The organism is Nocardia sp. NPDC051463, assembly GCF_040681975.1.
Taxonomy (GTDB): Bacteria; Actinomycetota; Actinomycetes; order Mycobacteriales; family Mycobacteriaceae; genus Nocardia.
Map to the genome: position 1 here is coordinate 284,490 of NZ_JBFBAB010000002.1, position 57,671 is coordinate 342,160.

General features: G+C 65.3%; 49 protein-coding genes and 1 pseudogene (2 of these 50 cut by a window edge). 37 read left to right on the forward strand and 13 right to left on the reverse strand.

Features of this window, described 5'->3' with window-relative positions; all coding sequences use genetic code 11:
* From leuC to AB0M74_RS06970, 3 genes are all read left to right on the forward strand, one after another.
* Nucleotides 1–544 carry the 3' end of a 3-isopropylmalate dehydratase large subunit gene (leuC, locus tag AB0M74_RS06960; protein ID WP_364902510.1) on the forward strand. Its footprint begins 881 nt before the window's first position, so only the last 544 of its 1,425 coding nucleotides appear in the window; its start codon lies beyond the left edge, outside the window; the stop codon is at nt 542–544.
* 106 nt (nt 545–650) lie between these two features.
* Nucleotides 651–1,259 (forward strand): 3-isopropylmalate dehydratase small subunit, encoded by a 609-nt coding sequence (gene leuD / locus AB0M74_RS06965; RefSeq protein WP_364902512.1) that lies wholly within the window; start codon nt 651–653, stop codon nt 1,257–1,259.
* 156 nt (nt 1,260–1,415) lie between these two features.
* Nucleotides 1,416–2,078 carry an HU family DNA-binding protein gene (locus tag AB0M74_RS06970; protein WP_364902515.1) on the forward strand — a complete coding sequence of 221 codons (663 nt, stop codon included), beginning with the start codon at nt 1,416–1,418 and terminating at the stop codon, nt 2,076–2,078.
* A gap of 93 nt (nt 2,079–2,171) precedes the next feature.
* On the opposite strand, the gene AB0M74_RS06975 is transcribed toward AB0M74_RS06970, so the two are convergent.
* The 3 genes from AB0M74_RS06975 to cofC form a co-directional block, all read right to left on the reverse strand.
* The gene (locus AB0M74_RS06975) at nt 2,172–3,116 is read right to left on the reverse strand and encodes a bifunctional NUDIX hydrolase/histidine phosphatase family protein (protein WP_364902717.1); all 945 of its coding nucleotides are present in this window, start codon (nt 3,114–3,116) and stop codon (nt 2,172–2,174) included.
* Nucleotides 3,117–3,136: 20 nt separating this feature from the next.
* Nucleotides 3,137–5,299, reverse strand: a complete 2,163-nt coding sequence (locus AB0M74_RS06980; protein WP_364902518.1) for an RNA degradosome polyphosphate kinase — start codon at nt 5,297–5,299, stop codon at nt 3,137–3,139.
* 160 nt (nt 5,300–5,459) lie between these two features.
* Entirely contained in the window at nt 5,460–6,158 is a 699-nt protein-coding gene (gene cofC / locus AB0M74_RS06985) for a 2-phospho-L-lactate guanylyltransferase (protein WP_364902520.1), read from the reverse strand.
* A gap of 31 nt (nt 6,159–6,189) precedes the next feature.
* Here cofC and AB0M74_RS06990 point away from each other — a divergent pair, with 31 nt between their 5' ends.
* Nucleotides 6,190–7,200 carry an NAD(P)H-dependent glycerol-3-phosphate dehydrogenase gene (locus AB0M74_RS06990; protein WP_364902523.1) on the forward strand — a complete coding sequence of 337 codons (1,011 nt, stop codon included), beginning with the start codon at nt 6,190–6,192 and terminating at the stop codon, nt 7,198–7,200.
* A gap of 77 nt (nt 7,201–7,277) precedes the next feature.
* On the forward strand, nt 7,278–8,378 hold the full coding sequence (locus AB0M74_RS06995) for a D-alanine--D-alanine ligase family protein (RefSeq protein ID WP_364902526.1): 1,101 nt from the start codon (nt 7,278–7,280) through the stop codon (nt 8,376–8,378).
* A 140-nt stretch (nt 8,379–8,518) separates the two neighbouring features.
* On the opposite strand, the gene AB0M74_RS07000 is transcribed toward AB0M74_RS06995, so the two are convergent.
* Entirely contained in the window at nt 8,519–9,574 is a 1,056-nt protein-coding gene (locus AB0M74_RS07000; RefSeq protein ID WP_364902720.1) for a DUF3515 family protein, read from the reverse strand.
* A 182-nt stretch (nt 9,575–9,756) separates the two neighbouring features.
* Here AB0M74_RS07000 and thiL point away from each other — a divergent pair, with 182 nt between their 5' ends.
* From thiL to AB0M74_RS07020, 4 genes are read left to right on the forward strand one after another with little or no spacing between them, the layout of a single operon-like run.
* Nucleotides 9,757–10,881, forward strand: coding sequence for a thiamine-phosphate kinase (gene thiL / locus AB0M74_RS07005; protein ID WP_364902723.1), 1,125 nt, complete (start codon nt 9,757–9,759; stop codon nt 10,879–10,881).
* An 11-nt stretch (nt 10,882–10,892) separates the two neighbouring features.
* Nucleotides 10,893–11,576 carry a uracil-DNA glycosylase gene (locus AB0M74_RS07010; RefSeq protein ID WP_328404241.1) on the forward strand — a complete coding sequence of 228 codons (684 nt, stop codon included), beginning with the start codon at nt 10,893–10,895 and terminating at the stop codon, nt 11,574–11,576.
* 38 nt (nt 11,577–11,614) lie between these two features.
* Complete coding sequence (locus tag AB0M74_RS07015) at nt 11,615–11,875, forward strand: hypothetical protein (RefSeq protein WP_364902529.1); 261 nt, start codon at nt 11,615–11,617, stop codon at nt 11,873–11,875.
* A 57-nt stretch (nt 11,876–11,932) separates the two neighbouring features.
* Nucleotides 11,933–12,796 (forward strand): alpha/beta fold hydrolase, encoded by an 864-nt coding sequence (locus AB0M74_RS07020; protein ID WP_364902532.1) that lies wholly within the window; start codon nt 11,933–11,935, stop codon nt 12,794–12,796.
* 9 nt (nt 12,797–12,805) lie between these two features.
* Here the strand turns inward: AB0M74_RS07020 and AB0M74_RS07025 are convergent, their stop codons facing one another.
* The 3 genes from AB0M74_RS07025 to rpmB all read right to left on the reverse strand — a co-directional run bounded on the left by AB0M74_RS07025 (nt 12,806) and on the right by rpmB (nt 14,384).
* On the reverse strand, nt 12,806–13,585 hold the full coding sequence (locus AB0M74_RS07025; RefSeq protein ID WP_364902535.1) for an enoyl-CoA hydratase-related protein: 780 nt from the start codon (nt 13,583–13,585) through the stop codon (nt 12,806–12,808).
* Entirely contained in the window at nt 13,582–14,088 is a 507-nt protein-coding gene (locus tag AB0M74_RS07030; RefSeq protein ID WP_364902538.1) for a GNAT family N-acetyltransferase, read from the reverse strand. Before AB0M74_RS07030 ends, AB0M74_RS07025 begins: the two co-directional genes overlap by 4 nt.
* Nucleotides 14,089–14,192: 104 nt before the next feature.
* Entirely contained in the window at nt 14,193–14,384 is a 192-nt protein-coding gene (gene rpmB / locus AB0M74_RS07035; protein ID WP_364902541.1) for a 50S ribosomal protein L28, read from the reverse strand.
* A 351-nt stretch (nt 14,385–14,735) separates the two neighbouring features.
* Here rpmB and AB0M74_RS07040 point away from each other — a divergent pair, with 351 nt between their 5' ends.
* Nucleotides 14,736–16,637, forward strand: a complete 1,902-nt coding sequence (locus AB0M74_RS07040; protein WP_364902726.1) for a DAK2 domain-containing protein — start codon at nt 14,736–14,738, stop codon at nt 16,635–16,637.
* Nucleotides 16,638–16,641: 4 nt separating this feature from the next.
* A complete protein-coding gene (recG, locus tag AB0M74_RS07045) occupies nt 16,642–18,936 on the forward strand; it encodes an ATP-dependent DNA helicase RecG (protein ID WP_364902544.1) in 2,295 nt (764 codons plus the stop codon).
* Between the two features lie 75 nt (nt 18,937–19,011).
* On the opposite strand, the gene AB0M74_RS07050 is transcribed toward recG, so the two are convergent.
* On the reverse strand, nt 19,012–20,433 hold the full coding sequence (locus AB0M74_RS07050) for a short-chain fatty acyl-CoA regulator family protein (RefSeq protein ID WP_364902547.1): 1,422 nt from the start codon (nt 20,431–20,433) through the stop codon (nt 19,012–19,014).
* Between the two features lie 137 nt (nt 20,434–20,570).
* On the opposite strand from AB0M74_RS07050, the gene AB0M74_RS07055 reads away from it, so the two are divergent.
* Complete coding sequence (locus tag AB0M74_RS07055; RefSeq protein WP_364902550.1) at nt 20,571–22,094, forward strand: MmgE/PrpD family protein; 1,524 nt, start codon at nt 20,571–20,573, stop codon at nt 22,092–22,094.
* A gap of 35 nt (nt 22,095–22,129) precedes the next feature.
* Here the strand turns inward: AB0M74_RS07055 and AB0M74_RS07060 are convergent, their stop codons facing one another.
* Nucleotides 22,130–22,306 (reverse strand): DUF1737 domain-containing protein, encoded by a 177-nt coding sequence (locus tag AB0M74_RS07060; protein WP_364902552.1) that lies wholly within the window; start codon nt 22,304–22,306, stop codon nt 22,130–22,132.
* 26 nt (nt 22,307–22,332) lie between these two features.
* Between AB0M74_RS07060 and prpB the strand changes: the two genes are divergently transcribed.
* The 3 genes and pseudogenes from prpB to AB0M74_RS07075 form a co-directional block, all read left to right on the forward strand.
* Nucleotides 22,333–23,241, forward strand: coding sequence for a methylisocitrate lyase (prpB, locus tag AB0M74_RS07065; RefSeq protein ID WP_364902554.1), 909 nt, complete (start codon nt 22,333–22,335; stop codon nt 23,239–23,241).
* Nucleotides 23,242–23,246: 5 nt separating this feature from the next.
* Nucleotides 23,247–24,383, forward strand: coding sequence for a bifunctional 2-methylcitrate synthase/citrate synthase (locus AB0M74_RS07070; protein ID WP_364902729.1), 1,137 nt, complete (start codon nt 23,247–23,249; stop codon nt 24,381–24,383).
* A 118-nt stretch (nt 24,384–24,501) separates the two neighbouring features.
* Nucleotides 24,502–24,722, forward strand: a pseudogene (locus AB0M74_RS07075) (limonene-1,2-epoxide hydrolase family protein); the annotation flags it as partial.
* A gap of 49 nt (nt 24,723–24,771) precedes the next feature.
* Here the strand turns inward: AB0M74_RS07075 and AB0M74_RS07080 are convergent.
* Nucleotides 24,772–25,482, reverse strand: coding sequence for a MerR family transcriptional regulator (locus AB0M74_RS07080; RefSeq protein WP_364902556.1), 711 nt, complete (start codon nt 25,480–25,482; stop codon nt 24,772–24,774).
* A 267-nt stretch (nt 25,483–25,749) separates the two neighbouring features.
* Between AB0M74_RS07080 and AB0M74_RS07085 the strand changes: the two genes are divergently transcribed.
* From AB0M74_RS07085 to AB0M74_RS07120, 8 genes are all read left to right on the forward strand, one after another.
* Nucleotides 25,750–26,202 carry a hypothetical protein gene (locus AB0M74_RS07085; RefSeq protein WP_364902559.1) on the forward strand — a complete coding sequence of 151 codons (453 nt, stop codon included), beginning with the start codon at nt 25,750–25,752 and terminating at the stop codon, nt 26,200–26,202.
* A gap of 52 nt (nt 26,203–26,254) precedes the next feature.
* Nucleotides 26,255–27,148 (forward strand): ROK family protein, encoded by an 894-nt coding sequence (locus AB0M74_RS07090; protein WP_364902562.1) that lies wholly within the window; start codon nt 26,255–26,257, stop codon nt 27,146–27,148.
* A gap of 169 nt (nt 27,149–27,317) precedes the next feature.
* On the forward strand, nt 27,318–28,469 hold the full coding sequence (locus AB0M74_RS07095) for a GAF domain-containing protein (protein ID WP_364902565.1): 1,152 nt from the start codon (nt 27,318–27,320) through the stop codon (nt 28,467–28,469).
* A 67-nt stretch (nt 28,470–28,536) separates the two neighbouring features.
* A complete protein-coding gene (locus AB0M74_RS07100; protein ID WP_364902567.1) occupies nt 28,537–29,547 on the forward strand; it encodes a conjugal transfer protein in 1,011 nt (336 codons plus the stop codon).
* Between the two features lie 18 nt (nt 29,548–29,565).
* Entirely contained in the window at nt 29,566–29,826 is a 261-nt protein-coding gene (locus AB0M74_RS07105; protein WP_364902570.1) for a hypothetical protein, read from the forward strand.
* Entirely contained in the window at nt 29,823–30,314 is a 492-nt protein-coding gene (locus AB0M74_RS07110) for a hypothetical protein (protein ID WP_364902573.1), read from the forward strand. The genes AB0M74_RS07105 and AB0M74_RS07110 overlap by 4 nt, the downstream gene beginning before the upstream one ends.
* Complete coding sequence (locus tag AB0M74_RS07115) at nt 30,314–32,842, forward strand: ATP-binding protein (protein WP_364902575.1); 2,529 nt, start codon at nt 30,314–30,316, stop codon at nt 32,840–32,842. The genes AB0M74_RS07110 and AB0M74_RS07115 overlap by 1 nt, the downstream gene beginning before the upstream one ends.
* Nucleotides 32,839–35,334, forward strand: coding sequence for a hypothetical protein (locus AB0M74_RS07120; RefSeq protein WP_364902578.1), 2,496 nt, complete (start codon nt 32,839–32,841; stop codon nt 35,332–35,334). Before AB0M74_RS07115 ends, AB0M74_RS07120 begins: the two co-directional genes overlap by 4 nt.
* A 121-nt stretch (nt 35,335–35,455) precedes the next feature.
* Here the strand turns inward: AB0M74_RS07120 and AB0M74_RS07125 are convergent, their stop codons facing one another.
* Nucleotides 35,456–35,599, reverse strand: coding sequence for a hypothetical protein (locus AB0M74_RS07125; protein WP_364902580.1), 144 nt, complete (start codon nt 35,597–35,599; stop codon nt 35,456–35,458).
* A 406-nt stretch (nt 35,600–36,005) separates the two neighbouring features.
* Between AB0M74_RS07125 and AB0M74_RS07130 the strand changes: the two genes are divergently transcribed.
* From AB0M74_RS07130 to AB0M74_RS07140, 3 genes are all read left to right on the forward strand, one after another.
* The gene (locus tag AB0M74_RS07130) at nt 36,006–36,221 is read left to right on the forward strand and encodes a hypothetical protein (RefSeq protein WP_364902583.1); all 216 of its coding nucleotides are present in this window, start codon (nt 36,006–36,008) and stop codon (nt 36,219–36,221) included.
* A gap of 341 nt (nt 36,222–36,562) precedes the next feature.
* Nucleotides 36,563–37,759 carry a DUF4226 domain-containing protein gene (locus AB0M74_RS07135; protein ID WP_364902586.1) on the forward strand — a complete coding sequence of 399 codons (1,197 nt, stop codon included), beginning with the start codon at nt 36,563–36,565 and terminating at the stop codon, nt 37,757–37,759.
* Nucleotides 37,760–39,007: a transglycosylase SLT domain-containing protein gene (locus tag AB0M74_RS07140; protein WP_364902589.1), complete on the forward strand. Its 1,248-nt coding sequence runs from the start codon at nt 37,760–37,762 to the stop codon at nt 39,005–39,007. It begins immediately after the preceding gene.
* 9 nt (nt 39,008–39,016) lie between these two features.
* On the opposite strand, the gene AB0M74_RS07145 is transcribed toward AB0M74_RS07140, so the two are convergent.
* Complete coding sequence (locus AB0M74_RS07145) at nt 39,017–40,543, reverse strand: DUF4226 domain-containing protein (protein WP_364902592.1); 1,527 nt, start codon at nt 40,541–40,543, stop codon at nt 39,017–39,019.
* A 393-nt stretch (nt 40,544–40,936) separates the two neighbouring features.
* On the opposite strand from AB0M74_RS07145, the gene AB0M74_RS07150 reads away from it, so the two are divergent.
* The 9 genes from AB0M74_RS07150 (at nt 40,937) to AB0M74_RS07190 (ending at nt 53,883) form a co-directional block, all read left to right on the forward strand.
* On the forward strand, nt 40,937–43,213 hold the full coding sequence (locus AB0M74_RS07150) for a hypothetical protein (protein WP_364902594.1): 2,277 nt from the start codon (nt 40,937–40,939) through the stop codon (nt 43,211–43,213).
* A gap of 18 nt (nt 43,214–43,231) precedes the next feature.
* Nucleotides 43,232–45,811 (forward strand): hypothetical protein, encoded by a 2,580-nt coding sequence (locus AB0M74_RS07155; protein WP_364902597.1) that lies wholly within the window; start codon nt 43,232–43,234, stop codon nt 45,809–45,811.
* A 30-nt stretch (nt 45,812–45,841) separates the two neighbouring features.
* Nucleotides 45,842–47,377 (forward strand): PPE domain-containing protein, encoded by a 1,536-nt coding sequence (locus AB0M74_RS07160; protein WP_364902600.1) that lies wholly within the window; start codon nt 45,842–45,844, stop codon nt 47,375–47,377.
* The gene (locus AB0M74_RS07165; protein WP_364902603.1) at nt 47,374–47,721 is read left to right on the forward strand and encodes a YbaB/EbfC family nucleoid-associated protein; all 348 of its coding nucleotides are present in this window, start codon (nt 47,374–47,376) and stop codon (nt 47,719–47,721) included. Before AB0M74_RS07160 ends, AB0M74_RS07165 begins: the two co-directional genes overlap by 4 nt.
* Nucleotides 47,721–48,473: a hypothetical protein gene (locus AB0M74_RS07170; protein WP_364902606.1), complete on the forward strand. Its 753-nt coding sequence runs from the start codon at nt 47,721–47,723 to the stop codon at nt 48,471–48,473. Before AB0M74_RS07165 ends, AB0M74_RS07170 begins: the two co-directional genes overlap by 1 nt.
* On the forward strand, nt 48,470–48,838 hold the full coding sequence (locus tag AB0M74_RS07175; protein ID WP_364902609.1) for a hypothetical protein: 369 nt from the start codon (nt 48,470–48,472) through the stop codon (nt 48,836–48,838). Before AB0M74_RS07170 ends, AB0M74_RS07175 begins: the two co-directional genes overlap by 4 nt.
* 34 nt (nt 48,839–48,872) lie before the next feature.
* Nucleotides 48,873–49,187 carry a hypothetical protein gene (locus AB0M74_RS07180; RefSeq protein ID WP_364902612.1) on the forward strand — a complete coding sequence of 105 codons (315 nt, stop codon included), beginning with the start codon at nt 48,873–48,875 and terminating at the stop codon, nt 49,185–49,187.
* Between the two features lie 6 nt (nt 49,188–49,193).
* A complete protein-coding gene (locus tag AB0M74_RS07185) occupies nt 49,194–51,746 on the forward strand; it encodes a hypothetical protein (RefSeq protein ID WP_364902615.1) in 2,553 nt (850 codons plus the stop codon).
* A gap of 151 nt (nt 51,747–51,897) precedes the next feature.
* Nucleotides 51,898–53,883 carry a type VII secretion target gene (locus AB0M74_RS07190; RefSeq protein WP_364902618.1) on the forward strand — a complete coding sequence of 662 codons (1,986 nt, stop codon included), beginning with the start codon at nt 51,898–51,900 and terminating at the stop codon, nt 53,881–53,883.
* A gap of 252 nt (nt 53,884–54,135) precedes the next feature.
* Here AB0M74_RS07190 and AB0M74_RS07195 read toward each other — a convergent pair whose 3' ends face one another.
* On the reverse strand, nt 54,136–55,254 hold the full coding sequence (locus tag AB0M74_RS07195) for a hypothetical protein (protein ID WP_364902621.1): 1,119 nt from the start codon (nt 55,252–55,254) through the stop codon (nt 54,136–54,138).
* A gap of 179 nt (nt 55,255–55,433) precedes the next feature.
* Here AB0M74_RS07195 and AB0M74_RS07200 point away from each other — a divergent pair, with 179 nt between their 5' ends.
* Nucleotides 55,434–56,393 carry a C40 family peptidase gene (locus AB0M74_RS07200; RefSeq protein ID WP_364902624.1) on the forward strand — a complete coding sequence of 320 codons (960 nt, stop codon included), beginning with the start codon at nt 55,434–55,436 and terminating at the stop codon, nt 56,391–56,393.
* A gap of 27 nt (nt 56,394–56,420) precedes the next feature.
* Nucleotides 56,421–57,671: the 5' portion of a hypothetical protein gene (locus tag AB0M74_RS07205; protein WP_364902627.1), read on the forward strand. The gene runs 516 nt beyond the window's last position; only the first 1,251 of its 1,767 coding nucleotides appear in the window; the start codon lies at nt 56,421–56,423; the stop codon falls past the right edge of the window.

Below are 57,671 nucleotides of genomic sequence, written 5' to 3' on the forward strand. Positions count from 1 at the left end.
GTTCGTCACCTGGGGCACCAACCCGGGACAGGGTGCGCCGCTGGGCGACACCGTGCCCGACCCGGCGCAGATTGCCGATGAGACCACGCGTGAGTCGGCAGAGAAAGCGCTGCGGTACATGGATTTGGAGCCCGGCACTCGGCTTCGTGATGTGGCGGTGGACACCGTATTCGTCGGATCGTGCACCAACGGACGTATCGAGGATTTGCGTGCGGTGGCGGGGATTTTGAAGGGACGCCACGTTGCCGATGGCGTGCGAATGTTGGTTGTACCGGGCTCGATGCGGGTTCGAGCGCAGGCGGAAAAAGAAGGACTCGGCGAGATTTTCACGGCGGCGGGTGCCGAATGGCGGCAAGCGGGTTGCTCTATGTGCTTGGGAATGAATCCCGATCAGCTGGAGCCGGGGCAGCGCTGCGCATCGACCTCGAACAGGAACTTCGAGGGCAGGCAGGGCAAAGGCGGCCGTACGCACCTTGTTTCCCCGCTCGTAGCGGCCGCGACGGCGGTCAGGGGCACCCTCTCCTCGCCGGCGGATCTGAACTGACCTGCCGCCGGAGAGATCCCGCTGCGGCGAGGATCAATCTCGCCGCAGGCGCTCGGATCAATCTCGTTGCCCGCCCAAATCGCCTACCGACCCAGGAGAATCAGTTATGGAAGCCTTCACTGTGCACAAGGGGATCGGAGTGCCGTTGCGCCGATCCAATGTCGACACCGATCAGATCATTCCCGCGGTGTACCTGAAGCGTGTGACCCGCACCGGATTCGAGGACGGACTGTTCGCCGCATGGCGATCGGATCCGAACTTCATTCTGAACATCGAGCCATACAAGCGGGGCAGTGTGCTGGTGGCGGGTCCGGATTTCGGCACCGGATCCTCACGTGAGCACGCCGTATGGGCGCTGTCGGACTACGGCTTTCGGGTAGTCATCTCATCCCGCTTCGCCGACATCTTCCGTGGTAATGCGGGTAAGGGTGGTGTTCTTGCCGCGCAGATGTCACAGAACGATGTCGAAATGCTCTGGAAGTTGATCGAGGAACAGCCCGGTCTCGAATTGGTTGTAGACCTCCAAGCGCGCACGGTGACGGCCGGAACCGTCGTGTTGCCGTTCGATATTGATGACTACACGCGGTGGCGTCTGCTGGAAGGATTGGACGACATCGGGCTCACGTTGCGGCGTAACGATGCCATCGACGAGTTCGAAAAGACAAGGCCAACTTGGAAACCCGCCACCCTGCCGGCACGTATTTCGCAAGCGTAATCACCCTGCGTAGATAGCTGTGCACCCCTAGGGGCGGTAGCTGGACGTGTGCTAAACCACATGAATTTTGGCGTGGCACATAGACTCTTGCCCATTGTGGGTTTACCGTGGTACCTAGTCGGTCCGACGACGGGCCATTAGTCTGCGGAGGATTCAATGAACAAGGCGGAACTGATCGACGTTCTGACCGAAAAGTTGGGTACGGACAGGCGCACGGCCACCGCGGCAGTCGAGCACGTGGTCGACACCATCGTGCGCGCGGTGCACAAAGGTCAGAGCGTCACAATCACTGGATTCGGTGTGTTCGAACAGCGTAAGCGTGCGGCTCGTGTGGCGCGGAACCCGCGCACCGGCGAAACTGTCAAGGTGAAGCCCACTTCGGTGCCTGCGTTCCGTCCTGGCGCTCAGTTCAAGGCCGTTATTGCGGGTAAGCAGAAGCTGACCGCGAGCGGCCCCGCCGTCAAGCGCGGCGCGAATGCGCCGGTGGCGGCGAAGAAGGCGGCCGCCAAGAAGACCGCGGCGAAGAAGGCGGCGGCCAAGAAGGCTACCGCTACCAAGGCACCCGCCAAGACCACGGCGAAGAAGGCAGCCAAGAAGGCCCCGGCAAAGACCACCGCCCGCAAGACTGCGGTCAAGGCGCCCGCCAAGAAGACGGCGGCCAAGGCCGCGGCTGTCAAGAAGGCTCCGGCGAAGAAGGCTCCGGCCAAGAAGGTGACGGCCGCTAAGAAGACCACCGCGGCCAAGAAGACCACGGCTGCAAAGAAGGCGCCCGCCAAGAAGTCTGCGGCGAAGAAGGCTCCGGCCCGTCGGGCTCGCTGACGCCACGGTTCCATCGAAACGGCCCCGGGTCATCCCGGGGCCGTTTCGGTGTGTCAGGACCGCGCAGTGGGTGTCAGGACCGTGCAGTGGGTGTCAGGACTTCACGATGGCATCCGACAGCGAGCGGTCGAGATGGTCTGCGGCGACGAGCCGTCCGCCCGCGAAGGACAGCACCCACGCGCTGCCCTTGCGATTACGGGCCGACGGCAGGGTAATGCCGTCCCGGTCGGCCCACCAATTCAGTAGATCGGGAATCACCTTGCCCTGACTGCACAACACCCGCACCGCGTGATCGGAGACGAGTTCGCGGGCGCGCTCGCGGGCGGCGTCGGGTGCTGCGGCATAACCGGATTCGGAGAACAGCGGCTCGATGGCGATTTCCGCACCGATTTTCTCCGCTAGTGGCGCCACCGTCTGAACGCAGCGCACCGGTGGGGCCGAATAGACCTCGGATGCGCCGAATGCCAGCAGATTCGGCACCAGCGACTGAGCCTGGCCCTGTCCGGCCCGCTCCAGCGGCCGCTGGTCGTCCAGGCCGTGGAACCGGTCCCTGCTGCCCGCCTTCGCGTGCCGCACCAGCAGCAGCGTGCTGCCGGCCGCCGGTAGCCGGGCGAACGCGCGCAGCACCTGCCGATCCATGGGATAGGACAGTTGTTCCATCACGCGGTCGAGCGAGTACCACGTCAGCAGGTCGACCTCGGAATTGGCGGCGAATGCGCCGCCCGACACTTCGGCCGACCAATAATCGACGCGCTTGAGTTTGCGATGCCCGGGTATGGGATAGGTGACGTGCCCGAGGTAGCGGCCGAGTCGGCAGTCGAGCCCGGTTTCCTCCCGCACCTCGCGCACCGCGGCGAGGACCGGTGTCTCACCCGGGTCGAGTTTGCCCTTCGGCAGGGACCAGTCCTGGTACTTGGGGCGGTGCACGACGGCGATCTCGACGGCGCCGGAACCCCCCGGCGCCCTTCGCCACAGCACCGCGCCCGCGGCGTGAATGTTGGCTGTTACTCGGGGATCCCAGAACGGTCCCCCGTCCATCTCGTATCCCGTGGCATCACTCACGGCTGGTCTGGTCTCCGCAGTCGCATCAGGAACTCTTGGTGGTCTCTCACTTGTTCGCCGTTTTCCCCCGCCCGCCGCGGCCTGGCATGCCAACTGCCATCGGCTTGGAGCACCCAGCACCGCGTCATCGGATGCAGCGCGGAGTCGAACACCACGCCCATCTGCTCGGTGATCCGTGGATCCTTCACCTGGGCCATCACTTCGACGCGACGATCGAGGTTGCGATGCATCATATCGGCGCTGCCGATCCAGTATTGGTCCTGGGCCTGGAAGTGCATGATCCGCGAATGCTCGAGGAAACGGCCGAGAATCGAGCGAACCTCGATATTGTCACTCATCCCGGGAACACCGGGTCGCAGACCACAGATGCCGCGCACCACGATCTGCACCGGCACGCCTGCTTGTGACGCGCGGTAGAGCGCATCGATGACTTGTTCGTCGACGATCGCATTGGCCTTCAACCGAATTCGCGCCGGAATGCCTTCTTGCGCCAGCTCGGTTTCGCGCTGGATCCGCTCGATGATCCCGGCCCGAACTCCCTGCGGTGCAACAAGTAGGTTGCGGTAGTTGGCCTTTCGCGAGTAACCGGTCAGCGAATTGAAGAGATCGGTCAGATCCGCGCCGATTTCCGGTGCGGCAGTGAGCAATCCGACGTCCTCGTACAGGCGTGCGGTCTTCGGATTGTAATTTCCGGTGCCGATATGGCAATAGCGGCGGATGGTCGCACCCTCACGCCGCACCACCAGACACGTCTTGCAGTGCGTCTTGAGACCGATCAGGCCGTACACCACATGCACGCCGGCCTGCTCGAGCGCCCGCGCCCATTTGATGTTGGCCTGCTCGTCGAAGCGAGCCTTGATCTCGACCAGTGCGACGACCTGCTTGCCCGCTTCCGCGGCGTCGATGAGCGCATTCACGATCGGAGAGTCACCGGAGGTGCGGTAGAGGGTCTGCTTGATCGCGAGTACCTGCGGGTCGGCGGCGGCTTGCTCGATAAAGCGCTGCACGCTGGTGGAGAACGAGTCATAGGGGTGGTGTACCAGCACATCGCCCTCGCGCAGCGCCGCGAACACATTGCGCGGGGTCTCGCGCTCACCGAAAGCGGTCGGGGTGGCAGGCACGTACGGCGCGTCTTTGAGGTTGGGCCGGTCGACGCCATAGACCTGCCACAGACACGACAGATCGAGCAGGCCGGGCACCTGGATGACATCGCCTGCGTCGACCTCGAGCTCACGCAGCAGCAGATCGAGCATGTGCTCGGTCATGTCGTCGGAGACCTCGAGTCGCACCGGCGAGCCGAAGCGCCGCCGCGCGAGTTCGCGTTCCAACGCCTGCAGGAGATCCTCGTCGCGGTCCTCGTCGACCTCGAAATCCGCGTTGCGGGTGATGCGGAACGCGTGGTGCTCGACCACCTTCATACCGGGGAACAGCAGATCCAGATGTGCCGCGATGAGCTTCTCCATCGGCAGGAATGCCGCGATGAGGGAGCCGGAATCGCTGCGCCGTACCCGGACGAACCGATCGACGTTGTCGGGCACCTTGACCCTGGCGAAATGTTCCCCGCCAGTGGCGGAATCTCGCACCGTCACCGCGAGGTTCAGGCTCAGCCCGCTGATGTAGGGGAACGGGTGCGCCGGGTCCACCGCGAGGGGGGTGAGCACGGGGAAGACTTGTTCTTGGAAGTGGCTCGAGAGGCGCTGACGCTCATCGTCGTCGAGGTCGGTCCAGTCGATGATGGCGATGCCCTCGGCGGTGAGGGAGGGCAGGACGGAGTTCAGGAAGACGCGGGCGTGCCGGTCGGCGATCTCCTGGGCCCGTGCGGCGATCATCTCCAATTGCTCGGAGGGCGAGCGGCCGTCCGCCGAGCGCACCGATAGCCCGGTCTCGGCGCGGCGCTTGAGGCCCGCGACGCGGACCATATAGAACTCGTCGAGATTCGAGGCGAAGATCGCCAGGAATTTCGCCCGCTCCAGCAAAGGCAGCGACTCGTCTTCGGCAAGGGCGAGCACCCTGGCGTTGAAGTCGAGCCAACTCAGCTCGCGATTCAGGTAGCGATCACGTGGCAACCGCTCGGCCGTCGAGTCCTCCGACGGAGGTGTCGCGGCGGGCGGCGGTGTGGGCAGCAGTTGCTGCTGCTTGACGGTTTCCGTATCACTCATGCCCGCGCCTCGCTGGCGCTCGGCTCTGACATGCGCGATGCGCGCTGATAGATGGTTCGCTCGCTTCGCTCACTCACGCACACGATCATCCCCTACAAAACCAACCGTGTGCAGCCGGACACCGTGATTGATATGAGCATCACCCCGTTGTGGCGATCATCTAGCACACGTGTCGGACCTGCTCGTGAACGTGACCAGGCCAGCCGATGTCGCACAGGACCGCCCGGGTCGTGTCACCGGCTCCGAGATCGACGGCGAGATCGAGATCGTCGGCGGTGTCGACGTCCAGCCGCAGCCCCGGCCACTCGCCGCCGAGAGCGACTGCGCCCGCGGCGATGTGCCTGCGGGCGGAGTCGGGTCCGAAGCGCGGGTCGAGCACGGTGGTGGCGGCGCGGACCAGTAGTGCCGCGGTGCCGGTGCCCGCGTGGTCGACGACGATCGAGCGCACGTCCTGCGGCGCGGTCGCCAGCATGTCCGACAGTTCCTCCGGGCGTAAGGCGGGCAGGTCCGCCTGCAAGGCCAGGAGATCGATCGGTCCGTGCCGATGCCGCAGCGCGCTCGCGGCGTCGGTCAGCGCGGTGTTCAGGCCGTCCGGATCGGCGGGATCGATCGCATCCCGGTGTGGCTCGGGATGCACGGTGGCGCCGAGGGTCCGTGCCAGGTCGGCGACTGTGGGATCAGGGGTGACGACCGTGACCGAGACGACCTGTGCCGTGGCCGCGGCCGCGGTCACGGTGTCGGCGAGCATAGCGAGCACCAACCGCGCCCGATGCTCCGGGCGCAGCCGATCGGACAGGCGGCTCTTGGCCCGGTCGAGGCTTTTCACCGCGATCACGGCGTGCACGGCGTGCGGACGCATGCGTCCAATCCTTCCATGGCATATTGGGCAGATGACGAGGGCGGCGGTGCTGGGCGCGGGATCATGGGGGACCGCGTTCGCGAAGGTGTTGGCGGAGGCGGGAACCGAGGTCACGATCTGGGCCAGGCGACCCGAGGTTGCGGAGGCGTTGGCGACCGATCATCGCAATCCGTTCTATCTGCCCGGCGTGCAACTGCCCGCCGTCGCGGCGACCGACGATCATGTGCGCGCGCTCGAAGGTGCCGAGATCATTGTGCTCGCCGTGCCGTCCCAATCCCTACGCGGAAATCTCGAGAAGTGGAACGACGCGATCGGCACAGCGGTGTCCGATCACGACGCCTCGTTGCTGAGCCTGGCCAAGGGCATCGAAACCGGCACGCTGTTGCGGGTGAGCCAGGTGATCGGTGAGGTGACCGGGGCCGAGGCGAGCCGGATCGCGGTGCTGTCGGGTCCGAATCTGGCCAAGGAGATCGCCGCGGGACAGCCTGCGGCCACCGTGATCGCCTGCACCGACGCCGCACGCGCGGTGGCGTTGCAACAGGCCTGCGCCACCGGATACTTCCGTCCCTATACCAACACCGATGTGATCGGCTGTGAGATCGGCGGCGCATCGAAGAACGTGATCGCGCTCGCCTGCGGCATCGCCTCCGGAATGGGATTGGGCGACAATTCGATCGCCAGCCTGATCACCCGTGGGCTTGCCGAGATCATCAGGCTCGGGGTGGCGCTCGGCGCCGAACCGGTCACCTTCGCCGGGCTTGCCGGTGTCGGCGACTTGGTCGCTACATGCACCTCGCCGTTGTCACGCAACCGGACTTTCGGGCATGTGCTCGGCGCGGGCGGGTCGATGGACGCCGCGCAGGAAGCAACACACGGGCAGGTCGCCGAGGGTGTGAAGTCGTGCACATCCATCCGTGCGCTCGCGGTGGCGCACGACGTCGAGATGCCGTTGACGAACGCAGTGCACCAGGTCTGCCACGAGGGCATTTCGGTCAGTGCGGCGGTGGGTACCCTGCTCGGCAGGCGGATCAAGCCGGAATAATTCCGAACACCGCGCTGACCTCGGTGGCCGCCGGGCAGACGGTGGCCGCGGCCGCGGTAACGGGTACGGTTCGGTGCATGACGAACCGGATCAGGGTTGCTGTGGTGTTCGGCGGGCGCAGTAACGAGCACGCCGTCTCGTGTGTGTCGGCCGGCAGTGTGCTGCGCAACCTGGATCCGGAACGGTACGAGGCGGTGCCGATCGGCATCACCACCGAAGGCAGCTGGGTGCTCGGCAGCTCCGATATCGCCGCCCTCGGCTTCAGCGGCAGCAACGCCCTGCCGTCGGTGGACAGCACCGGCACCGCGCTGACCTTGGCTGCCGACCCGAGCCGGTCCGGCGCACTGGTCGCGCTCGATGATCCCAGCGCCGCATTGGGTTCGGTCGATGTGGTGTTCCCGATCCTGCACGGCCCGTTCGGCGAGGACGGCACTCTGCAGGGCATGCTCGAGCTGACCGGCATCCCCTACGTCGGGCCCGGCGTGCTGGCCAGCGCGGCGGGCATGGACAAGGAATTCACCAAGAAACTGCTCGCCGCCGAGGGCCTGCCGATCGGCATCCAGGCGGTGCTGCGGCCAGGCACCGCCACAGTAAGCGAAGCGGACCGGGCACGACTCGGGCTGCCGGTGTTCGTCAAACCCGCGCGCGGCGGCTCCTCGATCGGCATTACGAAGGTCACCGACTGGAGCGAACTGGACGCCGCCATCGCGGCGGCACGCACGCACGATCCGAAGGTGATCGTGGAGGCAGGCATCGTGGGACGCGAAGTCGAGTGCGGCGTACTGGAATTCCCGGACGGCCGGATCGAGGCGAGCGTGGTGGCCGAGATCCGGATGCCCGACGCCGACGCCGACGCACCCGACTTCTACGACTTCGACACCAAATACCTCGACGACGTCTGCGAGTTCGACGTCCCCGCCAAGCTCGACGACGACGTCGCCGACAGCATCAGGGAACTCGCGGTTCAGGCTTTCCGCGCGCTGGACTGCCAGGGTCTGGCCCGCGTCGACTTCTTCGTCACCGCGGATGGTCCCGTGATCAACGAAATCAACACCATGCCCGGCTTCACCTCGATCTCCATGTACCCCCGCATGTGGGAAGCAACCGGAATCGACTATGCCTCGCTGGTTTCCACCCTGATCGAAACCGCACTGGTGCGAGGCACCGGCCTGCGATAGCCGCCCGCCCCGCTCTCGCAACCCGACCTCCGCCACCAGGGTGTGCAACGACCACCCGTGGTGGGCGGATGCCATCCGATCGGGTTGCCGCATGGGACCGACCAGGCGAGAGAACCGCGCGGCTCAGGTAGGGGCTGTGCTCAGTTCGGGAGCGGGCCAGGATCGATCGCCTCGGCCGGGAGATTGGCGGTGATGGCGTCCGAAACTCCTTGCAGCGGTGTCGGGCCCGAGCCGTCGGGGATGGTCACAGCGATGTAGGTCTCGCGGTCGACGGCGAACCAGGTGCTTGCCTTGCTTGCCGGGTCGCGGGCCTCGAACCATTGGACGCTGTTCACGATCTGCAGGGGCGAGGCGCGGTTGAATTCCAGCGGGCGGTCCAGGCCACACCGCAGCACGATCGGGTCGCCGCCGTCGTCGCGCTGCCAGGCGCGGGTGGCGGGCGGCGCGGGCTCCACTAGTTGCGACTTGGTGTAGTCGCCCAACTCGACGGGCAGCACGGGCAGCAGGGTGGTGCACGCGGTGCCGTCGGCGGCGGGTGCGGGGACCGGACCGAGCACCAGCGGTTCGCGCTCGGTCGGCGCATTGCGAGCCAGGACTGCCGCCACCAGGATGGCGACGATCAGCACAACTGGCAGTGCAACGGCGGTGGCGACGAGGGCGGGCGGGTAGGGCCGGGCGTCGCTGTCGCTGTCGCTGTCGCTGTCGTCGCTGGTGGCGCCCTTGCCGCCGTCAGTGGGGTCGCTCGCGATCCTCGATGCTGCGTCGGCTTCAACGCGGGCGGCAGTCTGCTCAGGTGTGCCCGCTGAGGCATCGGCGCTCGACGAGTCGGCCTCGGACGGTTCGAGCTGCGCAGGTTCGACCTGCGACCGGTCGGACTGCGAGGAGCCTGCCTTTGCTGGTCCATCGTGCGGGAAGTCGGTCTGCGAGGAGTCGGTCGGCGCAGGTTCAGCGTGCGGGGTGTCGGCTTGCGCCGGTTCGGTCTGCGCCGGTTCGGTCTGCGCCGGCTCGGCGTGCTGAGGCTCGGCCTGCGACGATCCGGTCTCCGACGAGTCTGCCTGCGACGATCCGGTCTCCGACGATCCGGTCTCCGACGAGTCTGCCTGCGACGATCCGGTCTCCGACGAGTCGGCCTGCGACGAATCGGTCTCCGACGAGTCCGCCTGCGACGAATCGGGCTTCGACGAATTCGCCGCCATGCTCACTGGTCCTTCCTAGTCGGGATCGCGCCGGTCGGCGTGCCGTGGGAAGGTGCGCCGCGGGTGCTACGCACCGGCCCAGTAGTACTCGATTGCCCTGGAAAGAGTACCGTCGTGGCGATTCCAGCCAGCAGCATGTCGGGAAGGGGCCGGTCATCAGCGAGAGCACGGGGCCCAAGACGGTGCGTGAGCTGGGGGAGTTCGCGCTGATCGAGCGGATCAACGCGGGCCGGGTGCAGACGCGTGCGGTGCTGCTCGGGCCCGGTGACGATGCCGCGCTGGTCGCGGCGCCGGACGGGCGGTTCGTGGTGACCACCGACATGCTGGTGCAGGGTCGGCATTTCCGACTCGATTGGTCGAGTCCACACGACATCGGTCGCAAGGCGATTGCCCAGAACGCTGCCGACGTGGTCGCGATGGGTGCGGTGCCGACCGCATTCGTAGTAGCGCTCGGCTGCCCGGCCGACACCGCGGTCGAGGTGATCGACGGATTGACCGACGGAATGTGGGCTGAGGCGGCCCGAGCCGGTGGCTCCATCGCGGGCGGCGACCTGGTCCTCAGCCCGGAGATCGTGCTCTCGGTGACCGCGTTCGGTGATCTGCGCGGTCGCGCCCCTATCACCAGAGCCGGTGCTCGCGTAGGGGATACGGTCGCGGTGACCGGTCGTCTCGGCTGGTCGGCGGCCGGCCTCGCTGTACTGACCGCCACAGTCGATCCGACCATCGAGAATTTTGCCGATGTGCTTGCCGCGCACCGGGTTCCGCAGCCGCCGTATGCCGCGGTGCTGGACGCGCTGTCGGACTCCGTCGGTGGGCACAACGCGGGCGACAGCGGACCCGATGCGCAACCCGAGGACGGGGTGCTCGGGTCGCACCACCCACCGCCGCAGTCTCGTGGCGCGGCGGTATCCGGGTCGGGCGTTATCGGATCTACCGGGCACCGCACCGCGACCGCGCCGAATGCGCTCACCGATGTGTCGGACGGATTGCTCGCCGACCTGGGACACATTGCCACGGCATCCAGGGTCGCCATCGATCTGCACTCTGCCGCATTGCGGGACGCTGCGCTCGAGGGCGTCGCCCGACAGCTGGATGCCGATGCGGCGCAATGGATTCTGACCGGCGGCGAAGACCACGCCTTCGTCGCCACCTGGCCGCAGGAGCGGTTCCTGCCCGCAGGCTGGGTGCCGATCGGCCGGGTGCTGGCAGGTCACGGCGTTACCGTCGACGGCGCCTCGCGGCCGGGTGCGGGAGGCTGGGAATCGTTCAGCGGGGCGGACTCTGCATCCGACGCCACGACCGGATAGGTTGTCCGGTCATGGGCGCGAAACCATTGACGGAAATCATGGATCCGGGTTGGGCGCAGGCTCTCGGACCGGTGGAGGAACAGATCTCCGCTATGGGCGAATTCCTGCGTGCCGAGAACGCTGCGGGGCGTGGCTATCTACCGGCGGGCGAGAACGTGCTGCGCGCCTTCCAGCGTCCGTTCGACGCAGTGCGGGTGCTCGTCGTCGGCCAGGACCCCTACCCGACCCCCGGGCACGCGATGGGGCTGAGTTTCTCTGTCGCGCCTGATGTTTCGCCGGTGCCGCGCAGCCTGGCCAATATCTTTTCCGAGTACACCAAGGACCTCGGTCACCCGACGCCGTCCTGCGGTGACCTGAGTCCCTGGTCGGATCAGGGTGTGCTGATGTTGAACCGAGTGCTGACGGTGTCGCCGGGCCAGCCCGCTTCCCATCGCGGCAAGGGCTGGGAGGCGGTGACCGAGCAGGCGATCCGCGCCCTGGTTGCGCGCGACGAGCCGCTGGTCGCGATTCTGTGGGGTAAGGACGCCTCGACGCTGAAGCCGACGTTGGCCGAGGCCGAGGTGCCCTACATCGAGTCCGCACATCCTTCTCCGCTGTCCGCGTCTCGCGGATTCTTCGGTTCCCGCCCGTTTTCCCGAGTGAACGAACTGCTCGACGAACTGGGCGCCGAACCGGTGGACTGGCGCCTGCCCTGATTGCGGGCGCTGACGAAAAACAAGTGAGGAGCTCTTTTATGCAGATCAGAACCGTCCGCGGCGCATTGCGCAGCACTATCGCCACCCTGGCCCTCTGTGCGGCTTTGGCAGGCGGGACCGCGGCGGCGAGTGCGGCGCCATTGGCGCTCGAGCCGGCGGCGGCCGTGGACACCTCGGTGGCGCCCGTCGGTGAGGAAATGACCTCTACCGGCTCTTCCACCATCTCCTCCTCGGTGAACGCCACGGTCGTGTGCATGCTCCAGCGCACATTGAGCGCGTCGGGCAAGTGGGACTGCTGAGGTCCTGTTCACCGGGGCCCGATTAATCCCTCGGGTCAGCTGTGCGATCCTCGGATCGTGAGTAATGCGAACAATCTCCTCGATCCGGTCCGGCTGCGGCTGCACGGGTCGGGTGGAATCGAGCTGGCCGCCGACCGGTTCGGTCCGGTCGACGGTCCGCTCGTCCTGTTCCTCCACGGTGGTGGTCAGACCAGGCACTCGTGGAAGCAGACGGGCGCGAAGCTGGCCGCCGCCGGGATGCGGGTCGTCACTCTGGACGCGCGCGGCCACGGCGACAGCCAGTGGGCGCCCCAGGGCGATTACCGGCGCGAAACGATGGTCGCCGACCTGGTTTCGGTGCTGGAGCAGTTGGGCGCCCCGGCCGTCGTCGTGGGGGCGAGTATGGGCGGGATCACCGGACTGTTGACGACCGCGGTCCCCGACGGCGCGGCGATCAGCGCGCTCGTGCTCGTCGATATCGTCACCCGCCCCGAGCATGACGGGGTCGCGCGAGTGATCGACTTCCTCGGCAAGCACCGTGACGGTTTCGACACCGTCGAGCAGGCGTCCGACGCGGTCGCCGAGTACATGCCGCACCGTCCGCGGCCCAAGAATTCCGCCGGGCTGCTCCGGAATCTGCGTGAGCGTGACGGCCGCTGGTACTGGCACTGGGATCCGGACATGCTGAAGGACCGCGTCGAGGACGTGACGGACATGACCGAACAGATGGAATCCGCCGCCCGCGCACTGACCATCCCGGTCCTGCTGGTGCGCGGCATGCAGTCCGATGTGGTCAGTGCCGAGGGCGCGGCCACATTTCAGGAATTGGTGCCACACGCCGAGCTGGTCGAGATCGGCGGGGCGGCGCACACGGCTGCCGGAGACGACAACGATGCCTTCACCGACGCCGTCGCGAAATTCGTCTTGGCGTCCAGGCCGTAGGTCCCGGCGTCAGACGTAGTTGGGCTTGCGCTTCTCGACGAACGCGTCGACTCCTTCCCGACCGGCGGGGCCGTTGGCGGCCGCGGTGATGGCATCGCGTTCGTAGTCGAGCTGCTCGTTCAGTGTTGCCGAAGACGATTGCACCAGAAGTGATTTGATGCTCGCATAGGTCGATCGAGGTCCGTTGGAGAGACTGCGGGCCAGGTTCAGCGCCGCGGCGCGCACGTCGTCGTCGGCAACCAGGCGACTGAGAATGCCGAGGCGCACGGCCGCTTCGGCGTCGAGAACCGCATCGGTGAGCAGGATTTCGCGAGCCCGTCCCGCGCCGACGATGCGCGGCAGCGTCCACGACATACCGCCGTCCGGGCTCAGTCCGATACCGGGGTAGGCCGGCCGCAGTGTGGTGCTCGGGCCGCCGAGCGCGATATCGGCGAGGCAGACCAGGCTCATCCCGGCGCCCGCCGCCCAGCCCTGGACGCCGGCGACCACCGGCACCACCGTCTCGTCGAGCGCGCGGACGAAATCGTGCAGATCCGTAGCGAGACCGTGGATATGCTCGGCGCGGTCCTCGGCCGCCGCGAAGCCACGCACATTGCCGCCCGCACAGAAATTCGCACCGGTCCCGGTCAACAGCACCGCGCCGACATCCGCACCGAGGGCCCGCAAGGCCGCTGTGCCCGCGGTGATGCCCGCGAAATCCATGGAGGTGCCATTGGCGGAGGTGGCGATGGTGATCTGCAGCACGCCGTCGACGGTGGTGACGTACTCGGTCTCGGTGGAGGAGGTCATGACTGCACACTATCGTGCGGAAAGCGGACCATCCGAACCTCGAACGAGGGGGTGAACGCTTCGACCCGGCGCGTACCGTCGAGTTCGAAGCCGTGCTTGCGGTAGAAGCTCTGCGCGCGCGGATTTTCCTCGAACACCCACAACGAGACCGGTGTCTGCGGATCGAGAACCGTGTGAATCAGCTCGTCCGCGACGCCGGTGCCGTACCACGGGGACCGGATATACAGCGCATTCAATTCGATTGCGGGCACCGGCGGCCGGTCGCGGGTCTGGCCCGCGCTGACGAAGCCGATCACCTCGTCGTCGACGAGCGCGACATGGGTATGTCCCGGGTAGGTGATCCGATTGCGTTCCCACTGTGCCGCGCGCCGTTCGACGTCGAAGGCGGCGAGCACGTGGGCGGGCACCAAGTGCTGGTAGGCCTCGCGCCAGCAGGCGATGTGACACTCGGCCAGGCTGCGAGTGTGTTCGGCGGTGAGCGGAACGATCTGCCACGGGGTCATGGTCACCATGGTCGTCGAACGGCCCTGTCATGACTACCTATCATGACTACGCCCCGGATCACCCAAAGGGGTGCCGGGGCGTCTGTCGGTACGGTACGGCTGAATCAGCCGCGGGAGACCTTGCCTGCCTTGAGGCAGGAGGTGCACACGTTCATGCGGCGGGTGTTACCCGGCGCAACCTGGGCGCGAACGGTCTGGATGTTCGGGTTCCAGCGACGGTTGGTACGCCGGTGCGAGTGCGAGACCGACTTCCCGAAGCCGGGGCCCTTGGCGCAGACGTCGCAGACGGCAGCCATAGTCGCGAACTCCTTCATGTCATGTGGGGACCGCTGCATTGCGGCAGCATGTCCGGAAACAATGTCAAATGCCTTGCCGACTGATGTCGGCCAGCGCAAACCGGCGACGGCCGCGCGAGGCAACCCTGCAAGATTAGCTGCCGGGCCCCCGATCCGCCAAACCGGGCGGCCGGAGCGCGCACGGCAACCACCGTCGGGCGCTGTCCAGTGTAGTGATTCGGTGTCCCGAATTCACTGTCGGTATCGCCCGCTAACCTGGCGTGCGGGTGGTGCGCGGTCACCCGGTTGCGGTGGCCGATCGCGGTGTCGACGTGGTGGAGAGAGGTGAAGGTGCCCGGAGTGCGGGACACGATGAGCGATGGCCGGACCTTCGTCCGCCCGAGCGCTCTGGACGGCACAGCGCTGCTGCGCTGGGGCCGGGTCTGCCTGGAGGGCCTGGAGCGGCGCCGTGAGGAGATCAACGCGCTCAATGTCTTTCCGATCGCCGATTCCGATACCGGCACCAACATGCTGGCAACCATGCGCGCGGCAATGCAGGCCGCCGATGCCGCGGTGGTTTCCGCACACTCCTATCGCGCGCCGGGAAGCGCGGTATCCGCCCACGACGTGGCCGCCGCGATGGCGCGTGGGGCGACGCTCGGGGCCCGGGGCAATTCCGGAATCATCCTGTCGCAGGTACTGCGCGGCATCGCGGAAGCGGTGCACGGCGGACCGCTCACGGGGCGCACGCTGCGCGAGGCTTTGGCGCGGGCCTCCGCCCTGGTGCGTGAGGGACTCAGTGTCCCGGTCGAGGGCACGATTCTCACCGTGCTGGATTGCGCGGCGGGTTGTGCCGCGGCCTGTTCGAATCCCGCTCTTGCCGAGGTGGCGGTGGCGGCGGCCGATGGAGCCGCCGAGGCGCTCGGCGCCACGCCCTCGCAACTCGGGGTGTTGCGCGAGGCGGGGGTGGTCGATGCCGGTGCACGCGGACTTGTGGTCCTGCTCGACAGTTTGGTCTCGGTCACGCTGGGGGAGACGCCTGCCAGGCCGGAGTACGTTCGCGGCGAAATCGGCGGTGTGTCCGGGGCGGCCGCGCCGGGCGTCACGGAGCCAGGGCCGCATTTCGAAGTGATGTACGTGCTCACCGAGACCGACGAGCGGCAGGTCGTCGGCTTGCGTGCGGCGTTGGCGGAGTTGGGGGACTCCGTCGTTGTGGTCGGTGACGGCGGTGGCTCGTGGTCGGCGCACGTGCACTGCGCGGATGCAGGCGCGGCAGTCGAGGCGGGCCTGGCCGCAGGCGCCTTGAGCGCTATCAGGATCGAAAGCTTTGCGATCACCGCGCAGGTCGGGCAGACGCATGCCGATCCTGCCACGGGCATCGACGGCGTCGCGCATGCTCTCGCACCAGCGGCCCACACTGGACTCGCCGCCGAGATCGCTGGACACTGTGGAGTCGCTCGAGCGGATGGGGTTGCTCGGGACGGCGGTGTTGCTCGGGACGACGGAGTTGCTCGGGGGGACGGCGCAGGTGTTCGCGACGGCGCAGTTGTTCGTGCCAATGTCGCTCGGCACGCCGCGATCGATGTGCGCGGCGGCCTGGTCGGACGCGGTGAGCCTGCGGACCGCGCGGTACTCGCCGTCGCGGCGGGAGCGGGAGCCGCCGCACTGTTCGAGGCCGCGGGCGCGGTGGTGCTCGGCGGTGACGGCCCCATCACCAGCGCCGCGCTGCTCGCCGCGATCCGGCGGCTGCCCAACCGTGAGGTGCTGGTGTTGCCCAACGGCGCACTGCCCGCACACGAATTGGTCGCCGTCGGCGTTGCGGCCCGTGACGCACACCGCGACGTGCTGCTGCTACCGAGCGGGTCCATGGTGCAGGGACTGGCGGCGCTGGCCGTGCACGATCGGGGCCGAATCGCGGTCGACGACGCCTTCGCGATGTCCGAGGCGGCCGCGGCCACCCGGTGGGGTTCGCTGCGCGCGGCTACCGGCCGTGCGCTCACCATGGTCGGCACCTGCGAATCCGGCGACGGGCTCGGGTTGGTCGGCCACGACGTGGTGGTGATCGATCGGGATGTGTCGACAGCGGGACTGACCCTGCTCGACCGGATGCTGGGTTTCGGCGGTGACCTGGTCACCCTGCTGATGGGCCGGTCGGCGCCTGCCGGGCTCGCCGACGAACTTGCCGCGCACATCGTCGAGGCCTTCCCCGGTATCGAGGTCACCGTGTATTCCGGTGGGCAGCAAGGAGATCTGGTGCAGATAGGGGTGGAATAGATCCATGGCGACATTGAGCGATCGGCTCGACCACCTGCTCGGTGTGAAGGCGGCCGAGCCACTGGCCGACGCGTTCGACATGCACACCGTCGAGGACCTGCTGCGGCACTACCCGCTGCGCTATGCGACCCAGGGCCAGCCCCTCACGCAGGAAGAGCCCGAGGAAGGCGCGCATATCACCGTCATCGGCCGGGTGACCAAAACCGAACTGCGGCCGATGAAGAACCGCAGGGGCAGACTGCTCAAAGTCGTCCTCGACACCGGCTCGGTGCGTCCGATCGAGATCACCTTCTTCAATGGCGACAAGGTGAGTTACCTTGTCCGCGAAGGAGTTCGGGCGATGATGTCGGGCACCGTGCATTGGTGGCGGCCGGACCGGTGGAACCTTTCGCATCCCGATTATCTGATCCTGCCGGAGAAGGAAGACAGCTCGGTCGAGAATCTGACCTCGGTGCGCGGCAGCGGTGCGCTGCGCGGTCTGGCGCAGAGCGCGAAAGGCGCTGGAGGCGTGGATGTCTCCTTCTTCGAGCGGGAGTACATTCCGGTATATCCCGCGACCGCGAAGGTGCAGAGCTGGGATCTGCTTGCCTGTGTGCGGCAGGTACTCGATCAGTTGGACCCGATCGACGATCCGCTGCCGACCGACCTGCGGGAAGATCGCGGGTTGCTGAAGGTGTCCGAAGCGCTCCGGCTGATCCATCTGCCCGAGAGCAAAACCGATATCGAGCAGGCAAGGGAGCGTTTGCGTTTCGACGAGGCGCTGGCATTGCAGCTGGTGCTTGCCGAACGTCGGCACGAGGTGGAGGGGCGCGCGGCGCGGCCGTGCCCACCGCGCTCGGACGGCATCGCCGCGGTCTTCGGCACCCGCCTGCCTTTCGAACTGACCGAAGGGCAGCGGCAGGTGATCTCGGAGATCTCCGCCGACCTCTCGCGTACCCACCCCATGCACCGTTTGCTCCAGGGTGAGGTGGGCTCGGGCAAGACGATCGTCGCGCTGCACGCGATGTTGCAGGTGGTCGATGCCGGCCAGCAGTGCGCACTGCTGGCGCCGACGGAAGTGCTTGCCGCACAACACTATCGGTCGTTGCGTGCGATGCTGGGCGACCTCGGCACCGCGGGCGAGCTCGGCGCGGCGGAGCAGGCCACCAAGGTCGTGCTCGTCACCGGTTCGATGTCGGCGGGCACAAAGAAGGCCGCGCTGCTCGACGCGGTCACCGGTGCGGCAGGCATTGTGATCGGCACCCATGCGTTGATCCAGGACGCGGTGGAGTTCTTCGATCTCGGCATGGTGGTGGTCGACGAACAGCACCGCTTCGGCGTCGAGCAGCGGGATGCTTTGCGCGCCAAGGCGAAAGCCGGATCCAGTCCGCACCTGCTGGTGATGACCGCGACGCCGATTCCGCGCACGATCGCGATGACCACTCTCGGTGACCTGGAGACCTCCACCCTCACCCAACTGCCGAGAGGACGCTCGCCGATCATCTCGAAGGTGGTGCCGCGCAAGCAGCATCCGAGCTGGGTCGATCGAGCCTGGGAACGGATCCTCGAAGAGGTCGCGGCCGGTCGGCAGGCCTATGTTGTCTGTTCCCGGATCGGTGACGACGAGGATGCCCGTGCGGGCAAGTCCCGCAACGGTCGGTCGAAATCCGGCGACGGTGACAAGCTCGAACCCGAGAAGGAGGGCCCGACGACGCAGGCCGCCGTCGACGTGTTCGATACGCTGCGCACCGGCCCACTGTCGGGCGTCCGCGTCGGTCTGCTGCACGGCAGGCTGCCATCGGATGAGAAAGACCAGGTGATGCGTGCTTTCAACGACGGCGACATCGATGTCCTCGTCTGCACCACCGTCGTCGAGGTCGGCGTGGACGTCCCGAATGCCACTGTGATGGTGATTCTCGATGCGGACCGATTCGGCGTCAGCCAACTGCACCAGCTGCGCGGCCGTATCGGCCGCGGCCAACACGCCGGTCTCTGTCTGCTCGTCACCGACGCCAACCCTGGCGGCACCGCCATGGCCCGGCTGAATGCGGTGTCGGCCACCACCGACGGCTTCGAACTCGCCGTCCTCGACCTACGTCAACGCCGCGAAGGTGACGTCCTCGGCGCCGCGCAATCCGGCACCGCCCGCTCCTTGCGGCTGCTCTCGCTGCTCGACGATCTCGAAGTCATCACCGCCGCACAGGATTTGGCCCGGAAAGTGGTGGCGGACGATCCGGGCTTGGCAAAGCACCCGGGCCTCGCGGGCATGATGCACGCCGCGGTCGATGGCGAGCGCATCGAGTACCTCGCCAAATCCTGATCGCACGACCCCGAGCGCACCGAAATCTCCATGCTCCGAAACGGTCTCGGCCGACGGTGTGGGCGCGCCGAGCCGTCAGCGCGTCGAGCGGGGATACGGGAGGTCGGTGCTGGTGTGCTCGGTGACCGCGAGGGGGCTGCCGATATTGGGAAACGCACGCTGGGGACAAGACGGGCGTTCACAGACCTTGCAGCCTGCGCCGATCGGCACCGCGGTAGCGGGGTCGTCGAGGTCGAGGCCGGTGGAGTACACCAGGCGGTCGGCGTATTCGATATCGCAGCCGAGCCCGATCGCGAAGTTCTTCGTGGATGTGCCGAATCCGTGCGGCGCGGTCGTGGTGGTGCGGGCGATCCACAGGTAGCGGCGCCCGTCGGGCATCGCGGAGATCTGCGTCAAGACGCGCCCCGGGCTGGCGAACGCCTCGTGCACCACCCACAGCGGACAGCTGCCGCCGACTCTGGAGAAGTGGAATGCGGTGGCGGACTGGCGTTTCGAGATATTGCCCGCGCGGTCGGTGCGGACAAGGAAGAACGGCACGCCGCGCTGACCCTGGCGCTGCAAAGTGCTCAGCCGGTGGCAGATCGTTTCGAAACCGACCTCGAACCGCAGGCTGAGCAGGTCGATATCGTAGTGCAGCTCCTCGGCCGAGCGCAGGAACCGGCCATAGGGCAGCACCACTGCGCCCGCGAAGTAGTTGGCGAGTCCGATGCGGGCGAGCGCGCGGGATTCGCCGGTGAGCGAGGGGGTTTCGGCCAGCACCGCGTCCAGCTCTTTCCCGAAGAGCAAGAATCCGAGCGTGGTCGCGATCTGGAAGGCCCGCTGCCCGGGTCGCAGCCGTCGAGCCAGTGTCAGTGTGCGGCTTTCCGGGTCGTAGTGCCGTTTCGGGATCGACGGGTCGGCACCGTCGCCGCGCACGAGAACCGTGACGCCCGCGCGCTCCTCGGCCACTCTGGCGAGTTGCCGATCGAGCGAGCCGATGGTCATGCCGCATTCCTCGAAGAGCTGTTCGGCGGCGTGATCGAGTTGCGGAATGTGATTGTGGTGGTCGTAGAAGAAGTCGCGCACATCCTCATAGGGCGTGGGCGTACCCGGCGTGCCGGTCGGCGCCGCCACCCGCGCCGAGAGCAGGTCGAGCTGGTCGTTCGCGGCGCGCAATCGCCGGTGCATCGAGACGACGATTCTGGCCACCTCGGGTAGCCGGGTCGCCAGTTCCTCCACCTCGGTCAGCGGCGCGCTGTCGCCGCCCGCGGCATCGACCAGCACTTCGTGCAGGTCGGAGACCAGCCGGGCGTCCGAGTCGGCGGCGAAGAACTGCACGTCGAGGTCGAAGGTGGAGTTGAGTTTCAGCAGTACCGGGATGGTGAGTGGTCGCTGGTCACGCTCGAGTTGGTTGAGGTAGCTGGGCGATAGATCCAGCGACTTCGCCAGAGCTGCCTGGGTCATCCGTCGTTCTTCGCGCAACCGCCGTAGTCGGGCGCCCGCGTACATCTTGCGCACGTGCAAGATCGTAGCGGTCGGAATTCGCAAACATCGCAAAATATGTGAATCTCGCCCGCAAAATTCTGCTGTTGCAAGGTGTTTTGCATCGAATCGGTCGTGCGTAGCGTGCGAAGCGACACTGAACCGGAGGATGCATGAAGACTCACACTGTACGTGCACGCAGCGCCGCCGAGGACTTTCCGCGCTCGGAGCACCTCGCTTCCAAGATTGCCGAGGTCGCCACCGACCCGGTCGAGGTGACCGCCGAGGTGACCGAGATGATCGTGAATCGGCTCATCGACAACGCGGCGGTCGCCGCGGCTTCGCTGCTGCGCCGTCCCGTCACCAGTGCTCGTCGGCAGGTGACCGCACAGCCCTACGCTCCGCGGCCCGGGCGGTCGGGAGCCCCCGTGTTCGGCTTGCCCGCAGTGCACCGGGTGTCGCCGGAGTGGGCGGCATGGGCGAACGGAGTCGCGGTGCGCGAACTGGACTTTCACGACACCTTCCTGGCGGCCGACTACTCGCACCCCGGCGACAACATCCCGCCGATCCTCGCAGTCGCCCAGCACACCGGCCGCTCCGGCGCCGAGCTGATACGCGGTCTGGCGACCGGCTATGAAATCCAGATCGACCTGGTGCGGGGAATCTGCCTGCACGAGCACAAGATCGATCATGTGGCGCATCTCGGCCCGTCGGCTGCCGCGGGGATCGGCACGCTGCTCGGACTGGATACCGAGACGATCTATCAGGCGATCGGGCAAGCCCTGCACACCACGACTGCCACCCGCCAGTCACGCAAGGGCGAGATCTCCAGTTGGAAGGCATACGCGCCGGCCTTCGCGGGCAAAATGGCGGTGGAGGCAGTTGACCGGGCGATGCGCGGCGAGGGCGCGCCCGCGCCGATCTGGGAGGGCGCGGATGGCGTCATCGCCTGGCTACTCGGCGGTCCGGATGCCGAGTACCCGGTGGCGCTGCCAGCGCCCGGTGAGGCCAAGCGTGCGATTCTGGACAGCTACACCAAGGAGCATTCCGCCGAGTACCAGAGTCAGGCGCCCATCGACCTGGCCCGCCGAATGCGTGTCCGCATCGGCGATCTCGATCAGATCGCCTCGATCGTGCTGCACACCAGTCATCACACCCATGTGGTGATCGGGACCGGATCGGGTGATCCGCAGAAGTTCGATCCGTTGGCCAGTCGGGAGACCCTTGATCACTCGGTGCCCTACATCTTTGCGGTAGCGCTCCAGGACGGCGCGTGGCATCACGAGCGCTCCTACGCGTCCGAGCGCGCGCAGCGGCCCGACACTGTCGCGCTGTGGCGCAAGATTTCCACCACTGAGGATCCGGAGTGGACCCGCCGCTATCACGCCACCGATCCGAACGAAAAGGCGTTCGGGGCACGGGCTGTGGTGACGCTGAACAGTGGCGAGACCATCGTCGACGAACTCGCCGTCGCCGATGCGCACCCGTTCGGTGCGCGGCCGTTCGCCCGCGAGCAATACCTCGCCAAGTTCCGGACACTGGCCGAGGACGTGCTGACCGCTAGCGAGCAAGATCGCTTCCTCGACGTCGTGCAGCGGACCCCGGAACTGGTGGCGGGCGAACTGGATCAGCTGACGTTCACCGTCTCCGACGCGTTGCTCAACCGTGCGCCTTCGATCGGCGAGGGGATCTTCTGATGTCCACGATCACCGCTGCTGCGTTGACAGCGCCCTCAATATGGCCCCCAGACCAGCGCCTGCGCGGCGATCACATTCTCGCCGTTGTAGGTGACGGCGGGGGGACCCTGCAACCGATAGCCCTGATCGAGCAGGTCGCTGACCCGCTCGCAGAATGCCGCGTCGTCGACGCCGGTGATCAATCGGTAGCGCAAGGGTTGATCGTCGGTCATACCGCCAGCTTAAAGCGGTGTGCGCGATGAGCGGGCCGATTGCCGTCGCGACGAGCGCAGGACAGAAACGTGTCGCCCTGCGCGCGGGTCTCGGGTCCGGTCGTATCCAGCGGTGGCCCGGCGCTTTCAACCCGTTGGTGGCCAAGCTGATCCAGGAGATCGGCTTCGAAGGCGTCTATGTATCGGGCGCGGTGATGTCGGCGGAGCTCGGCTTGCCCGACATCGGTCTGACCACCCTGACCGAGGTGACCGCGCGCGGCAGGCAGATCGCCTCGGTCACCGATCTGCCGGTGCTGATCGATGCCGACACCGGCTTCGGTGAGCCGATGAACGCTGCCCGCACCGTCACGTTGCTGGAGGAAGCCGGGCTGGCGGGCTGTCACATCGAAGATCAGGTCAATCCCAAACGTTGCGGCCATCTCGACGGCAAAGCGGTTGTCGCCGCCGAGGAGATGGTCCGCAGGATCCGCGCGGCCGTCTCGGCCCGCCGCGACCCGAACTTCGTCATCTGCGCGCGCACCGACGCACGCGGCATCGAGGGACTGGACGCGGCCATCGAACGGGCAGGCGCATATGTGGATGCCGGGGCGGACCTGATCTTCATCGAGGCGCTGGCCGATGCCACCGAATTCGCGAAATTCCGCGCGGCGGTGAATGTTCCGCTACTCGCCAATATGACCGAGTTCGGCAAATCGGAATTGCTCTCGGCCGGAGTGCTGGAAGACCTCGGCTACAACGCCGTGATCTATCCCGTCACCACGCTGCGCCTCGCGATGTTTGCGGTCGAACAGGGTTTGCGTGAAATCGCCGCTACCGGAACACAGTCCGATCTGGTCGGGCGGATGCAACACCGAGCGCGACTCTATGAATTGCTCGAGTACCAGAAGTACAACGACTTCGATTCCGGAATCTTCAATTTCACCGTGAGCGAGTGATCGACATGACCGAGATCAAGAAGGGCCTGGCTGGTGTGGTGGTCGATACCACCACCATCTCCAAGGTGGTGCCCGAGACCAACTCATTGACCTACCGCGGCTATGCGGTGCAGGACCTGGCGTGGCACTGCGGTTTCGAGGAGGTCGCTTACCTGCTCTGGTACGGCGAACTGCCCGACGCTGCCCAACTCCAACTGCTCAGCCAGCGCGAACGCGCACAGCGGCGGATAGATCGTTCGATCCTGTCCCTGATCGGGAAGATGCCGGAATCGTGCCATCCGATGGATGTGGTGCGGACGGTGGTCAGCTACCTCGGCGCGGAAGATCTCGAAGAGAACCTCGGCGATGCGCCCGAACAACGGGCACTGCCGGCCAAGGCGCTGCGGTTGACCGCGGTATTGCCGACGGTAATCGCCGCGGACATGCGCCGCCGTCGTGGGCTGGATCCCATTGCGCCGCACGCGCAGCTCGGATTCGCCGAGAACTTTCTCAATATGTGCTTCGGGCAGCTTCCCGACCCGCGGATCGTCCGTGCCTTCGAAATCTCGCTCATTTTGTACGCAGAGCACAGTTTCAACGCTTCGACGTTCGCCGCACGGGTCGTCACCTCCACTCGCTCGGATATGTACAGCGCGATCACGGCGGCCATCGGTGCGCTCAAAGGTCCGCTGCACGGTGGCGCCAATGAGGCTGTCATGCAGGCCATGCTGGAAATAGGTGATCCCGAGCTGGCGGCGGAATGGTTGCGCGCCAAGCTCGCCGGCAAAGAGAAGGTGATGGGTTTCGGGCACCGGGTCTACAAGAACGGCGACTCCAGGGTGCCGACCATGCGCGCCGCCCTGGAGCAGGTGGCCGAGGTGGCCGGCGGTCAGCGTTGGCTGCGCATGTACACCGAGCTGGAGCGCGCGATGGCCGAGATGACCGGCATCAAACCCAACCTGGACTTCCCGGCGGGCCCGGCCTACTACCTGATGGGTTTCGATATCGAGATGTTCACGCCGATCTTCGTGATGAGCCGTATCACCGGGTGGACCGCCCACATCGCCGAGCAGGCGGCCGCCAACGCTCTCATCCGACCGCTGTCGCTGTACACCGGCGTGCCACAGCGGGAGTTGCTCATCGGAGGTGGGATGCACCCGTAGGCATCCCGGGCGATCTCTCCGAACCGTCTCCGAGCCGAGCAAGCGTTTGGTGTAATCGGGGAGATCGAACCGAGCGTTCCGGCACGGCCGTGTCGCCGCGAGAAAGCGAGTGAGCGGTATCGCAGGTTTCCTCACCACCTTCGACGCCATCGACTTCGACATCCACCATCAGGTCGTCTCCGGCAACGTGGTCATGACGAGCGCACGGATACGTTGCGTGGCAACGGCCGCGATACACCGCTTCCCGTGATGGGGGTCTTCGAGGTGACCGACGGTGCCATTACCGCCTGGCGTGACTACTTCGACATGGCAGCCATCAACACGGCATTCGGTTTATAGGCCCGACGTCGGGACCGGCAGCGCGACGATGGGCTGTCGAATCGACCGATCAGTGCGGCTCTGCGGCGCGCGGGGACGCCGCAGGCAACTCGAAATGCCGGGCGAAAGCCTCGTCGATCAGTTCCGAAGCGGCGCGGGTAACGATGAGCCGTGCGATGGCCAGATCGGTCTCGAGCCTGGCGCGATCCTTCGGCGTCCGTCCGGACTGCTCATAGGTTTGCCCCGCCAGTCGGTAGAACAGTTCCGTGGCATACCGGTCGGCGATCCGATCACAGTCCGCTCGGAGCCGCTCGACCAGATGGAAGGTGTCCGTCGCGGGTAATCCGGAGTCGGCGAGCCGGGTGGCCAGATCACAGGCACGTGGGTTCGTGAGTCGATATGCCTCGAGCGGGTCATCGCTGGTGGCGAGGGCCTGCTTCGCGTACTCGGGAAGGTCGGGATAGCTGTCTTCGGGCTGCGGTTCGGCCGAAGAGGCTGGTTCCGGGCTGTCCTGACTGCTGACGCCGAGGACGTCGGCAAGCCCGTCGCCACGATCCCAGGCCTCCAACAGCTCGCGGATGCCGTTGAGTTTCATGCCGCGACCCAGCAGACGGCTGATCGTCTGCAGCCGGTCGAGATGGTCCGACCCGTAGTAACCGATCCGCCCGCGCACCTCGGGGGAGGGCAGCAGCCCTCGCTCGTGATACACGCGAACACTGCGCACGGTGGTGTCGGCTGCCCGTGCCAGTTCGTCGATTGTGAAGTGTGATTCTGCAGCCATGTTTACCAGGAAACCATAATCGGGGCCCCCTCGAAAATGGACCGTTCAATAACGCGCCGTCAAAAAACGGTATCGCAGGGTTGCCACCGTGTCAACGTGCCGTTACTTAGTGGCGCAAAGTGTTGCCTGCAGGGCCAACGGCGCGCTACCGTGCGTCTACCAGCTATTGCGGCTGGGTTCCGGGGACTGTCGAGCAGCCCTGATGACCTTCCGATCCATGGGACACGCCTCTTTGTCGGCGTACCCTCGGCATCCCCGGAGATGGCTATGAGCATTACGCGGATCGCGCCGCTGAAGACGGAAACCCCGGCACCGGCAAAGATCTCACCGATCAAAACCAAGTCGACCCAGCGCCCACCATGCGCGGACGGGCCCGACAGCTGGGACATGGACGCCGGTAACCCCGACGCATGGCGAACCGCAATCGGCACCTGCCAGAGCTGCCCGTTGCTCGCGCAATGCCAACAGTTGGCGCAGACTCTCATCACTCGTGGTGACGGCCCCCGTGCGATGATCTGGGCAGGCGTCGCCTACGACAATTCCGGCAGTGTCATCGAGAACCTGGAGCGGCACCGCACGGCCCCGATCGATCACAAACGGCCCATGCAGATCATTCGCAATGGCCCTCGGCAGCTTCGCACTACACCCACGCTGACGGCTCCACGCAGGCATATTGTGCTCGGCCGACCGCTGAAACCCACCGGGACCGATGCGATGTGACTAGGCTGCATTGACCTTCGACAACGAATCTCTCTCTGATAGTGGGTAACTCATGACAACGCTGGCATTGGAGATCGCTACCTCGTGGTTCGCAGCCAGTGAGATCGCTGCGGACGTGGATACCGATGACGTCCGCAGGATCGCGGTCCCGGCCCGCGGGGCATGGGAACAGTGCAGTGAAATGTTGCTCGAGGTCGCGGCAGGCCGAGAGGTCACCGCATTGGGCATCGCTTCGGCGGGCCCGGTCGATATGGCAGCCGGTGTGGTTGCGCCACTCGACGTTCCGGAGTGGCGAGGGGGTTTCGCCATCGTTCAGGCGGCACAGGCCTTGTTTCCGAATGCCGCCGTCCGCGTCGCCCTCGATGGGGTGTGCCTGACCCTCGGCGAACGAAACATCGGTGCCACCCAAGAGGTGATGGACTCCTTGGCGATCTCGGTGTCCGATCGTGTCACCGGCGGGATCATGGTGGGTGGATTCGTGGTGGTCGGACGGACCGGCAATGCCGGTCACATCGGGCACGTGCTGGTCCCGGGTTTCGACGACCGCTGCGAGTGCGGCAGTCGCGGCTGTCTGGAGGCTGTCGCCAGCGGCAGGGCGGCGCTGCGGTGGGCGCAGGCACAGGGGTGGGGCGGGTTGACGGTCGCGGCGCTGGTCGAGGCTGCACTGGTCGGCGAGGAGATCCCGGCTGCCGCGATGGGGCGCGCCGGCACAGCTCTCGGCAGGGCGATCGCGTCGGTGGCCGCGATGCTCGATCTCGGCCTCGTGGTCATCACCGGCGTGCTCTCCGAAGCTGGGCCGGCACTGTGGAAACCGCTGAACGAAGCTGTCGCTACGCACGCCAGGCTCAGCTTCTTGTCCGGGCTGCGCGTCGTGCCATCGACGCTCGGCCCGGTGGCAATGCTGGCGGGAGCCGGGGTGCTCGCGCTGACGGCCCCAGGGAACTGACCAGGGCGGCGACAGTCGAGGCCGCTATCGATCACGGTGGTGGCACCGTGACAAAGAGGGCTTGCCAAGCGACGGTTGATTGAGCCGCTAAATAACGGTACATTGCCTAAGTCACAGGATGTCTCATCTGGGTCATGCCCGGAACAACGGCTGAAGCGGGCAATGTGCGATGCGAAGTGAAGCAGTGATTCCTTGGGTGACGGTGGAAACCCTCACGCCTGGCGTCATGTCGGTGGCCTCCATCGGTAATGAGCCGCGAGGTTTCGCGGGGTGGCAGCGTGCGCTGCAGCGGATGCTGTCCAAAACGCCCGCGCTTTATGACAATCTCACCACTCCGATCCTCACCGAGGCCATCAGAAAAGCTCGCGATCAGGCCGAGGACGTCGATCTCGCGGTGCCGACCGGTGCTGGTCCGCACCGGCTGCTGATCAGGCCGGTGTTCGGGCCCGCCGGTGATGTGCACGCGGTCCGACTGTGGCTCGGGCCCGCGTCGGCGCAGGTGCCCCCACTGAATCCCGCGGTTGGTGTGATCTGGGACCTCGGTAGCCAGACGCTCGAGCAGCCGAGCGGGATGACGCAGTTATCCGGCATTTCGCCCGAGCAGTATGCCCCCAGGATGTCGATCGCCGAGTTGTTTCACCGAGTGTCGACTTTTGATCGGCATGCCGAGGTGCTCGACCTGCTTTACAATCCCAAGCCCGGTGACAAGATGCAGTTTGAGACCTCCGTCGCGCACGGCCCGGCCCGCCCGGGGCGTTGGCGGATCACCATTCGGTCACGTGACGACGAGCGCGGACGCGGTGCGTGGTGGTTGATCGAGGATGTCACCTCCGACGATGAGCCGTCGGCCTGGCCGACGCTGGAGCGCATCGGGTTGCGGGAAGCGCATCGTCGCGCCGGCACTCATCTCGCTGTTATCCAGCTCGAACACACCACCATCGCGCATTGGCTCACCGATCCGGCGCCCTGGATCCGATGGGACTATCTCTTCCGGCCGGTGGACGTCTTCCATGCCGACGATCGACCTCGCTTGGTCGAACTCAACGATCGGCTGCAGTCCGGTGACAGTGTGGGGGTTACGGTCCGGGCCCTCAACTATGGCGGTGGCTACACGCCGACCTCGGTCCTGCTGTACCCGTATCCGGGGTACTCGAGCGGACGGCTGGCGATCGCGCAACTTGTTCGTGTCGGCTACGACGTGCCCGTGCTCGAGCCGAGTCGCATGTCCATGGAGCCGCGGCAACGGAGTGCGCCCATCGGCTATGACGACCAGCTCCGGCACTGGCTGGCGGGCCGGATGCAGCGCAGCCCCGCATGGTGACATGTCATTCCCATTGTTGGGAATGGGTACGCGGTTGGGATCGATTGTGCTCTCTACCATTTCGGGAGTGAGGACATTGGCTCGTGGGCAGTCGGAATCGGGTGAAGCTTTGCTTCGCCGGATGGCTGCTCGCCGCCGCCGCGACAATGTTCTGGTCGCCGTGCTCGCGGTGCTCGCTGCGCTCGGTGGGGGTCACGCGATATTCAGTATGTTCTCCTCGGGGCCGCCGCCGCCATCGGACAACACGACGACCGCCATTATCGGTCGCGCGCAATTGGCCGGGTCGTTTGCTCAGCAATTCGTCGTCACCTATTTGACTTCTGTTGCCGGACAACAGGATCGGATCGGTGAGTATGTCGGCGCGGGTCAGCAGGTCTCGTTGCCGGCGACCGCGCGGCAGGTGGCGGATCCGGCCGTGGTCTATGTTTCACGGACGAACTCCACCGGCGGCCTCGATGTCTGGTCGGTGACGGTGTCGGTGCGGGTCGCCAAAGGGGCGACGGTGACACCCGCGGACCCGCGATACTTCTATCGGGTCGCGGTGTCGTTGTCCGAGGGCCGGTTGCGGGCTCTGTCGATCCCCGCGGTGGTGGAGGCACCTGGGCGCGGTGCCGATCTCGCACTGGCGTACTCCACCCCCTGTACCTCCGAGACTCCGCTGGCGCAGGTCGCGTCCGGATTCCTCGGTGCGATGCTCGCGAATTCGGGCGAGGTGGTCCGATACACCACTCAGGACGCGGGTATCACCGCATTGAAGCCGGCGCCGTTCACCGCGGTCGATCTGGTTTCGGTGTCCGCCGACGACACGAGCTGCGGCGTAAGTAAAACCAAGGCGCAGGTGTTGGCCACCGTCAACCCGAAGGCCGACGGCGGCGCTACCGCGACGCTGGCATACCCACTGTCGATGGTCCGCAACGGCGGACAGTGGCAGGTGGCGTCTATCGATTCGGTGCCGGCACTGTCGAATCCCCTTGCTGTTGTCGGAGCACAGGATTCCCGCGGCGCAGGTACGTCATCCAGTACCTCGACCGCGCCTCCGACAACAACAGTGCAGATACCGCCGGCCAAGCAGAACTGATCCGAGAAGAGGCACCCGATGGGTAATCTCAGCTACATCCTCTATGGCTTTCTGATGTTTGTGCGCTGGGCAGGATTGATAATCATCACCATCGGCAGTATGGGGGTGCTGATTTCCGAGGCGTTCAAATCGAAACTGTCGCCTGCCAAAATCCTCGCCGTCACCGGATCGGCAATTCTCGCCGCGGTAATGTTCTGGATTTTGCCGACTCTCGTCAATTATGCTCGCACGGACTCGAACATCGTCGTCCCCGACCATCCGATCGGTGGCTATCGGTGAGCCAAACGATCAAGGTGTACACGCCGATCAAGCGCGTCCCCACCATGATCGGTAAGGCGCAGAACGGTCAGAAACTTCCTTTCGGGCCCTACACACTGCCTCAGGTCGCCGGTGGAGTGGTGTTGATAACCGTTACTTCGGTGTGCGCCATGTCGTTTCCGGTCAACCCCGCTGTCACGTTTGTGACCGGTCTCGTCCTCACGGTGGGCGCCGTTTTCGTCATCGGCTTGGTGCCCTACACCGGGGTTCGGATGACCTCTCGAGCGCTGTGGGTGGGGCGGCTCATCGTGAATCGCAAACCTGTGTCCGCCTCGGGCATGCCGATCAGCGCCGAAGAGTCGCGCACCACGCTGTTCGTCGAGGAGTCGGTGGTTGTGCTGTTGCCCGATGGGCCGAGGGACACCAGCGCCGCCAAAAAGAAACGCAATACGGGAGCCCAACTCCTCGAGGTGATCAGCAGCGGTTCGATGTCGGACAGGCGCGGCTGATGGCGTTCGGACGGGATATACAGCCCACGGCGGCGATTCGCGGACACCTGCAGTTCACCCATTCCGGTTTGGTCACCGCGACATACTTCATCAACCCACTCGGCTACGGGTTGCGGAAGGCGGGCGACAAACACGACGTGAAGGTGGCGCACCACGCGTTGATCAACAGCTTGCCGAACGGTTCTCTGCTGCTGGGTATCCAGGCGCGGTTGAACACGCTCGACGTGCTCACCAAGATGGTGGAGGGTGTCGATCTCGACGAGTGCGAGGACTACGCCGACGAGGTGGTCGCCTCCTTCGAGCGGGTGCGCGCGATCGTGCCGCAGACGCGAATATTTCTGCTGACCATTCCGGTGGGCGCCGCGAACGCGGGTATCTCCGCACTGTCACGAGTGTGGCGCGGCAGCACGGCCACGATCGATGCCACCGCGATCTCCCGCGCAGAGTTGGACGCCTACGACAAGAAGGCGAACGAGATCCTTTCGCGCATCGGCGGTGATTTCGATCCGGTTCCGGTGCCCGCCGCGTTGTTCCAATGGCTGTGGGAGCACTACCTGTCGCGTGGCGCTGCGGGCGATCCGGTCGCGCCGACCCGGGCGGGCGCGCTCGACGATGCGACGGCCGCGGTGTTCCGCTCCGCAGCACTGGACGAAGGGGCACAGGCCGACAGCAACCGGCGAATCCGGCCATCGTTCATCCCGGTGATCAAGGTGGTCCAGCCCGACTTCGAGTATCAGCCCTCCTACCAGGCGATGCTCACACCGCACTCGTTCCCGTATGCGGGGATGAAGTTTCCCGGTGGCAGCGAATTCCTGAGTGTTCTCGAGGGCCTCGGTGACGTCACTGTCGACTGGGGCATGCGGATTTCGACCAAGCCCGCTGACCAAGTGCTCAAGAACAACGAGCTGAACTTGCGTCGCTTGGGCGAACAGATGGACCAGCGTGACCAAGAGGTCTCCTTCGCGCAGAACACGTTGACATCGAAAGCTCAGATGCTCGGTGAGTACAACGAGCACTTCGAGGTCAACAGTGGTGAGTCGGAGGTGTCGTTCACGACGGTCGTCGCGATCGGCGGGCCATCGCGCGAGACGACGATGGACGCGGTCAATGCGCTCAAGCGTCGTTACAAGCGTTTCCAGGTCGAGATGACCGCGCCGGTCGGCACTCAGGTCGATCTGTGGTCGATGCTGATACCGGGTACCGCACCTCGGCGGGCATTCGACGATTTCGCCCACATCGTTCCCTCGGATATGTGGGCAGGCTTCGTGCCGTTCACCACCAACCAGGTGGGGGACGACAGCGGTCCGGTCATAGGTGTCAATCTGTTGTCCGGCCACTTCGAGCCGATTCATTTCGGCATCATGGAAGCGGCGCTGCACGATCTGTCGGCTTCGTTCGCGGTGACCGGTGAGCTGGGCTCGGGTAAGTCGTACTTCCTGAAACTCATGGCGGTGTTGGTCCACGATATGGGTGGCCAGTTTCTCGCCATCGACCGTAGTCAGGTCGGCGAATGGGAGCACTTCGCCTCGGCGATCGATAATGCCGTCATCATCGACTTGGCGAATCCGACGGTGTCTTTGGATCCGCTGCGGCTGTTCGAACCGAAGATCGCAGGCGAGCGGGCACTGGACTCGATCCTGCCGCTGCTCGATCTCTCACCGACCTCCGGCGCGGGCGCGGCCGCCAGCAATCTGCTGACGCCGAAAGGCATGGCCGAGCACGGCATTCGTAGTCTGCTCGATTTGTTCCATGTGGTCCAACGACTGCGTGACCAATCGGGAAATACCGACGAATACGCCGACCTCGCCGCGCGGCTCGGCACCGTTATCGAGCGGGTGCCTGTCCTCTTCGATCCGAAGTTGCGACCGTTGAAGCTCACTGCCGCGGCGACCGTGGTGCGCAGTCACAATCTGGCATTGCCCACGGCGGAGGAACTGATCACGCCGCACCTCTACAACCGGTTGCCACTGACGAAGCGACTCGGGACCGCACTGTATGAGCTGGTCGGTGTCGCGGCACGAGAAGCGTTCCTCTCTGATAACGGCCGGTTCGGGCTGCTCGTCGGCGACGAAGCGCACCACTTCACGCAAACTCAGGTCGGGTCGGCCGTGACCTCGGACTTCAGCCGTGACGGGCGCAAGCACCTGGCCGCGATCGGCTTGGCCTCCCACGATCCGGCGACCGACTTCCAGGGCGCCGCGCACAACCTGATCCCCAACCGGTTCATCTTCCGGCAGCGCGATGAAACACTGGCCCGCAACAGCCTGGAATGGCTCGGCGTCGATCTGGAGGAGGCGCCGTTTCTGCTCCAGATTTTGCGTGAAGAGACCTCGCCGCCGATCGGTCCAGGTCGGCAAGTTCCCGAGGAACGGCGCGGGGAGATGTTCATGCGCGATGCGTTGAACCGGATCGGACGCGGAAAGGTACTCGGCCCGGCTCGGTTGGACCGTGCCAAGGCCATCACCAGCACGCCGACCAGCGTCAACGGTATGCGCGCTGCGCTGACACAACGACAAGTCGTGCCATGATCGGCCGTTTCGCTCGGGATCGCGGACTGCGCACGACGCGGAAGTCCTTCTCGGCGTGGGAAATGGAGTTCTGGGACGCAGCGCGTTGGCGGCCGCGCACCGTCATACAGCGGGTGCACGAATGGTCTACTGCCACCCGCCGTCGACGGTGGACAACGTGGATCGTGTCGATGGTATTCGCCATCATCGTGGTTCCAGGCATCATCGGCGCGGTGGCCACCGCGCACGCCTTTTCGACGGGCCGTGGATCGTCGCCCAATGTCGGAACAAGCTGGATGAATGTCAAGGACTCCTACAACGTCCCGGTCTCGAGCTACATGATCGTTATCGATCACGGGGGTTTGCTGAACCCTGGGAATACTGCTCTTTCCCTGGTTATCGGAGTTATATTCGCCGGGTGGTTGGTCATCACGACCTCTGGGATCTGGTTGATCGGGTTCGCATTGGACTTCAGATGGCTCGATATGATCGGGTCGGGATTCAACTCGGCGGCGAAGTCGCTGGTTCATATCATCGCGACGCCGCTGATGTTGGCGACTGCTGCGACGATCGGTGCGTTCTTTGTCGGCTGGTTCATCATACGTGGGTATCACGCAAAAGCGGTGATTCAAGTAGTGACGATGTTTGTCGTCGCAGTTGTTGGCCCAATTTTTCTTGCGGATCCACTCGAGGATGTCCTTTCGTCGGATGGATTGCTGGCGCAGGGTCGGAACGTAGGACTTTCTGTCGCCGCGGGTTTGAACGGCAATAGCAATCCGAACCCGAACCAGCTGATTGCTACCTTACAGGTCGATATGGCCGACAACTTCATTCGACGCCCGTTGCAGCTTTGGAATTACGATCATGTGGTCGACGACCAGCCAGGGTGCAGCTCCGCATGGACGAGCGGGATGATGAGTGGTAGCGAGGATCAAGTAAAGAAAGGACTGGAGGGCTGCAACGACGACTACGCGGTGTGGTCGGCCAATAACCCGGGCTTCGGAAAGATCGGTGCCGGTTTCATTCTTCTACTCGCCGCCATCATCCAGCTCATCTTCTCTGGATTCTTTGCCGTCAAGGTGGTTTCGTCGGGGCTACGTGCAATCTACCACGCGATTATGGCGATCTTCGGGTTTGCCGCGGGAGGATTCGTCTACGGAGTGACCCAGACATTCCTGGTCCGCAATCTGGTCGACGCCATCTATTCCGGGATATGCATGGCGGGCTATACGATCTTCTTGGCATTTGAAATGCTGATCCTGCGTGCCTTCTATACTCAGGCCGGTAGCCAGGTCATGATGGTGGCCTTCATTACAGCACTTCTCCAGCTCGCGGTCATCCTCCAGTTCAGGAAATTCGGTACGGGCCTGCAGAGTGGTAACCAATGGCTGGCGAACCGAGTGGCGCTGGCAGTGCAGGGGCCCGGTAAAGGTGGGGGCGGCGGTGGTGGTGGAACAGCACTCGGTATGGGTGCTGTCGGGGCTCGCCGCACGATGGGGGCGGGAGCGCTCGCCACGCTCGGCGTGATCAGCACAGTGGGTGGTTCACCCGTCACCGAATGGATGTGGGCGAAAACTCGCAGTCCCTTCAGGCCCTATGCCAGGATGGAAAAGCGGCAGCTCTCCAGGGCGCTCCCTTATACCTCGCAGCAGTGGTATCAGGACTCGAATGCTCAATCGATCATGAAATTCGTGGAGTTCTCGAATGGGGCGCGCGAATACGCGACGAGATGGGGTGGAATCAACACCTATCGCGGCGCTGCGGCCGCTATTCAGGGCATGATCGACATGGGCGGCTCTATTGACAATGCCAAGGGTGCTCTCGTTGGCGCTGGATTCACCGACGAAAAGATTATGACTCACGCTATTCGTTCGTGGAAGCGTGCCGCTGATGACGCCGAGGACGAAACTATGCAGTACAAACACCTCGGTCATGTCGTATCCGCTATGCAACATGCGCAGCGGTCTTCGTACCGTCTCGAGCGGGGATTGGGTTCGGCCGACGAAGCTGCGGCGGATTTGGCGACGCTGCAGGAAGCCTCTTTCCGCTTCCATCGGGCGAACGATAATAACGTCACCCTCGACGGCGGTCGTCCGATGGGTCGGGAACGAGCATTCCTCAACGATTACTTCGAACGTCCATCGGCGGCGAAGATGAAGAGCCTCATGGAGCTCGCGAAGTCCGATAAAGCCGATGGAACGGGGCTGCTGAAAGGCATTTCTCCGCAGGATGCGCAGCGTATGCGTAACTGGATGGGCAATGAACACGCCAAGAGGGTCCTCGGATCTGTTGACCAGCTTCTGCTGGATCCTGCCGACAAACAGCGGTTCCGTGACACCAGAGGTGCCGTCGGGGCTGCCTTGAATACCGATATCTGGGTATCGGGCAAGGATCCGACACCTTGGCATTCGATTGCGCCGCCGAAGTCGGATGCGGCTAGTGTGGGCCGGTCGCCGGTCATGGATCAGGTCCGCGGGATGTTGAACGATCACTTCGTGGGTGCTCCGCGATGATCCAGCTGTTCTGGTGGAAAGCGGCGGTGGCGGCGCTGGGCGTGCCGATTCTCATACTCCTCTTCCTGCTCGTGGCGGCAACCCAGGCGTTCTCCGCGGAGTCGTCGGCGGATCTGGTCTATCAGTGCGACAGCGCAGTGGGGCCGGATCCGTCGAGCACGGTGACCCCAACCCGTTCACCGCCACGGAACACGGCGGCGAGAACGACGCCGACGACCTCCAGACCCGCGACGCCGACGACCAACCCGTATGCGGAATTGACCATTGCGCCTGGAGATGCCAACGCCTCCGACTGGCTGCGTGCTTGTATCGCCGCGATGAAAACCGCACCATCGCAACGAGCGCAATTGCAAACTGCTGAGACCGGGTTCGCCAGCCAGTGTGCTCGTGCGATCGCACTCGACCAGTTGTCCGCGCCGGCGGCGGCGAACAACGGTGGTGCGGGCGGTCGTGTCGATCAGGCCACGCTGACACGATCGGTGATCTACCAGGCGTCTCTCGCGGCGACCACCGGCCGCTGCGAATCGACGTCCTCTGGTGCGGTCGATGCAAGCGGTGGCGGGGGGTCATCCACTGGCGGAGGTGTGGGTGTGGAATCGAGTGCCGAACGAGATTTGTGCGGACCGTCGGCGGGTGATCCGCGTGTGGTAGTTCTTCCGAATACTGTTGCTGTGCAGGGTCTTTGCGGTCAGCGCGTCGATCTGGTCGCGATTTCGTCAGGCGATCTGATCTTCTGGGACTATCGCAATAGCGCACCGACTCGCGTGGGTATCGCCACCGACTCCACCCAGCTCGTCACGGTCGACCCGTCGGGAAGGGTGATCCACAGCGCGATTCCGACGGCGAACGATGTTCGGGTGAAGCGGGTGTTGGAGAGTGCGCCTTGACGAGTATCGAGCTGTGGCCACAGGACGCAGATGACGCTGTCGACCAGGGTGTCGATACAGAGGGCGATGGGTCTGCTGGACCGGTAACTCCGTGGTCGGGTCGGCCTGGACGCAGCAAACAGGAGCGCCCTCGGTTGGGAGCTCCGGTGGCGCCCACTCCGTCGAGTTCTCCGGTGTCGCCGATCCAGCCAGGGGGGCCGAGCCCCCAGAGTCGGTACGAGACACCGCTGAGTACACCGGGTCCGGCAAAAGTAGCTCCTGGAGCGAGCCCGGCGCCGCTGACTGCTGTCGCACCTGCCCAGCCCACACCGGCACCCGCCCAGCCGGCTCCTGTGCCTGTCGTGGTCTCTCCTGCCCCGCACGTGCCCGAGGGTGCGGCGACACCCTCGGGGCGGGAAACTCGGTATCGCGAACCGGAACCGCCCGAGCCGCTGATCAACCCGGACATGATCGGGGCGGCACTGCCCGCGGCGGCCATGGCCGGGACCATGGCGATGGCCGCCCTGCCGATGATCGCCAACGCACTCGGGGGCCTCACTGGTGGTGGGGGTGGTGATCAAGGCGGCAACGGTGGCGGATCAACCGACGGTGAGCTCTCGCCCGAATCCCAGCATGCCCTGGAAGCTCTGGAACTCCTCGCGAAGGTCTACGGCGACGAGGAAACCGATGATCCCGAAATACAAGCCATTCGTGAAGAACTCGGCCTCACACCTGGCAACGGCACTGGCACCGGAACGGCAGGCTCTGGGGCCGGCAGCGCCGGTTCCGGTAGCATCGGCGCCGGTTCGGGCGCAACGGCGAATGCGGTCAATGCGCGGCAACTGTTCCAACGCAACGCGGCCACCGCGTTCAACAACATCGACAACCAACTGTTGCGATACATCACCGGACTAGCGGGCAACAACAAAGTCGACCAGAAAGCGATCGGATCGCTGGTCCGCGAAGTCAACGTCGCACTCGCCCAACTCGGACCGCAGGCCTACACCGCACAAGGCCAGCAGAAAGTCCGTCAGATCCTCACCGCCGCACTGCAAAGAGCCCACACCATCGTCTCCGGCAGCAACACCAACTCCACTGACACCGCCAACGCCATCAACCGGCTCACCAACCAATACCTGTACAACATCTCGGGCCAGAACTATTCCGCAGCCATGGGGACCTCCGGTGGTCAGATGCCCGGGGGCACGCTGGGGCAGTGGATCCAGCAGGCGATGGCGGTCTTGCAGCAGAGCGGCTGTGACATGCGCAAGGTCGACCCCGCGGCCATCGCAATCATCATCCAGAACGAATCGGACGGCAATCCGCTCGCCACGAACACGTGGGACGGCAACGCGGCAAGGGGAACGCCCTCGAAGGGTCTGATGCAGACCATTGATTCCACGTTCAATCAGTATGCGGTACAGGGGTACAACAACATTTACAATCCTGTCCACAATATTGTCGCGGGCGTGCGGTATGCCATCGGCGAGTATGGTTCGGTCAGCAATGTGCCAGGCGTCCGAGCCGTTCGCAGCGGTCAAAAGTATGTCGGGTACTAAATGGCGTCGACGAAGAAGCAGGATCCGCTCGAGCCGGAAGTCGAGGCCGACACCGAAGGTCTGGAAGAAAAGCCCGGTGACGCGCGAACGAGTGTAACGACCGCCGACGAGCCCCGCCGTCCGGTGAAATCTGCCGCGCGGGGCAGTCCTGCGCGGCTGCCGCCGATGGCGCCGGTCGGGGCCTCGGCGGCGTCGATGCCCCCGGCGACCGCAGCGCGCGGTCCCATCACGCCGTTGATCGCCGAATCACCCACTGCGGGTACCGGTTCGGCGTCGATAGCGCGACCGGACGCGCTCGCCTGGTCCGGCGCGGCTACGCCGATGGCGGCGGCCGCGTTGGGAGCACTCGCGACGATCGCCGCCCATTACGGGGACGACACTCCTTCCGCGGACACCGGGCAGTCGTACTCGCCTCCGGTGCTGGGAACAGAGACGACCGCGTCGGTGGCGGGAGTGGGCGAATTGGGATCGCAGTACGCGGCCGACAGCCACAACAGATCTCAGCGCATCAACACGGTGCAATCGTTGAATGCCGAACTCGGGAAGATTCTCGAGGGGGCAGCCGACAGCACCACCCAGGGACGAGCCGCCATTGCGGCGATCATCGCCGATGTCAACACGGCCTTGGTCGCTCTCGGCGGCATCTCGGATGTGACAGTAGCGCGGAACTTTCTCCTCGCCACACTGACGAATGCGGTACAACGCGCGGGATCGGTTCTGGCGCAGGGTCAAGTCGCGGCGGCGACCACCGCGGATCGGGTCAGCAAACTGACCGATCGATACCTGCAGGACACACGGCCGACACGGCCGAGCCGACCGCGCAGACCGAGGCGAGCGTCGCACCCGGACAGCCGCGCCGCGAGCGGCGGTCCGCCCCGCACCCGACCCGCGGGCCAGCAGGGGCAATGGATCAACGAAGCGCTGCAAATTCTGCGCGCACAGGGCTACGACACCCGGCAGATCGATCCTGCTGATATCGCCGCGATAATTCAGCACGAATCGGGTGGCAATCCGAACGCGATAAATCTGTGGGACAGTAATGCTGCGGCGGGCATCCCGTCGAAAGGTCTGATGCAGACCATCGATCCGACCTTCAACTCCTATGCGTTACCCGGTCATCGTGATATTTGGAATCCGGTCGACAATATTATTGCGGGCGTGCGGTATTCCATAGATCGCTATGGCTCGGTCAGTAATGTACCGGGCATCGTCCAAATGCGCGGCGGCGGTTCGTATGTCGGGTACTGATGGCCCCGGCTAATTTGTCCAGCGGGTCGCGAGGTAGCTGCTGGGCAAGGGAACCGTACCAATGGGCACACCAGGCTTGGACGCCGCGATGCACATACCGTTCCCGATGTACATGATGACATGCCCGGGCAGTCCCGATGACTTGAACGAGTCAGAGGGAAAGATGAGATCCCCTGGACGAATGGCGGCCGGGTTGACCTGAGGCAGAAGGCGATACTGATCCTCCGAGACTCGTGGAATCTGGACACCCGCGGCTGCCGCCGAATATTGCATGAGGCCCGAGCAGTCGAAAGAATTCGGGCCTTCGTCGCCCAAGACATAGGGCTTTCCGGTTTGGGCAAGGGCGACTTGGATTGCCCGTTGGGCCGCCGCCGTCGCTCCGGTCCCCGGCATCTGACCACCGGAGGTCCCGGTGGCTGCGGTGTAGTTCTGGCCTGCGATGTTGTACAGGTATTGGTTGGTGAGCTGGTTGATGGCGTTGGCGGTGTCAGTGGAGTTGGTGTTGCTGCCGGAGACGATGGTGTGGGCTTTTTGCAGTGCGGCGGTGAGGATCTGACGGACTTTCTGCTGGCCTTGTGCGGTGTAGGCCTGCGGTCCGAGTTGGGCGAGCGCGACGTTGACTTCGCGGACCAGCGATCCGATCGCTTTCTGGTCGACTTTGTTGTTGCCCGCTAGTCCGGTGATGTATCGCAACAGTTGGTTGTCGATGTTGTTGAACGCGGTGGCCGCGTTGCGTTGGAACAGTTGCCGCGCATTGACCGCATTCGCGGTTTCACCGGTGCCAGTACTGCCGGCGCCGCCACCACCGCCTCCGGTGCCACCGCCTCCGGCCCCACCGGCGTCGGTGCTATCGCCGGGGACGAGACCCAGTTCCTTTCGGATGGCTTGGATTTCGGGATCATCGGTTTCTTCCTCGCCGTAGACCTTCGCGAGGAGTTCCAGAGCTTCCAGGGCCTGCTGGGATTCGGGCGACAGTTCGGTGTTGTTGGTGGTGTCGCCGCCACCGTTGTTGCCTTGGCCATTGCCACCTGCCAGACCGGCGAGTGCGTTGGCGATCATCGGCAGGGCGGCCATCGCCATGGTCCCGGCCATGGCCGCCGCGGGCAGTGCCGCCCCGATCATGTCCGGGTTGATCAGCGACTCGGGCGGTTCCGGCTCGCGATACCGAGTTTCCCGCCCTGCGGGGGCTGCCGCACTCTCCGGAGCGGGTGGCGCAGGAGACGCTGCGGCAGGCGGCGCAGGCTGGGTGGGTGCTGCTTGGGCAGGCGCACCACCAACACCGGGTCCACCAGGAGCGACTTTTGGTTGTCCTGGTGCGCCCAGCGGGGTTTCGTTGCGTCCTTGCGGACTCGCCCCTCCCGGTGGGATCGGCGAGGTCGGCGCAGGCGGCACCGGAGCGCCCAAACGCGGCCGTCCCTGCTTATGTCCCGGCCGTTCCGACCACGGAGTTACCGGACCGTCGGAACCCTCGCTCTCCTCGCCGACACGGTCCTCGACCTCGAAATCCGCCCCCTGGGGCAACTCCGTACTCGTCACGATCGACCTCCGGAAACCCGCGTCACGCAGGACTCGGCGACGACGAGTGTCCGAGGAGGTGGGAGTCGGAGGCGCATCCGGTATTTCCTCCTACGTCGGCCACCTGTCGCAAGGAAGGGTCTGTCAGCCAAAGTGATTCGCGCATGTAGTGTGCGTGTGTTACCAGAACCATCTTGACCGGTGCGACACAGACATCAGTTCCCACTGATGGGAATCCTCGACAATGGGTGCGTCGAAGGGAAAAGGGCCCATGACCGCTGCCGATGTTGGATTCCTGATCCCGGTTCGGTTGACGTTCGATGCGAATAGCGGCGAAATCGGACCAGTAGTAGACCTGGCTGTGGTGATGGGTGTGGTCGGTCGGTGCTGCTTCTCGCCGGGTAGGTAGGCGCTATGAGTCTATGGGGCGACATCGCCACTGGTGTGGCCGGCGTGGTCGGGTTCGCGATCGGCGGCCCGGCCGGTGCCGCGCTGCTCGGCGGTGTGGTCGGCGGCATCGCCGCCGGATTCGAGAGCGGCTGGGACCTCAAGGCCATAGGGCAGGGGATGGCACTCGGCGCCGTCGGCGGCCTGATAGGCGGTGGGGTGGCCGGTGTCGGCCTCAAACAGATGTTTACCACCGCGGGCGTCGGCCTGATGAAAACCAGCCTCGTCGACGGTGTGAAGGCGCTGACGGCCGACGGTATCAAGGGGGTCGTGCGTAACCTTCCCGCGGCGTGGACCGCCGCGCAAACGGGACTGCGAACGAAGTCCGGTCTCATTGGATCTTTCGCCGGGGCATACGACGCGCGCAGCCGGCCTCAATGGCTTCGAGACAAAATCAATCAGTACAGCGACAAACCGGAAGTTTCGCTCGGTGAGATCAAATTGATTGATATCAGTCCTGCCAAGCTCGGAAATGTTCCGGCAGAGATGTCTCATGTGATGATGCCCGATCCGAAGCAACTGCCGGATGGGCTCGTGTTGTCGCCGGCTATCGAAGGCCACTATCAAAATCTTCCTCAGATGTATCTAGGAAATTGGCAGACTATTGGCGACGGCCCGTACACTCCGCCACCGCAAAAGCAGCCCGTAGCGGAAATTCGAGGCGCAAACGCGGCGCAGGTCGCTAATTATCCACAGCGCGTAAGTATGATGAGTGCGCGGTACGGAACGCTGTGTGAAAAGGATGCGCGGGTGGCAGCCGTTGTCGGTGAGACGGCGGAGCTCTGCGAAAAGGCTCGTGCAGCTGTCAACTCGCGCATCGACCTGCTGACCGAAATGGCGGGAACGCATCCTGCTAACACGCCTGAGCTTACGAGATTCGTTCAAGACCCCGACTATGGTTTGATTCCGGACTATCTGGTCGACCCCAGTGGAATCACCGAGGACAGTTATATGCTGTCGCTTGCCGAATCGTCGATGGCCAGCTCGGAACGGATGATGAATTCCATAGCGGAAGAATTCGAGAAGAAAGCGGACACGGTGGAGGGCGAAAAGCCCGGCGATGAGGAAAAGGTGGACGATCAGAAGGCTGCCGACTCCGGTGTCGACGATTCGAGTAAGACTCCGGGGCGCACCACTCCGATTGCACTACCGGCCATACCGGCCGCGCCGGCTGCCTCGGCCGCCCCTGCCGCAAGCTCTCGGGTGGCCGCCGCGGGCGCTGGTTCGGCGCCACCGGTCTGGAATTGGGACAGCGGCACGGCGGACAACGGCGGGAGTTCCTCCAGCGGCACGGACCGAACCGATTCCACGTCGAGGGAGACCGACGCCGCTGTGTCGGACACTGGCACGCAGCAGGGCACTGGCGCGCGGCCCGATACCGGCGCGCTGCCCGACTCGGCACCGACCTTCCAGCCGAATGCCGGACAGGTCGCCGCTGCGTCCGCGAACCCGGCTTCCGGAATGCCGAACATGGCGCCGCTGCTGCTCGCGATGAGCAACCTCGGTAAGGGGAGCGGTCGTTCTGATGGGCGCGATGAAGATGAGGACCGGAGCGGAGACGATCAGGCGAAGATCGGCGGCACGCGAGGCAGCGCTCCGGCGGCTGCTCAATCCGCTACTTCGGCGCAGTCTGGCACGGCTTCGCCCTCGCCCTCGCCCTCGCAGCAGCAGGCGGCGCCCTCGTCCGGCCGCGCCGCGGCCACTCCGGTCGCGGCGTCGGGGCGCCCACAGGACGACGATGTCAGCAAGATCTACACCTTCCCGGATGGGCGGACACAACGAGTCTCGGTGGTGGTTGCTCAGGCTCTCGACGCGGCGATCTACAACGCGGCGAGCACCGATGCGCGGTATGCCTATGCGAAGACCGCGGCGGCGATTCCTCCTGGGGCCGAGATCGGCACGCCGGCCGATCCGAGCGAATTTATGACCGGCGACATCGTGACTTGGCACAAAGAGATTCCCGGCGAGGACAAACCGCACGAAACGACGGCGCTCCTGGTTGTCTTCGGTACCGGCGTCAACGCCACCTTGGAGGTGATCGTGGACGGTGCGCTGGAACGTTTCGCTGCCGAGGAGGCGGCCACCGCGGAGGCGGGCGGTAAACAGGGCACGTTCGGCCACTTCGCCGGATTCCGCCATCCGGCAGGCATCGAGATTGCTGTGTCCGCGCCTGATGCGACCATCCAAACCGCGACGACGCCCGCCGATCCGTCGGCTGACGCGTCCGTCGCAGTACCGGCTTAAGGGGTAAAGATGCAGTGGATGCCATTGCTCGTCGATATCGGCGTTTCCACGGTAGTCGGCCGGTATATTCCCGGTAAAGGCGGAATGGCTCTCGGGGGTGCTCTCGGTGGCGCTGCAGGTGAACTCGCGTCGGGTCACTACAGTCCCGATGACATCGGTAAAGGTGCCATGTACGGTGCCGTCGGCGGCCTGGTGGGTCATGGCGTGGCCAAAGGGCTCCAGGTGGGCCTCAACAGGGGGCTGAAAGCCACAGAAACCGCCCTCAAAGGCGTCAAAGGGATCCAGGAAGCGGTACCGAACGCGGCGAAGGCCACGGCTGATGCCGCCGACGATGTGGTGGCAGCGCAAAAAGCCTTGAAGACTGCCAAGGGTCTTGTGACCAAGGCTGAAAACGCGCTGAAACGGGCGGGAAAAAAGGCCACGCCCGCGCAGCAAGCGGCGAAGACAAGCGCAGATAGCAAGCTAACGGCCGCAAACAAGGCCGTTGGCGATGCAAATAAGGCGACGCAGGACGCCGCGGATGCCGTCAAGAAAGCCCGTCAAGACGGGATTGCATACAAAAAAGCTAACCCTAATAAGACACTCGATGCGCGCAGAACCGAGCTCGAAGAAAAGATCGCGCGTCAAAAGAAGAGGGAGGAATTTCTCTTCGGAAAGGGTAATGGCAAAAAGCGGGGCGAGGCCGGATATGAAGCCCCGGGGTGGGGTCCCGACATTCTCCGTGGGCTCGGTGCCGGCGGAGCCTATCTGTTTCGCGACGCGAATCGTGATGATCCCACAAAGGGGAAGAATCCAGGGGACCCTGCCAATCAAGAGTATGTCTGGGACGGTGAACACGTTCGCCTCTTTCAGCAGCACAAACCGCCCTTCATCATCGATCCGGATATACAATCGCAGGTGCTTGCCACCGAGCTGGGATTTCTACTGCAGCCCAAGAATCTGAATGCTCAGCTCAAAGCATGGCATGCCGGGCCCGGTAATTCGGTGGCCACCGCGCTCAATGACAATCACGAGTACTTCGGCAATCTTGCTCAGAAGAAGGATCCGACGCTCACTAAAGTCCCTAAACTGGCTGGCTCGGTCGGGCAAATGACTGGTTTCGGTGGTGAATCCAAGGCAGGGGAGGCGTACCGCGCGGCAGCTACCTCATTGAACGCCGCAGCGGATCAGTTCTATGCACGTGAAGTAGCGCTGTTAAAGAAGGTGATACCGGAGAAGGTGGAAACAACTACCTTGGACGGTCAAACTGGAATTTCTGAGCTCATCAAGGGAATGAATATGGCTGTCGCAGGCGGGGGAGCGACAACTGATAAAGATTTCATGTCTGTGATGTCCGGAGCGCTGCAGGGCATCGAGGATATCGCTGGTGAGGGCGATGCGAAAAGTGGGAAAGCGGCCGATGAGGTCAAAACGCTGACCGACCAATGGGATAAATGGAGGGAGGAGCAGGCGAAGATCGGCGCCAACCAGTCCGCCGAAGTGCAGAAGAGTATCGCCGGATTGAGTGCCGCGCAGCAGAACCCGGGCTTCACGCCACAGACACCGAATTTCGGCAATCTGGGCAACCAGTGGAATCCGAACGATCTCAACCCGCCCGGCACCCCTGGCACCCCTGGCTTCCCCGGCACCCCCAGCACTCCGGACATCCCCACTCCTCCGAGTCCGCCCACCCCCCCGGCCACCCCAGGGGACCCCGATACCGGCAAGAGCACGCTGCAGAACGCGCTCGACCGAATCCTCCCGCCGACAAGTACACCGAACCTGTCGAACACCCCCCCGTTCGCTGGAGCAGGCGCTCAGCCCGCGGGGTTCGGTGGCGGTATATCGCCGATGGATATGGCGATGATGAGCGGAATGTTCAATCCGAATCGGAACGCGATGCAGCCGAACCCCGAGCTCGACCCGGACCGGTATCGCGACGACCCGGCCATCATGGCTCCCCCCGCGGCCACCGTCCCGCCGCCCGTCACCGCGCAGCCGGCGGCGACGGCCCCGCCGACGACTGCTACCCCGGCACAGAATATTCACGCTCCTGTCACCAACGCCCCGCCCGGAACGCCCGTCGGTGGTCTGCCCGGTCGCACGCCGGACCCCGATGGAAACGTGACGTACACGTTCACGTCCAAGGACGGTTCCGTTCGCACCCAGAAGGTGTCGCTGCAGGTTGCCCAGGCGCTGGACGCGGCGTTCGCCAGTAAGGACGCCACCAGCGCGGAGGGCGCCTACAAGAACACCAAGGCCAAATGGACCGAACCCAAGATGCCCGACAAGCGCATCGGTAACTCCGATTTGATGACCGGCGATGTCGGTCTATGGGAGGTCGAGGGCGGCAAGTTCTCCTCAGCGGTGCTCGTCGCGTTCCCAGATCGTGAGCATCCTGAGAACGGCACCCTGGAGGCCATCGTGAACGGTGAATTGGTGGAGATGGGTCCGTTGATGGCCAACGGCGGAGAGCTCGGTTCCTTCGCTGGATTCGCCCATCCGCGGGGAATCGAAATGGCCGGCCCGGCGGATGGTGGCCCTGGCCCCGGCATGGCGGAGCTGGGTGATCAGTCCGCGGCCGCGACGATGCCGGGCGTGACGTTGACCGCGGGCTGATCGCAGAACCAGTGGTGAAAGGAGAGAACCATGGCGCTGGAAGTCGACCTGGACGAACTCGTCCGCAATGCGGCGAAGCTCGCTGAATTGGCACGCCAGACCGGAATGGCGCTGCCCAAAGGCTGGGTTCCGCCCGCGGGCACGGACCCGATCTCCGCGTCGTACGTACCGCGACTCAACAACGACGCGGCCCAGGTCTTCAACGGACTGATCCAGGTTCTCAACAACCTTCAGCACACCGCGCACCAGATCGGGGCTGCGGCAACCGATTACAGCCAGGGCGATGAGCAGGGCGCGCGCGAAATCGGCGGCTCCGGGGCCGACTTGGTTACCAATCCCGTTCCCGTAGTGCAGCCGATCGGTTTGCGACGGCCACCGGTCCACAAGTTTCCGGCCAGTGGCCCGACGGTCGATCCGTTGACATTCGCACAGCAATTGCAAGCCGGGCCGGGGCCGACTGGCGCGACCGACTTCGCGGACTCGCTTCGGCAGTTCGCGGGCGGTTTCCATGCCAACGCTATCGAAGGCGCCGATGAGGCGGCGAACGCGATGCAGCACTGGCGGCCGGTCGGGTCGGCGGCGGCCGCCGATATCGCCGGGCACCGCGGCTGGCTGGACCAGCTCGGCGGTCAAATGCACACCTTGGCCGACGCCGCCGATACCTATGGCCGCGCATTCCGGACGGCGAAGGACAAGCACCCGACGCCGGAGGACATCAAGAAAGCGCGTAACAGGCTGCTCTCGGCCATGCGGTCGAAGAACCAGCTCGCTATCGAGGAAGCGCTCGCCAAGTTCCACGCGCAGAACGCACTTTCGGCGGAGACTATCTCGGGTTACGAGATCGCTGTCGGATCGAAGGTTCCCGAGGCTGACGATTCGGGCGACGGCGACGGCAAGGGGAATGGCGACGGCGAAGGCAAGGGCAACGGCAACGGCAACGGCAACGGCGCGGGTCAGGGCGGTGACTCCAGTGCCCTCATGTCGATGTTGCCCGCCCTTATGAGCGGGATGTCCGGGCTGCAGCAGCCACAGCAGGACAGTTCGGGCCTCGATGATTACGAGGACTACGGCCTCGACGATTACGGGGATTATGGTGTTCCTAGCCCAGCCAGTTATTCCGGTGGTGGCGGTGGCGGTGGCGTCCCGAGCCCGGGGGCGGTCGGCGCCGTGCCGAGGGGCGGCGACATCAAGGGCATGTCGGCTACCCCCCTGTCGACGGTTGCTCCCACCGGCGCCCTCGCGGGCGGCGGGAGCAGCGGGCTGCCGCGCACCCAGGTGATCGAGCCACTCGCCGGAGGGGCGGCTGGTGGGGCGCGCGGAGCCGGAGCGGCAGGGACAGGGATGGCGCCGTACATGCCCATGTCGCCGGGCGGCGCGGGCGGCGCGGGCGGCGGCAACGACCGCAACCGAGTTGTGGCGTGGCACCCCGATCGGCTGATGTATGTGGACGACACACCGCATACGGAGTTGGTGATCGGTGAACGGCCGACCATCGCCCCGACCGTGACGCCCCCGACACCGGGCCCGAGCAACCAGAATTCGACCCAATCCGGAGGTACCGCATGACCATCCATCCCGACGTGCAAGCCGCGCTGGACGCTGCGCGCGAGCTGCGCCACAAGATCGCCGACATGCGCGAGCGGATCGACAGTATCCGGGCGCGGCGGCCATCGCCGAGCGGCGCGGTGATTCCCGAGGTCGACGCGATGGGCCGACTCACGGATCTGTATCTGGCGCCGGGCACCGCCGATCGGCTCACCGGGGCGGAGCTGGCCGCCGAGATCATGGCGGCCATCCGGGAGAGCACCGGCGACGCGGCGCGGCAGTACCAAGCGATCATGGACGTCCCACCCTCGATGGGTGACGACGAGGAATCGGTGTCCGCCGCCAGCGCGCCGAATCAGGCGTGATGACGACCGCCGTCCCCGAGGTCACCATCGCCGACACGGTGCGATGGCTGCACGAGGAAGGACTCGTGCGGTTGGCCGGTGTCGCCGAACAGGCGTCCGGGATCATTGCCGCCTATACGGTCGAGGTAGCAACCGGAACCGTTGTCGCGCACCCTGTCACCGGGTCAGGTGGAGGCTCCGATGTGATGACGGTGGCCGCCGACGATCTGCCGCACCCGGTGGGCACACCGAGGCGTTTGGTCATCGTCGGGGTCACCACGTCGGAAGCCTTGCTGGTCGTGGATCTCGCCGCCACCCTTGCCATTTCGATCAATGCCGACTACCCGGAGGAAGCGGCTCGATCCTGGGTGCTGCAGTTGATGTTGAACTCGGAGATCAACGTCACCACCAATTGCGCCGACGTCGTCATCGGTTCCAGTCCGCGCTTGCGGCAGAGCTTCATTCCCGGTGGCGGCGCACAGATCGTCAACGTCGACGACGGGCGCCCGCCGGTCACGGCCGTGACGCTCAACGCGGCCACCGAGGGGCCCGACCATCTCGACATCGAGGCGGACGGAACAGGGGAAATGTATCTCGGCGCGCGTTTCTGGGCGCTGCGTCATGTGCTGCGCATCGAGGACGAGGCATGGTCGGCACTCGCGGACAGGGTTGCCGCCGATGCCGACGATTCCGCCGGGCCGCCCGTTGGATCGGTCACCGCGTACTCGATCAGATCCCAATCCTCACAACGACTCTCGGAGGGCAAACGATGAAAGACATGTTCCCGCTCGATGTGGAAGACTTCGATGCCGAAGATCCCGACTACGACCCGGCGGAGGACCAGAGCAGGACTTTCGAGGTCTTCAATCCCGATCACAGCGCCGGTGTGGCCTGCGACCGGGACGGCGAGATCGTCGGCATGCACATTGCCGACGATGCGCTCGACAACGGCGATGACTGGCTGGCTGCCGAGATCCTCAAACTCGCCAGGCTGGCGCATGCGAAGTCGCGGGTAGGGCTGCGCAACGAGATGCAACGCAATGGTTCGCTGCCCTACACGATCGACTCGTTCGACCTCCCGACCGAGGCGTCCTACCGCGCCATGGAGGACGCTGAATTCGGCAGAACCACCTCCTGAGCGAGACTCCGGAACTGCGAGACAGGACACCGACATGACCACCGATCTGAATATGGATGAGCCGCACGAAGTGAACGCGGTCGCCGACAAGCACACCGGCGCGATGACCACGATCACCGGCGGAACCAAAGCGGTCGTCCGCGAGTTGGTGCCGACGCATCGCCCGCAGTCGGAACTCGACCTCGCGATGGAGGGCGCGCGTACCTGGGCGACGAACACGATTGTGGACGCGTTACCGCGCGCGGACAGGCAAGCGCAGGCGATTTCCGACCACACGAGGCAAACCACCGGTGTGCTCGCCGCCGCCGATACTACGGCCGGCGACCAGGTCCGGCGTATACCGATCTGATTTCTGATGGAGCCCGAGCGCAACAGCCCATACTGGAATGCCATTGTCGGCAACAAATGGCCGGAGATCCCCCCGTCGGACTGGAGTGCGCTCGAAACGACGGCACGTGAAGGTGCGGCCGCGATCGATCTGCTCGAGATAGATCAGTACCGTCGCGCTTTCGACGACCGGGTGCGGTCGAGTGTCGGCTTGCAGGCGGTCAAGGACGACATGCTCCGCCAGCGCGCGCATCCGCAGGCTTTCGCGGACGCGCTGAACGCGGCAGCCGACACCTTCGGGCACTTCTCGGATCTGGTGTACCGGACGCGGAATCAGATCCTGGACATTGTGGAACGGGCGACCTCGCGAGCCGAGTCGGCATCGCGCGCGGCGGAGAATACCGAGGATAAAGAGGAGGCCGAGGCGGCCAGGGCGCGGATCCCCGGCATCATCGCCGCGGCAAAGGCAGAGGTCGAGGACGTTGCGCGAACGGCGTTGGGTTCGATCAGCCCGTCAGGCTTGCCGAGCCTGGCCGTCATCGCCGACGTTTTGGGCATGCCGGGTCCGTGGGAGAAAGAACCACAAGGCGGTTCCGGTGGGCCAGGTAGGTCAGGTAGGCCAGGTAGGCCAGCAGACCGCCACGGCCACCGCCCGGCCACCGAACACCCCGGCAAACACGATGACGATGACGATGATTCGTCGGCACCGCGGCGACCCGGCCCGGCGAGGCCGTGGCCGCTCGACCCGATGGCGCCGAAACCCCGTCTCGACGATATTGTCGGACTGCCCGAGCATCAGGCACAGGATCGTCCGATATCCGACGTCGATACCGCGGACCGCCCGGCCGATGCTCCGGCCGCGGGTGCTCCTGTGCTTCAGGCCTCGAATGTCACAACGCCGCACACCACATCGCCCAGTGGTAGCACCACAGCCACCACACCGGTCATGCCGGTCGTCGGTCACGATGGCCACGCGGACGCCGCGGGGAGTGGATCGCCGCGCCCACACGTGGTGGAAGCGAGTCCGGAATCTCCCGGGGCCGCGCACGACACCGACGATGCCGACGCTCCGGGTTCGCCGCTTGCTACCGGTGCATCCAGAACACGTGACGAGACCGCCGGGGCGTCGGCCACCGGGCCGCAGGCGGGCGCGGTCCCCACGGACGCGTTGATCGCGGCCGGACTGGCCATGGCCGACGCGGACTCGGCGCCGCCGATGGCGCTGCCCCTGGTGACCGCGCCGGGCGCGTCACCCGGGTCGTCGGTGTCCATACCCGCCGCGCAATCCGGGTCGTCGGCCCAGGGCACGCAGTCAGGGTCGGGCATACCGCAGTCTCCGGCTCGGCCGACGACTCCCGCAGCCGAATCGAAGGCGCCGTCGGTGGTGCCGAAGGTTTCAGCAGGCGTATCCGCTCCCGCGCCCAGCACCGCCGCGCCCGGGGCAAAATCGCAGCCGGCGAACCGAGATGAGGCGAACCGAGATGATCAGCGTGCCGATGCCGAGCCCACGGACACCGGCGGCAGCAACGAACTGGTCCGCGATGCCGTAGGTGCCGCGATGACCTTCGCGGCGGCGCCGTCGTTCGTGCTCGGCGATCGGGTAGATGGCGACTTGGTGCTGGCACGCACGATTCTGAGCGGCGTGCTAGCGGCGGTCGATGCATCGGTGGTCGGCATCGGGTGGGCCGTTTCGGTGATGCGGCATTCCGGCGGCATCAGCGCTTTCGTGACGTCGAACGAAGGTCGCGGCTGGCTTCCCGCGGGACTGTATCTGCCGCGGGGGGTGTCCACGCCCTGGGTGTGGGAGGTCGCCGAAGGATCCGGCTGGGAGGGCGTGGCCGACCCGGCACGGGTGCTCGCCGAATTCGCCTTGGCCTGGGGACGCAAGTCGGGCGCTAATCTGGCAGCGCTCGCCTCGTCTGAGCCGATCGATGTGAACATGCGTCGCCAATTGGGCGACGTGCCGTCGGCAGGGGAAGTCGGTGCTTCGTCGGCGATGGATCTGAGTGCACCACGCGCCGGCCTCGTCGATCGTTTGGGCCTGGTCGGGGCGCCCGCGCTCCTGGATCGGGCCGCCGCCACAACGGCGGCCGAATTCGGCAGACGTTGTATGGAACTTGCGACGGACGCGCATGTTCGGCTCGGTCAGTCGGGCTTGGGGTCGGTGGAAGCATTCGGGGCGCCCGGACTGCGCGAGCGCATCCTTCTTGCGCTCGGCCAGGGACGTCAGGTGTTACCGGACTGGTGGGACGAACTGCGGGATGCCGATGATCTGCTCGCAGCGACGATGTTGGCGCATCGGGCGGATGTGTCGGCGGTGGCGCTCGGTGAGTTGCGATCCGAACAGTCCGCGGACCGATCGGGGCTGACCATATTGCGCGGCATGATGTTCGAGCGGCGATGCGATGAGCTCGTGCTGCTGCTGGAGAACCCTCCGACGCGCCAATCGCTGCGCGATGTGATGTACACGCATGCGCAGATCGTCGGGCATCCATTCTTCGGAGCGCCCACATCTCCTGGCCCGGCACCGGATACCACGGTGGTCAGGCGTCCGACCATCACCGCAGGACCGGGACGATGAGGAGGAATTCGCTCCCGCCTACCAGGCGAAACAGGGTGCGGCACAACTAAATCGATCTAACCACGGGTAAACAGTGAGTTATCGCAAATCCCCAGCCGTGGGAAGAATTGACAATGATGAGGTCATTGGTGGGAAAGGAGCCTGATCGCGCATGACGAACAGCATGGAGATCGAACCGGCGGTGCTGCGTCAGCTGGCTGAACAACACCGCCAGGTTGCGCGTGACACTCGCGAATGGGCCAAGCCGCCTTATGACTGGCTGGCCTCCTTCCTGCCCACCTACGGCAAGATCGCTTCTCCGGTCCATGACGCCCTGGTCCGTTACTACGATGCCCGCCAGCGGGCAGGCGAAGCACTGGCGCTGGAACATGATCACACCGCCGATTCGTTGGTCGCGTCAGCGCTCTCGTATGAGCAGCACGATCAGGAAATGGCATCGAGCATCAAGCGGACCCTGGAGCCCGGTGACGGTTCCGGACCCTCACAGCTGACTCAGCAACCTCCGGCGGTCGGTGACTCGCCGGCCCCGAGCGCCCCGGTGCCGCCGACCGAGGTGACACCGGCGGGCCCCGCGGCCAACACTCCGGTCGGCGCGGGACCGGATGCACCGCCCGCACAGGGACCCAGTGCGCCCACGTCCACGGGGGCGGGTCCCGGAGGCATGGGTCCCGCAGGGACGGGTGCCGGAGCGCCGGATGCCGGAGCGCCGGGTACCGGAGCGCCAGGCGGCGCGGGCGTTCCAGGGATGGCCGCGGCGACTCCCGATCACGCCGGTTCGTCCACTGCGCCGACCGGGACGGGCGCAACAGCGACTCCGCCTGCCGGTGGCCTGACCGCTCCGCCGTCCGGTGCGGGTGCCACGCCTGTTGCCGGGCCGCCGCTCTACACACCCATGGACGATCGTGCCGTGGCGGCGCCGCCTTCGGGCGCGAGTGGCACGGCGGACGGCATGCCGGTGCCGATCCAGACGCCATTCGGGGCAGCGGTCGCCGCGGCCAAGGACAAGGCGGCCGAGCCGGCTTATGTGGTCGGCGATCCGGTGAACGGCGACCTGGTGCTCGCCAGGACCTTGCTTGCCGGGGTGTTGGCGGCTGTCGACTCCCCGGTCGGGATGGCCTGGGCGGTAGCGGTGTTGCGCGGCCCGGCAGGACCTGGCGTGTTCATCACCTCGAACGAAGGCCGTGGATGGCTGCCTGCGCGGCTGTTCTTGCCACGTGAGGTGTCCACGCCGTGGATGTGGGACGAACTGCTCAGTGGTGACGACGAAGGTAGCGCGTCGCCGTGGGAAGGTGTGTCCGATCCGGCCCGCGTGCTCGCGGAGTTCGGTCTTGCCTGGGGTGCCAAGGCCAACGCCACGCTGTCGGCGATTGTCTCGTCGGGGCCAATCGATCCCGGTCTGAGTTCCCGTCTGAGCAATGTCGCGATGGAAGGGCTCGTCGGTCCGGCCTACGACGTCGACCTTCGCGAGTCCACGCCGGACACCACCGACCGACTCGGTCTGACGGGCTCGACCGCGACCCAGGATCAGGTTGCGGCGGTGCCCGACTCGCAGCTGCGCGCGCAGAGCATGGAATTGGCGACCGACGCGCACGCGCAGGTAGGACGGTCCGTGCCGTTGTCGGCCGAAGCCGCGGGATCTCGCCAGCTGCGCGAACGGATCCTGGCCGACGTCCAGTCGGGTCGGCCGGTGCCGCGGCAGGTCTGGGACGAATTGCGTGATGCCGATGACCTGATGGCGGCATCGATGCTGTCGCGGCGAGTCGATGTCGGCCGGGTGGAGTTGGGACAGCTACGTGTGGACGCCGAGGTCTCGGCGCTGCGTGCCATGGTGTTCGAGCGTCGGTGCAACGAATTGGTGTTGCTGCTCGCGGAAGAATCGACCACGCAGACCCTGCGCGACGCCGTATACGCACACGAACAGATCCTGGAACACCCGGCGTTCGTGCCAGTTCCTGCCCCGGTCGCGACGGCAGCGCCCGAGCGGGTCGAGCGTCCTGCTGCTACGGGCGTGACGGCTCCGGGGGCGGCTGCTCCAGGGGTTACAGCTCCGGATATCGCGGGGCCGCCCGCAGGCGCTGTGGTCGCCCCGACGACACTGCCTCCGGTTGTCCCGCCCGGCGCGACGTCGGACCGGTAGAACCAGGGGTTCTTCACCAGAGTGCTACTGACCTGGACAGTGCTGGTCAGCGGAAGCCTGCCGCGGGAGCGTCCGCGGCAGGCTTCCGCGGTGGTAGCCGCTTCCGCCACACCGCCACCCGTTGCGTCAGTTCCGCCGACCTGAGGTCGACGGGCGCAGCGGTCGGTTCGTCAGTGGCCGCACTTTGCGACTTCCTCCGGAGACAACAAATGCCGGTCGTCGATAGACGACCGGCATTTGTCATTGTTGTGTCTACGCCTCGACTGCGGGATCCGATTCCGGGCTGTCGGAGTCGGACTCGGACTCAGCGCTCGCAGGCTCGGTGGAGCCCGGTGGTGTCTGGCTCGAATCCTTGCGACGTGCTGCCGCAGGCACCCGGATCGAGGGCAACGCCGGTGCCGCGGCCGCAGCTTCGCCAGGCGGTGCGGCTTCCGCACCCGGCGCCGGTGCCGCACCTGGCGCCGGTGCCGCGGCGGCGGGTTGCGCCGCTTTCTCGTCCTCGCGCTTTTGCTCCTCGTCCTCGCGCTGTTTTTCCTTGTTTTCCGCGTCGGTCTTCATCATTTCCTGCGCCAGCGGCATCAAAGCCATCGGGAGCATCATCGCCATCGGGGCGAGTGACTGAAGCGCGCCCGCCAGACCCCCGCCCGCGCCGCCTCCGGAACCGCCGCCCCCACCCCCGTTGCCGTTCCCGGAGTTCCCGTTCCCGTTCCCGTTGCCGTTCCCTTTGCCGTTCCCGTTCCCGTTCTTGTCGCCGTTGGCGTGTTCCTCGTTGCTCTTGGCGGCCTCGGTCACCAGGTCGTACACCTTGTCGACGGCCTCGGCGACCTCTTTCAGCAGGGACGATTCCTTGGGCGCTTTCAATGTGGCGCTGCCCTGCGACTTGAGGTGGCCGTCGAGCTCGGTCACGATGGTTTGGATATCGCGCAGTGTCTTGTCTTGATCGGCGGCCACCACAATGGCCGTCTTGAGGACCTCTTTGTCGAAGGACTGCAGGGCTGCCTTCCGCGTCTCGACCATGTCGAGGGCTTCCTTATATCCGTCGGTCAACTTGCTTTCGCCGAGGTGTTCATAGACGACGGGGCGCAGCAGATCGTCCACCTGCGGCGGCGGCTTGGTGGTGCCACGACCGAGTAGGTCGACCGCGGATTGGATGGCGGCTTCGGACATCGTGATGAAGGCTTTGAGGCCGGCCGACGCACCAGGGGGCTTGGTCAGCTTCACCGGCCAATAGTTTTTGCCGACCGTATTCGGCAGGGGCTTGTTTGCGATTACCGCCCGCCGTGCCTTGGCTGCGGCCTCCGCCGACACCGGCTCGGACACGAGTGCCGCAGTCGCCTTTTCGGCTTCGGTTTTCGCCGCCTTCACCGCCATGCGCCGGCACCGCCTCTCTGGAGTCCCCTCATTGTCATCGCTTCCCATCGGTGGGGAGTGCTGCATAGTTGAAATACGTAAGTACCTCAGGGGTCGACAAGCGCCACTGCGAGGCGGCGCAACCGTGTCCGGGCAGGATGTGAAAGGCGGTCGGTGATGCGCGATGGCGAGTCGGTCGAATGGCACCGACACTGACTGACGACCTGCATGGGGTGCTGCAATCGCTACTCGGGCTCTACGGCGAAGGCCAACCAGAAGCAGGTCGAGCGGCGACAGTGAATGCACTGGCTGCCGAATTGCGCTCTCATAACGGAGCAATTGCGACCGGCTATACCGACGCACGCGGTATGCACACGTCGCTGGCCGAATCGTATGCGGGTAAAGACACCGTCGTGTTCAAAACCGTCGCCGAGTCCGGCGACGGCACCGTCTCCGGGCGCGCCCGTCTGAACGAGCAGATCGCGGAATTTCAGGCGCGCGTGCGCGCAATCGCCGCGGTGGGGGATACCCGATTCAGTGGTCCGGCCTTACTGGATGCCGCACAGACCACCATCGCCAACGCCACCAAACGAGTCGATGCCGACGTTGCCGAATCCCGCCAAAAGGCAGCGCACATCATGCCCCCCGCGACGGCGAAGCCCAGGGTCGGCCGGCATTCGGCGCCGGTGCGGCGTCGTCGTCGGAGTCGAACACGGTCGGCATCGTCGGCATCCTCCCGCTCGCGACTGCAGCGTCGCAGCATGATCCCGTCCGATGGGACAAAGGGCAGCAGCGCGGTGAGCGCTGCGAGCGCCTGGCTCGGAACCCCGTACGTATGGGGTGGCGGCAATAATCTCGGTCCGAGCGGCGGCGGCTTCGACTGCTCAGGCCTGACCCAGTATGCGATTGCGCAGGCCTCGCACGGGGAGGTGGTGCTGCCGCGCACCACTTACGAGCAGATCTACAGCGGGGTCCGGATCGATCCTCGTGACGTCCGGCCCGGTGACCTGGTGTTCCCCGGCAGTTCGTTCAGTTCCCGAGGACCCGAGCACGTCCAACTCGCCGCGGGCAATGGCATGGTCATCGAGGCGCCCTACACGGGCGCGACCGTCAGCTGGTCGCGCATGTCCAATGATGCCATCGTCGTACGAGTGCTCTGAGCCAGCGGTCGTGGAGGGGAAGACCGGGTGGCGATAGAAATACCGAGTGAGGTTGTCTTCTTCCTCAATATGGTCGGTGTTCCATATCCAGACATCAATGAAGACGATGTCAAGGCCCTCGCGGAACATGTGCGTACCTTTGCCACCAGCGTCCAGGACACGCACGAATCGGCGAGTGGTGTGGTCAAGGACATGGGCTCGGTGTACTCGGGATACTCCTACTCGGCACTGGTGTCCACTTGGGCCAGGATGAGCACGACTCATATGGCCGATCTCGATCGTGCGTGCCATTTCGTCGCGAAGGCGCTGGAGATCGCGGCCGAGGTGATCACTGTGGTCAAGGTGGTAGTGCTTGCCGAGCTTGCGGCGTTGGCGGCATCGTACATCGCGGTGATGTTCACACCGGGACTCCAACCCATGGCCGCCCCGATCGGGATGTCCGCGCGCAATATCTGTTCGCAGATGCAGCAGATGCTGGTGGGTTACATCGTCGCCGAGGTGATCGGCAAGGCGATCGAGCCGCTCGAGAAGACCATCGAGGACATGATCAAGGGCGTTGTCTACGACGCCGCGAGCAACCTGCTCGGGGTGCCCGCCGATGCCGTTTCCGAAACGCTGAGTATCGACCCCGATGAGGTGCAGCGCTACGCCAAGGTCCTTGACGAGCATGCCGACGACATCATGAAGCATGCCGCGACCTTCGCCGCGAATGTGGCGCCGTTGGACTTCACCACACCGGCCCGATTCGACCAAACCCCGAATTCGACAACACCGGAGCACCGGGTCACCCCGTCCACATCGATCGGGCCGGCCGATACCGGACTCCTCAGTAGGCCGAATACTGGGTACGAATCTGGTACCGGGTACGAATCGCGCAAGGGGTTCGAGTCTGGCAACGGATACGAATCACGCCCCGCGGCGACAGCCCTTCAGGCCCTTCAGGCATCCGACCGCCCTGCCCCGAACGTCAATGACGCGAGCGATGAACGTTCCGCAACCGGCGCCCAAGGACCGCGCACCGGTGACTCGGCGCAGCCGGCCCCGGAGGCGGCGCAATCCGGCGGTGCACCGGCGCAGGCTTCAAGTGCGCCGAGCCGACTCGGCGGAATGCCTGGGGATGCGCTGCCGGTCGGCGATGCGGAGCGCGGTGACGGTGGTCGGAACAATGTCACGAACCCCGCCGTGAGCGCCCTGGCCGATACCGGTGCGGCCGGCGGTCGGGCGGGCGCGCCCGCGGTCGAGCTGGACCACGCGACGAACAGCTCGGGGCCTGCGCAG

What these genes read in the sequence shown, in the direction of transcription:
- AB0M74_RS06980 (WP_364902518.1), bottom strand. Translation starts at nt 5,299, where the DNA reads ATGAGTGATACGGAAACCGTCAAGCAGCAGCAACTGCTGCCCACACCG.
- leuD (WP_364902512.1), top strand. Translation starts at nt 651, where the DNA reads ATGGAAGCCTTCACTGTGCACAAGGGGATCGGAGTGCCGTTGCGCCGA.
- AB0M74_RS07200 (WP_364902624.1), top strand. Translation starts at nt 55,434, where the DNA reads ATGGCACCGACACTGACTGACGACCTGCATGGGGTGCTGCAATCGCTA.
- AB0M74_RS07090 (WP_364902562.1), top strand. Translation starts at nt 26,255, where the DNA reads ATGACAACGCTGGCATTGGAGATCGCTACCTCGTGGTTCGCAGCCAGT.
- AB0M74_RS07085 (WP_364902559.1), top strand. Translation starts at nt 25,750, where the DNA reads ATGAGCATTACGCGGATCGCGCCGCTGAAGACGGAAACCCCGGCACCG.
- AB0M74_RS06970 (WP_364902515.1), top strand. Translation starts at nt 1,416, where the DNA reads ATGAACAAGGCGGAACTGATCGACGTTCTGACCGAAAAGTTGGGTACG.
- rpmB (WP_364902541.1), bottom strand. Translation starts at nt 14,384, where the DNA reads ATGGCTGCCGTCTGCGACGTCTGCGCCAAGGGCCCCGGCTTCGGGAAG.
- AB0M74_RS07180 (WP_364902612.1), top strand. Translation starts at nt 48,873, where the DNA reads ATGACCACCGATCTGAATATGGATGAGCCGCACGAAGTGAACGCGGTC.
- recG (WP_364902544.1), top strand. Translation starts at nt 16,642, where the DNA reads ATGGCGACATTGAGCGATCGGCTCGACCACCTGCTCGGTGTGAAGGCG.
- AB0M74_RS07140 (WP_364902589.1), top strand. Translation starts at nt 37,760, where the DNA reads ATGGCGTCGACGAAGAAGCAGGATCCGCTCGAGCCGGAAGTCGAGGCC.
- AB0M74_RS07105 (WP_364902570.1), top strand. Translation starts at nt 29,566, where the DNA reads ATGGGTAATCTCAGCTACATCCTCTATGGCTTTCTGATGTTTGTGCGC.
- AB0M74_RS07115 (WP_364902575.1), top strand. Translation starts at nt 30,314, where the DNA reads ATGGCGTTCGGACGGGATATACAGCCCACGGCGGCGATTCGCGGACAC.
- AB0M74_RS07185 (WP_364902615.1), top strand. Translation starts at nt 49,194, where the DNA reads ATGGAGCCCGAGCGCAACAGCCCATACTGGAATGCCATTGTCGGCAAC.
- AB0M74_RS07195 (WP_364902621.1), bottom strand. Translation starts at nt 55,254, where the DNA reads ATGGCGGTGAAGGCGGCGAAAACCGAAGCCGAAAAGGCGACTGCGGCA.
- AB0M74_RS07150 (WP_364902594.1), top strand. Translation starts at nt 40,937, where the DNA reads ATGAGTCTATGGGGCGACATCGCCACTGGTGTGGCCGGCGTGGTCGGG.
- AB0M74_RS06995 (WP_364902526.1), top strand. Translation starts at nt 7,278, where the DNA reads ATGACGAACCGGATCAGGGTTGCTGTGGTGTTCGGCGGGCGCAGTAAC.
- AB0M74_RS07040 (WP_364902726.1), top strand. Translation starts at nt 14,736, where the DNA reads ATGAGCGATGGCCGGACCTTCGTCCGCCCGAGCGCTCTGGACGGCACA.
- AB0M74_RS06975 (WP_364902717.1), bottom strand. Translation starts at nt 3,116, where the DNA reads ATGGACGGGGGACCGTTCTGGGATCCCCGAGTAACAGCCAACATTCAC.
- AB0M74_RS07175 (WP_364902609.1), top strand. Translation starts at nt 48,470, where the DNA reads ATGAAAGACATGTTCCCGCTCGATGTGGAAGACTTCGATGCCGAAGAT.
- prpB (WP_364902554.1), top strand. Translation starts at nt 22,333, where the DNA reads ATGAGCGGGCCGATTGCCGTCGCGACGAGCGCAGGACAGAAACGTGTC.
- AB0M74_RS07120 (WP_364902578.1), top strand. Translation starts at nt 32,839, where the DNA reads ATGATCGGCCGTTTCGCTCGGGATCGCGGACTGCGCACGACGCGGAAG.
- AB0M74_RS07095 (WP_364902565.1), top strand. Translation starts at nt 27,318, where the DNA reads ATGCGAAGTGAAGCAGTGATTCCTTGGGTGACGGTGGAAACCCTCACG.
- AB0M74_RS07125 (WP_364902580.1), bottom strand. Translation starts at nt 35,599, where the DNA reads ATGGTCAATTCCGCATACGGGTTGGTCGTCGGCGTCGCGGGTCTGGAG.
- cofC (WP_364902520.1), bottom strand. Translation starts at nt 6,158, where the DNA reads ATGCGTCCGCACGCCGTGCACGCCGTGATCGCGGTGAAAAGCCTCGAC.
- AB0M74_RS07010 (WP_328404241.1), top strand. Translation starts at nt 10,893, where the DNA reads ATGGGCGCGAAACCATTGACGGAAATCATGGATCCGGGTTGGGCGCAG.
- AB0M74_RS07000 (WP_364902720.1), bottom strand. Translation starts at nt 9,574, where the DNA reads ATGGCGGCGAATTCGTCGAAGCCCGATTCGTCGCAGGCGGACTCGTCG.
- AB0M74_RS07025 (WP_364902535.1), bottom strand. Translation starts at nt 13,585, where the DNA reads ATGACCTCCTCCACCGAGACCGAGTACGTCACCACCGTCGACGGCGTG.
- AB0M74_RS07030 (WP_364902538.1), bottom strand. Translation starts at nt 14,088, where the DNA reads ATGACCCCGTGGCAGATCGTTCCGCTCACCGCCGAACACACTCGCAGC.
- AB0M74_RS07165 (WP_364902603.1), top strand. Translation starts at nt 47,374, where the DNA reads ATGACCATCCATCCCGACGTGCAAGCCGCGCTGGACGCTGCGCGCGAG.
- AB0M74_RS07190 (WP_364902618.1), top strand. Translation starts at nt 51,898, where the DNA reads ATGACGAACAGCATGGAGATCGAACCGGCGGTGCTGCGTCAGCTGGCT.
- AB0M74_RS07070 (WP_364902729.1), top strand. Translation starts at nt 23,247, where the DNA reads ATGACCGAGATCAAGAAGGGCCTGGCTGGTGTGGTGGTCGATACCACC.
- AB0M74_RS07055 (WP_364902550.1), top strand. Translation starts at nt 20,571, where the DNA reads ATGAAGACTCACACTGTACGTGCACGCAGCGCCGCCGAGGACTTTCCG.
- AB0M74_RS07080 (WP_364902556.1), bottom strand. Translation starts at nt 25,482, where the DNA reads ATGGCTGCAGAATCACACTTCACAATCGACGAACTGGCACGGGCAGCC.
- AB0M74_RS07060 (WP_364902552.1), bottom strand. Translation starts at nt 22,306, where the DNA reads ATGACCGACGATCAACCCTTGCGCTACCGATTGATCACCGGCGTCGAC.
- AB0M74_RS07160 (WP_364902600.1), top strand. Translation starts at nt 45,842, where the DNA reads ATGGCGCTGGAAGTCGACCTGGACGAACTCGTCCGCAATGCGGCGAAG.
- AB0M74_RS06990 (WP_364902523.1), top strand. Translation starts at nt 6,190, where the DNA reads ATGACGAGGGCGGCGGTGCTGGGCGCGGGATCATGGGGGACCGCGTTC.
- AB0M74_RS07015 (WP_364902529.1), top strand. Translation starts at nt 11,615, where the DNA reads ATGCAGATCAGAACCGTCCGCGGCGCATTGCGCAGCACTATCGCCACC.
- AB0M74_RS07155 (WP_364902597.1), top strand. Translation starts at nt 43,232, where the DNA reads ATGCCATTGCTCGTCGATATCGGCGTTTCCACGGTAGTCGGCCGGTAT.
- AB0M74_RS07170 (WP_364902606.1), top strand. Translation starts at nt 47,721, where the DNA reads ATGACGACCGCCGTCCCCGAGGTCACCATCGCCGACACGGTGCGATGG.